At 63.8% G+C, this 56,457-nt stretch carries 51 protein-coding genes and 3 pseudogenes (2 of these 54 cut by a window edge); 38 read left to right on the top strand and 16 right to left on the bottom strand.

Going from position 1 to position 56,457, the window contains the following annotated elements:
- Nucleotides 1–888 carry the 5' portion of a DMT family transporter gene (locus tag EJ072_RS24140; RefSeq protein ID WP_245466969.1) on the bottom strand. The gene continues 12 nt to the left of window position 1, outside the view, so the window shows 888 of its 900 coding nt (coding positions 1–888); its start codon is at nucleotides 886–888; its stop codon lies off the left edge, out of view.
- Between the two features lie 96 nt (nucleotides 889–984).
- Between EJ072_RS24140 and EJ072_RS24135 the strand changes: the two are divergent.
- The 5 genes and pseudogenes from EJ072_RS24135 to EJ072_RS24115 all read left to right on the top strand — a co-directional run.
- Nucleotides 985–1,764: pseudogene (locus tag EJ072_RS24135) on the top strand (LysR substrate-binding domain-containing protein); the annotation flags it as partial.
- Between the two features lie 164 nt (nucleotides 1,765–1,928).
- The gene (locus tag EJ072_RS24130; protein WP_126081618.1) at nucleotides 1,929–2,318 is read left to right on the top strand and encodes a cytochrome c family protein; all 390 of its coding nucleotides are present in this window, start codon (nucleotides 1,929–1,931) and stop codon (nucleotides 2,316–2,318) included.
- A 286-nt stretch (nucleotides 2,319–2,604) separates the two neighbouring features.
- A complete protein-coding gene (locus tag EJ072_RS24125; RefSeq protein WP_042640276.1) occupies nucleotides 2,605–3,693 on the top strand; it encodes a hypothetical protein in 1,089 nt (362 codons plus the stop codon).
- A gap of 136 nt (nucleotides 3,694–3,829) precedes the next feature.
- Nucleotides 3,830–4,978 carry a hypothetical protein gene (locus tag EJ072_RS24120; RefSeq protein ID WP_126081617.1) on the top strand — a complete coding sequence of 383 codons (1,149 nt, stop codon included), beginning with the start codon at nucleotides 3,830–3,832 and terminating at the stop codon, nucleotides 4,976–4,978.
- Between the two features lie 24 nt (nucleotides 4,979–5,002).
- Nucleotides 5,003–6,907: an ATP-binding protein gene (locus EJ072_RS24115; RefSeq protein ID WP_126081616.1), complete on the top strand. Its 1,905-nt coding sequence runs from the start codon at nucleotides 5,003–5,005 to the stop codon at nucleotides 6,905–6,907.
- A gap of 43 nt (nucleotides 6,908–6,950) precedes the next feature.
- On the opposite strand, the gene EJ072_RS24110 is transcribed toward EJ072_RS24115, so the two are convergent.
- Nucleotides 6,951–8,114, bottom strand: a complete 1,164-nt coding sequence (locus EJ072_RS24110) for an IS4 family transposase (protein WP_126078352.1) — start codon at nucleotides 8,112–8,114, stop codon at nucleotides 6,951–6,953.
- Between the two features lie 160 nt (nucleotides 8,115–8,274).
- Between EJ072_RS24110 and EJ072_RS24105 the strand changes: the two are divergent.
- The 4 genes and pseudogenes from EJ072_RS24105 (at nucleotide 8,275) to EJ072_RS24090 (ending at nucleotide 13,278) form a co-directional block, all read left to right on the top strand.
- Nucleotides 8,275–8,674, top strand: a pseudogene (locus EJ072_RS24105) (DUF559 domain-containing protein).
- A gap of 67 nt (nucleotides 8,675–8,741) precedes the next feature.
- Nucleotides 8,742–10,049 carry a DUF6638 family protein gene (locus EJ072_RS24100; protein ID WP_126081615.1) on the top strand — a complete coding sequence of 436 codons (1,308 nt, stop codon included), beginning with the start codon at nucleotides 8,742–8,744 and terminating at the stop codon, nucleotides 10,047–10,049.
- 105 nt (nucleotides 10,050–10,154) lie between these two features.
- A complete protein-coding gene (locus EJ072_RS24095; protein ID WP_126081614.1) occupies nucleotides 10,155–11,279 on the top strand; it encodes a DUF2333 family protein in 1,125 nt (374 codons plus the stop codon).
- Between the two features lie 319 nt (nucleotides 11,280–11,598).
- Nucleotides 11,599–13,278 carry a formate--tetrahydrofolate ligase gene (locus EJ072_RS24090; protein WP_126081613.1) on the top strand — a complete coding sequence of 560 codons (1,680 nt, stop codon included), beginning with the start codon at nucleotides 11,599–11,601 and terminating at the stop codon, nucleotides 13,276–13,278.
- Between the two features lie 64 nt (nucleotides 13,279–13,342).
- On the opposite strand, the gene EJ072_RS24085 is transcribed toward EJ072_RS24090, so the two are convergent.
- On the bottom strand, nucleotides 13,343–13,984 hold the full coding sequence (locus EJ072_RS24085; protein WP_126081612.1) for a cysteine hydrolase family protein: 642 nt from the start codon (nucleotides 13,982–13,984) through the stop codon (nucleotides 13,343–13,345).
- Nucleotides 13,985–14,109: 125 nt separating this feature from the next.
- Here EJ072_RS24085 and EJ072_RS24080 point away from each other — a divergent pair, with 125 nt between their 5' ends.
- On the top strand, nucleotides 14,110–15,087 hold the full coding sequence (locus EJ072_RS24080) for a helix-turn-helix domain-containing protein (protein WP_126081611.1): 978 nt from the start codon (nucleotides 14,110–14,112) through the stop codon (nucleotides 15,085–15,087).
- Here EJ072_RS24080 and EJ072_RS24075 read toward each other — a convergent pair.
- The gene (locus EJ072_RS24075; RefSeq protein WP_126081610.1) at nucleotides 15,074–15,631 is read right to left on the bottom strand and encodes a sugar O-acetyltransferase; all 558 of its coding nucleotides are present in this window, start codon (nucleotides 15,629–15,631) and stop codon (nucleotides 15,074–15,076) included. The genes EJ072_RS24080 and EJ072_RS24075 overlap by 14 nt on opposite strands.
- Before the next feature lie 124 nt (nucleotides 15,632–15,755).
- Here EJ072_RS24075 and EJ072_RS24070 point away from each other — a divergent pair, with 124 nt between their 5' ends.
- The 5 genes from EJ072_RS24070 (at nucleotide 15,756) to EJ072_RS24050 (ending at nucleotide 22,281) form a co-directional block, all read left to right on the top strand.
- Nucleotides 15,756–16,217: a DUF4126 domain-containing protein gene (locus EJ072_RS24070; RefSeq protein WP_126081609.1), complete on the top strand. Its 462-nt coding sequence runs from the start codon at nucleotides 15,756–15,758 to the stop codon at nucleotides 16,215–16,217.
- Nucleotides 16,214–17,590, top strand: a complete 1,377-nt coding sequence (locus tag EJ072_RS24065) for an FAD-containing oxidoreductase (protein ID WP_126081608.1) — start codon at nucleotides 16,214–16,216, stop codon at nucleotides 17,588–17,590. The genes EJ072_RS24070 and EJ072_RS24065 overlap by 4 nt, the downstream gene beginning before the upstream one ends.
- A 119-nt stretch (nucleotides 17,591–17,709) precedes the next feature.
- Nucleotides 17,710–18,882: an MFS transporter gene (locus EJ072_RS24060; protein ID WP_126081607.1), complete on the top strand. Its 1,173-nt coding sequence runs from the start codon at nucleotides 17,710–17,712 to the stop codon at nucleotides 18,880–18,882.
- Nucleotides 18,883–19,138: 256 nt separating this feature from the next.
- A complete protein-coding gene (locus EJ072_RS24055) occupies nucleotides 19,139–21,328 on the top strand; it encodes an anthranilate synthase (RefSeq protein WP_126081606.1) in 2,190 nt (729 codons plus the stop codon).
- A 5-nt stretch (nucleotides 21,329–21,333) separates the two neighbouring features.
- Complete coding sequence (locus EJ072_RS24050) at nucleotides 21,334–22,281, top strand: cation diffusion facilitator family transporter (protein ID WP_126081605.1); 948 nt, start codon at nucleotides 21,334–21,336, stop codon at nucleotides 22,279–22,281.
- Between the two features lie 179 nt (nucleotides 22,282–22,460).
- Here EJ072_RS24050 and EJ072_RS24045 read toward each other — a convergent pair whose 3' ends face one another.
- On the bottom strand, nucleotides 22,461–23,561 hold the full coding sequence (locus tag EJ072_RS24045) for a hypothetical protein (protein WP_126081604.1): 1,101 nt from the start codon (nucleotides 23,559–23,561) through the stop codon (nucleotides 22,461–22,463).
- A gap of 99 nt (nucleotides 23,562–23,660) precedes the next feature.
- On the opposite strand from EJ072_RS24045, the gene EJ072_RS24040 reads away from it, so the two are divergent.
- From EJ072_RS24040 to EJ072_RS24020, 5 genes are all read left to right on the top strand, one after another.
- Entirely contained in the window at nucleotides 23,661–24,095 is a 435-nt protein-coding gene (locus EJ072_RS24040; RefSeq protein ID WP_126081603.1) for a DsrE family protein, read from the top strand.
- Between the two features lie 81 nt (nucleotides 24,096–24,176).
- Entirely contained in the window at nucleotides 24,177–24,950 is a 774-nt protein-coding gene (locus tag EJ072_RS24035; protein WP_126081602.1) for an SDR family oxidoreductase, read from the top strand.
- Between the two features lie 50 nt (nucleotides 24,951–25,000).
- Entirely contained in the window at nucleotides 25,001–25,312 is a 312-nt protein-coding gene (locus tag EJ072_RS24030; RefSeq protein ID WP_095817233.1) for a putative quinol monooxygenase, read from the top strand.
- Between the two features lie 68 nt (nucleotides 25,313–25,380).
- Complete coding sequence (locus tag EJ072_RS24025; protein WP_126081601.1) at nucleotides 25,381–26,484, top strand: AbrB family transcriptional regulator; 1,104 nt, start codon at nucleotides 25,381–25,383, stop codon at nucleotides 26,482–26,484.
- 49 nt (nucleotides 26,485–26,533) lie between these two features.
- Entirely contained in the window at nucleotides 26,534–27,286 is a 753-nt protein-coding gene (locus EJ072_RS24020) for an SDR family NAD(P)-dependent oxidoreductase (RefSeq protein ID WP_126083735.1), read from the top strand.
- Nucleotides 27,287–27,302: 16 nt separating this feature from the next.
- Here the strand turns inward: EJ072_RS24020 and EJ072_RS24015 are convergent, their stop codons facing one another.
- Nucleotides 27,303–28,190, bottom strand: coding sequence for a LysR family transcriptional regulator (locus tag EJ072_RS24015; RefSeq protein ID WP_126081600.1), 888 nt, complete (start codon nucleotides 28,188–28,190; stop codon nucleotides 27,303–27,305).
- A gap of 144 nt (nucleotides 28,191–28,334) precedes the next feature.
- On the opposite strand from EJ072_RS24015, the gene EJ072_RS24010 reads away from it, so the two are divergent.
- The 3 genes from EJ072_RS24010 to EJ072_RS24000 all read left to right on the top strand — a co-directional run bounded on the left by EJ072_RS24010 (nucleotide 28,335) and on the right by EJ072_RS24000 (nucleotide 33,306).
- On the top strand, nucleotides 28,335–29,870 hold the full coding sequence (locus EJ072_RS24010) for an MFS transporter (RefSeq protein WP_126081599.1): 1,536 nt from the start codon (nucleotides 28,335–28,337) through the stop codon (nucleotides 29,868–29,870).
- A 107-nt stretch (nucleotides 29,871–29,977) separates the two neighbouring features.
- Nucleotides 29,978–32,089, top strand: a complete 2,112-nt coding sequence (locus EJ072_RS24005; RefSeq protein WP_210211609.1) for a TonB-dependent siderophore receptor — start codon at nucleotides 29,978–29,980, stop codon at nucleotides 32,087–32,089.
- Nucleotides 32,089–33,306, top strand: coding sequence for an MFS transporter (locus EJ072_RS24000; RefSeq protein WP_126081598.1), 1,218 nt, complete (start codon nucleotides 32,089–32,091; stop codon nucleotides 33,304–33,306). Before EJ072_RS24005 ends, EJ072_RS24000 begins: the two co-directional genes overlap by 1 nt.
- A 12-nt stretch (nucleotides 33,307–33,318) precedes the next feature.
- Here EJ072_RS24000 and EJ072_RS23995 read toward each other — a convergent pair whose 3' ends face one another.
- The 4 genes from EJ072_RS23995 to EJ072_RS23980 form a co-directional block, all read right to left on the bottom strand.
- Nucleotides 33,319–34,422 (bottom strand): siderophore-interacting protein, encoded by a 1,104-nt coding sequence (locus EJ072_RS23995; protein WP_245466968.1) that lies wholly within the window; start codon nucleotides 34,420–34,422, stop codon nucleotides 33,319–33,321.
- Nucleotides 34,423–34,525: 103 nt separating this feature from the next.
- Entirely contained in the window at nucleotides 34,526–34,840 is a 315-nt protein-coding gene (locus tag EJ072_RS23990; protein ID WP_126081597.1) for a nuclear transport factor 2 family protein, read from the bottom strand.
- Nucleotides 34,840–35,616 (bottom strand): alpha/beta hydrolase-fold protein, encoded by a 777-nt coding sequence (locus EJ072_RS23985; RefSeq protein ID WP_126081596.1) that lies wholly within the window; start codon nucleotides 35,614–35,616, stop codon nucleotides 34,840–34,842. Before EJ072_RS23985 ends, EJ072_RS23990 begins: the two co-directional genes overlap by 1 nt.
- Before the next feature lie 4 nt (nucleotides 35,617–35,620).
- Nucleotides 35,621–36,787: an ATP-grasp domain-containing protein gene (locus EJ072_RS23980; protein ID WP_126081595.1), complete on the bottom strand. Its 1,167-nt coding sequence runs from the start codon at nucleotides 36,785–36,787 to the stop codon at nucleotides 35,621–35,623.
- A 429-nt stretch (nucleotides 36,788–37,216) separates the two neighbouring features.
- Between EJ072_RS23980 and leuA the strand changes: the two genes are divergently transcribed.
- The 4 genes from leuA to EJ072_RS23955 all read left to right on the top strand — a co-directional run bounded on the left by leuA (nucleotide 37,217) and on the right by EJ072_RS23955 (nucleotide 42,687).
- Complete coding sequence (gene leuA / locus EJ072_RS23970; protein WP_126081593.1) at nucleotides 37,217–38,956, top strand: 2-isopropylmalate synthase; 1,740 nt, start codon at nucleotides 37,217–37,219, stop codon at nucleotides 38,954–38,956.
- A gap of 195 nt (nucleotides 38,957–39,151) precedes the next feature.
- Nucleotides 39,152–40,933, top strand: coding sequence for a hypothetical protein (locus tag EJ072_RS23965; protein ID WP_126081592.1), 1,782 nt, complete (start codon nucleotides 39,152–39,154; stop codon nucleotides 40,931–40,933).
- 259 nt (nucleotides 40,934–41,192) lie between these two features.
- The gene (locus tag EJ072_RS23960) at nucleotides 41,193–41,996 is read left to right on the top strand and encodes an alpha/beta fold hydrolase (protein WP_126081591.1); all 804 of its coding nucleotides are present in this window, start codon (nucleotides 41,193–41,195) and stop codon (nucleotides 41,994–41,996) included.
- A gap of 73 nt (nucleotides 41,997–42,069) precedes the next feature.
- Nucleotides 42,070–42,687 (top strand): hypothetical protein, encoded by a 618-nt coding sequence (locus EJ072_RS23955; RefSeq protein WP_126081590.1) that lies wholly within the window; start codon nucleotides 42,070–42,072, stop codon nucleotides 42,685–42,687.
- Here EJ072_RS23955 and EJ072_RS23950 read toward each other — a convergent pair.
- The gene (locus EJ072_RS23950) at nucleotides 42,677–43,609 is read right to left on the bottom strand and encodes a metallophosphoesterase (RefSeq protein WP_126081589.1); all 933 of its coding nucleotides are present in this window, start codon (nucleotides 43,607–43,609) and stop codon (nucleotides 42,677–42,679) included. The two genes, EJ072_RS23955 and EJ072_RS23950, sit on opposite strands and share 11 nt — an antisense overlap.
- A gap of 68 nt (nucleotides 43,610–43,677) precedes the next feature.
- Here EJ072_RS23950 and EJ072_RS23945 point away from each other — a divergent pair, with 68 nt between their 5' ends.
- Nucleotides 43,678–44,181, top strand: coding sequence for an NUDIX domain-containing protein (locus tag EJ072_RS23945; protein WP_126081588.1), 504 nt, complete (start codon nucleotides 43,678–43,680; stop codon nucleotides 44,179–44,181).
- On the opposite strand, the gene EJ072_RS23940 is transcribed toward EJ072_RS23945, so the two are convergent.
- Nucleotides 44,182–45,168 carry a glutathione S-transferase family protein gene (locus EJ072_RS23940; protein WP_126081587.1) on the bottom strand — a complete coding sequence of 329 codons (987 nt, stop codon included), beginning with the start codon at nucleotides 45,166–45,168 and terminating at the stop codon, nucleotides 44,182–44,184.
- A gap of 271 nt (nucleotides 45,169–45,439) precedes the next feature.
- Here EJ072_RS23940 and EJ072_RS23935 point away from each other — a divergent pair, with 271 nt between their 5' ends.
- From EJ072_RS23935 to EJ072_RS23910, 6 genes and pseudogenes are all read left to right on the top strand, one after another.
- Nucleotides 45,440–46,045 carry an N-acetyltransferase gene (locus tag EJ072_RS23935; protein WP_126081586.1) on the top strand — a complete coding sequence of 202 codons (606 nt, stop codon included), beginning with the start codon at nucleotides 45,440–45,442 and terminating at the stop codon, nucleotides 46,043–46,045.
- A gap of 27 nt (nucleotides 46,046–46,072) precedes the next feature.
- Entirely contained in the window at nucleotides 46,073–46,834 is a 762-nt protein-coding gene (locus EJ072_RS23930) for a 3-hydroxyacyl-CoA dehydrogenase (RefSeq protein WP_126081585.1), read from the top strand.
- Nucleotides 46,835–46,838: 4 nt separating this feature from the next.
- Nucleotides 46,839–48,026, top strand: coding sequence for a CaiB/BaiF CoA-transferase family protein (locus EJ072_RS23925; protein ID WP_126081584.1), 1,188 nt, complete (start codon nucleotides 46,839–46,841; stop codon nucleotides 48,024–48,026).
- A gap of 36 nt (nucleotides 48,027–48,062) precedes the next feature.
- Complete coding sequence (locus tag EJ072_RS23920) at nucleotides 48,063–48,833, top strand: HugZ family protein (RefSeq protein ID WP_126081583.1); 771 nt, start codon at nucleotides 48,063–48,065, stop codon at nucleotides 48,831–48,833.
- Between the two features lie 158 nt (nucleotides 48,834–48,991).
- Entirely contained in the window at nucleotides 48,992–49,330 is a 339-nt protein-coding gene (locus EJ072_RS23915; protein ID WP_126081582.1) for a metalloregulator ArsR/SmtB family transcription factor, read from the top strand.
- A 52-nt stretch (nucleotides 49,331–49,382) separates the two neighbouring features.
- Nucleotides 49,383–50,181: pseudogene (locus EJ072_RS23910) on the top strand (RNA methyltransferase).
- Between the two features lie 41 nt (nucleotides 50,182–50,222).
- Here the strand turns inward: EJ072_RS23910 and EJ072_RS23905 are convergent.
- Entirely contained in the window at nucleotides 50,223–51,365 is a 1,143-nt protein-coding gene (locus EJ072_RS23905) for a hypothetical protein (protein WP_126081581.1), read from the bottom strand.
- Between the two features lie 134 nt (nucleotides 51,366–51,499).
- Entirely contained in the window at nucleotides 51,500–52,081 is a 582-nt protein-coding gene (locus tag EJ072_RS23900) for an EipA family protein (protein ID WP_126081580.1), read from the bottom strand.
- A gap of 338 nt (nucleotides 52,082–52,419) precedes the next feature.
- Here EJ072_RS23900 and EJ072_RS23895 point away from each other — a divergent pair, with 338 nt between their 5' ends.
- Together EJ072_RS23895 and EJ072_RS23890 are read left to right on the top strand one after the other, a co-directional pair.
- Entirely contained in the window at nucleotides 52,420–53,049 is a 630-nt protein-coding gene (locus tag EJ072_RS23895) for a histidine phosphotransferase family protein (protein ID WP_042640350.1), read from the top strand.
- 221 nt (nucleotides 53,050–53,270) lie between these two features.
- A complete protein-coding gene (locus EJ072_RS23890; RefSeq protein WP_126081579.1) occupies nucleotides 53,271–53,639 on the top strand; it encodes a response regulator in 369 nt (122 codons plus the stop codon).
- Between the two features lie 68 nt (nucleotides 53,640–53,707).
- Here the strand turns inward: EJ072_RS23890 and ctrA are convergent, their stop codons facing one another.
- Nucleotides 53,708–54,403 (bottom strand): cell cycle two-component system response regulator CtrA, encoded by a 696-nt coding sequence (gene ctrA / locus EJ072_RS23885; protein ID WP_006203583.1) that lies wholly within the window; start codon nucleotides 54,401–54,403, stop codon nucleotides 53,708–53,710.
- Between the two features lie 450 nt (nucleotides 54,404–54,853).
- Here ctrA and EJ072_RS23880 point away from each other — a divergent pair, with 450 nt between their 5' ends.
- Nucleotides 54,854–55,231 carry a flagellar export protein FliJ gene (locus tag EJ072_RS23880; protein WP_126064596.1) on the top strand — a complete coding sequence of 126 codons (378 nt, stop codon included), beginning with the start codon at nucleotides 54,854–54,856 and terminating at the stop codon, nucleotides 55,229–55,231.
- Between the two features lie 102 nt (nucleotides 55,232–55,333).
- Here the strand turns inward: EJ072_RS23880 and EJ072_RS23875 are convergent, their stop codons facing one another.
- Entirely contained in the window at nucleotides 55,334–55,732 is a 399-nt protein-coding gene (locus tag EJ072_RS23875) for a helix-turn-helix domain-containing protein (protein WP_126081578.1), read from the bottom strand.
- Nucleotides 55,733–55,823: 91 nt separating this feature from the next.
- Here EJ072_RS23875 and EJ072_RS23870 point away from each other — a divergent pair, with 91 nt between their 5' ends.
- Nucleotides 55,824–56,457, top strand: partial view of an NADP-dependent oxidoreductase gene (locus tag EJ072_RS23870; protein ID WP_126081577.1) — the 5' portion only. Its footprint extends 293 nt past the window's final position; only the first 634 of its 927 coding nucleotides appear in the window; its start codon is at nucleotides 55,824–55,826; its stop codon lies beyond the right edge, outside the window.

Raw genomic sequence — 56,457 nt, 5'->3', positions numbered from 1 at the left:
GACACGCCGCATCGGAAACCGCCAGCCAAGCCGCACGCCGAGCGTTGCCAGGGCAATCAGCGCCATGCCGGCAGCCTGCGCCGGTCCGAGCGGGTGGCCGTACATGGCCCAGTCGATGATGATGGCCACGACCGGATAGATGAAAGTGAGGATGCCGATGACCGGCGTCGTCAGGCGCGGAAAGGCGGAGTTCATCAGCACATAGGCGATGCCGGTATGCAGGACTCCGATCCCGGCCAGCCAGCCCCACGACGCAGGCGGGATGGGATGGCCGATGTCAGCGAACGGGGCGAGCAACACGACCCCGACCAGCGTCTGGCAAAGCACGGTGATCTCCGCGCGCTGTTGTCCGAGGCCCTTGGCAAGGATCGTCGCCACCGCATAAAGCAGGGCAGCGCCCAGCGTCAGCGCGATGCCCAACGCCCATTTGGCGTCGGCATGGCCGTGTGTGACGACCAGACCGCTGGCCAGCACCACGCCGAGGAACGCGCCAAGCATCCATAGGATCTGGTCGGGCGAGACGCGTTCCTTGAGGAAGACAACGCCGATCAGCACCACGAAGAATGGCTGTACATGGTAGACGATTGTCGTCGTCGCGATCGATGTCATGCTGAAGCCGGCGAAGAAGGCCGTCCAGCTCAGCACCATGCAAACGCCGCCGAGCGCGGCGAGCGCAAGCCGGGATGGGGACAGCGTCCGGTCCGGCAGGTAGCCGCGCAACAGGCACCACGCGGCTAGGAACAGCGCGCCGAACACGCATCGCCAGAAGACGACGGTGACGGGATGTTGTCCCGACTCCGTGACGAAGGCGCCAACCGTGCCGGCAATCACCATCGCCAGAGCGAGGCTCGCGGCGGGGAAGCGGGCGATCGATATGTCCCTCATCATCGGCTCTCCAACGGATCGAAGCTCATGTGGCCAGCCGAAACGATTTCAATCAAGCGAATAGATTTGTAAGTACCTATTCGATATGCTGATAGCGCCATGGCCGCTCCACTCGACCTCAACCTGCTGAAGACCTTCGTTGCCGTCGTCGAAAGCGGCAGCCTGTCCAATGCGGCGCCGCGAGTCGGCCGCAGCCAGTCGGCGGTCAGCATGCAGATGCAAAGGCTGGAGGACATGGTGGGCAACCAGCTTCTGGTGCGGGGCCCTAGAACGGTCACCCCCAATGCTGCCGGCGAGGATTTCCTCATCTATGCGCGCCGGCTGCTGAAACTGTCCGACGAGGCATGGGCGAGCGTCACCCGGCCGAAGGAAACAGGCAGCGTGCGCCTCGGCGTGCCGGACGACTACGCCGCCTTCCTGCTGCCGCCCGTGCTGTCACGCTTTGCCGAGGATCACCCGCTGGTCACCGTCGAACTCGTCTGCGAGCAGTCGACCGCGCTGGTGAAGACCTTAGCGGAGGGAAGGCTCGACCTGGCGATCGTCACCCGCCTCCCGGATCAGCCGCTCGAGGTGATCAGGCTGGAGCGCTTTGTCTGGGTCGCCTCCCCCAATCACGTCGCCTGGCAGACCGATCCGCTGCCTGTCGCCTTGTTCGAACCTGGCTGCGCGGCAAGGATGAATGTGCTGCAGGCACTGGGCGGTGCCGACCGATCCTATCGCTGCACCTATTCCAGCGCCTCCCTGCTCGGACTGGTCGCGGTCGTCCAAGCCGGGCTGGCGGTCGCCGGCCTTGCCCAACGAAGCGTGCCGCCGTCGCTGCGCATCATCGGCGCCAATGAGGGGCTGCCGGCGTTGCCGGACCTCGAGATCGGCATACTGCGCAACCCGCTGTCGACGACGCCGGCAGTCGATCGTCTGCATGATTTCTGCGCCGCGACCTGGCGCAGCAGGCCTGAGCCGCGGAGACTGCCCGCAGCCCGGGTGTGGCCTTTATCAAGGCTTCGCCCTATAAGGCCGACAGCCAGAACTCTCCGGGGTCAGCCATGCTTCGAGCCATTTCGCCCGCCACGCTTTTCCTGCTTGCCAGCGGCCTTGCCGCGCATGCCGGTGGCGATGCAGCGCTGGGCAAGAAGGTCTTCAACCGCTGCATGGCCTGCCATGAGGCGGCAAGCGACCGCGACAAGGTCGGCCCGCATCTGCTGGGCGTCGTCGGCCGCAAGGCCGGCTCGGCGGAGAGCTTTGCCGGCCATTATTCGCAAGCCATGAAGGATGCCGGCGCCGCCGGCCTGGTCTGGGACGAAGCCAACCTCGCCGAATATCTCAAGGCGCCCAGGCAGAAGGTTCCCGGCAACAGAATGGCCTTTGCCGGCCTGACCAGCGACGACGACATCGCCAACGTGATCGCCTATCTCAAGGCCGACCCAAAACCCTGATCGGAATTGGAAAGAAACTGGTCTTACCGCCGGCGCACGAGATTTGCCGGCGCTGTGTCATCGCCTTGGCCGTCCGTAAAAACAATAGCTTAAGGCATAAAAGCTGAAGCTGTTAGACGGCGTCGCTCATTACTGGCCGCCATGCACATGCTTGCCTTGTCTTTCAAGGACCTGACCAGTTCTTTTGTTTTGACGTCTCGCCTTGTCTTCCTTCTTTCAATCCCTTGAAGCCCCACATATATTCGCCGCCACGACATGGAAACGGATGCCGAAGCGGGAGGCCCCAATGGCGACATTGCAGAATTTCGATGCCGAAATTGCCAAGACCAAGCAGGTCGTGCAGGACATGCGCACCAAGATCGAGCAGTCCGGGACGGTGCTCGACACGCTTGCCCAGGCCGACAAGAAGATCGGCGACGCCAATTTCGACATCGAGAACGCCCGCATCGAGGACGTGCTCAAGCAGCAGAAGGTCATGGAAGGCAATATCGCCGACCTGATCATCGGGCTCGAGGACGCCACCAACGTTTTCGGCGCCGAGTTCGAGAGCATGAAGAGCTACACCGGCTGGGAAAACTTCGTCGGTGTCTTCTCCGAGCAGCGCAAGCAGCGCATGCGCACCGACCGCGTCCGCAACATGTCGCTGGCCGGCAATCTGCAGGAGCTTTTGGCGAAGTCGGATACCATCGTCGGCATCCTGAAGGCGCAGAAACAGATCCTCGACCAGCGCTACAAGACTTCCGAGACCAGCCTGTCCCAGGTGATCGAGCGCCGCAAAACGACCATGTCCAACCTCGAGGCCGTGCAGAAGCGCATCGAGGAATTGAACCCCCTGCTGCTCGACATCGAGAACAAGATCGCCGCCTCGACGACCCAGAAGGAGCGGACCGAGCTCGAGGGCGAGCGCTCCAAAATGGCGACCGAGTACAACGAAAAGCAGGCCAAGGAGCAGGAGCTGCTCGCCGAAAGCCAGACGCTGGAGCGCTATACCTCGATGTTCCAGACCTTCGTCGATTCGCTCAACAACCAGATCGCCGCGCAGTCGACGCTGATCAACAAGCTGACCATCGACACCGAACAGCGCATCGTGCTGTACAAGGCGCTGGAGGATTCGCTGAAGACCGCCGCCCAGCAGGACGTCGCCCACAAGATCAACACGCTGGGCAGCCAGGTCGACAACACGGCCGAGGAGACGATGGCCGGCATCGGCGCCGCCTCGCAGAAGCATATCGGCGACCTGCTCGAGATGCATGAGAAGAACATGGTGGCTTCAGCCGACATCCAGCGCCGCAAGAAGCTCGCCGACGACGCCTTCGCCCGCCGCTTCGACGATGTGATGAAAAAGCACAATTCCGCCAACTACGTGCAGTCCTAAGCAGGTTCCGCAAAAGTGTCCCACGGTTTTGCGGTCAGAACCTGCGAAAAACAAAGGCATCCAAGCAGATATTCGTGGGGCACCCTACGAATATCTGCTTGGGCGGCGCCGCTGATATCGTCTCCACGGCAGTCCCATGACACCTGAGAACGACGCGGCGGCCCGCTATTTTTCCGCCATCACGGCGGCGCTGGGCGGACTGGAAGTGTTCATGCGCGACGACCGCTCGCCGCTTTACCGGCACGGCATCGTCGCCAGGATCGTCGCGGAATATATCGCGCGGCTGGACAAGTCCTTTGCCTGCTGGCGCAACCGGCTGGGCTTCATGGACACCTTCCGCATATCGCGCGCCGACAGCGGCTACCCCGTGTTCCAGAACCTGCTCGAATTGGAAAACGACCGCCAGCAGGCCGACGCCCGCCTGGCCAACATCCCGCAAGCCGGCGAGCTGCGCGAGGAGATGGCCGACTTCATCCTGCGCCACAAGGAGTTTCCCGAGGCGCTGCAGAAGTCGATGGCCGAGCGGCTCTATCTGGAGGACGTCAAGAGCGAGGCGACCTTCGGCCCCTTCACGCTTGCGCAGACGGCCAAGGTCTCGGTCAACCCGAAGACCATGCGGCCCTATTATCTCGTCCACTGGGCGACATTCGACGGCAGCGCCAACCTGCCGCTGATCTACATGGTGACGGTCGAAGACTCCTCCGAAAGCATGGTGCGCCAGCTTGTCGACGACAGCACCGGCAAGCTCAACGAGCGCGTCGACATTCCGCTTCCCGTCGATGGCCTGCTCAATCCCGAGCTTGCGCACCGCTTCGACGATTTCACCGAGAAGAATTCGGCCTACACGCTCTCGCCGGCAACGATCGCCGTCAATCTCGACAAGGATTTCGAGCCGCTGCATCCCAAGCAGCTGCGGCGCGTGGTGCTCGGACCCTTCTACTCGGCCGGCATTACCGACAACAATTCGACCGTGGCCGAGGTGCTCTCCAAAGTGCGCAAGCCCGAGAATGCCTGGCTGCTCACCTGGACAATCCAGGAGGTCTTTTCCAAGAGCGAGAAGCCCGGCCGCAGGGGTCTTTTCTCCAGCGAGAAGACGACGCAGGAATTCTTCATCAACACCGACGATCTCGAAGCCGCGCGCCAGGGCGTCTCGAGCTACGAGAACCACGCGCTGATCCCGCACGAGGCCTACCAGGCGCTCTATGCCGCGGGTGAAGCGCAGAAGATCTTTTCCGGCTACAAGGTCCACATCCTGTCCAACGGACAGGTCATCAGCGATGTATGATCGTCAAACCGCGGAGCATCCTTCATGGACACCGGCCTGACCACGATCTCGGAAGCCGCAATCGAGAAGCACCGCACTGTCGCGCAGAGTTTCATCACCCGCATCGTGGTGCTGGAGGACCCGTCGCGCGAATCCGGCACCGCGCTCGCCGGCACCAACCGCCGCTTCGTCTCGACCGTGTCGGTCGGCTCGGTGCGCCGCACGCGCGAGGTCGAGCTCACCAAGACGGTCGCAGCGATCCATCCCGACGACCAGTTGATGAGCATCCCGCAGCACACGCTGCTCTACCGCGCCCGCCGTGGCCTCGCTATCGCGCTCGCCATTTCGGATGTCTTCGCCGAAGGCTCGGACCTGGAAAGCCTGCAGGCCAAGAATGCCCGTGCGCCGCTGGAGGGCGACGAGGCGTCGACCTTCAAGAAGCTTCTCTCGGCTTCGGCTTACGTCTCCGCTTTCAGCTTTGCCTCCTATCTGTTCCAGCTGATCGACAGCGACGGCGAGGCGCCGAACGATACCGCCGAGCCCGACTTCCTGTTCGACACGCCGCAGGACGCGGTGAAATCGATCGTGGCCGGCCTCGACAAGGCGATCGCCGGCTCGAAGGACGATGCGGACCTGATGACGCGTGCTCGCGCCTTCGCCCGGGTCGCCATCGACGGGCTCTTGGCGCGCAAAGGCCGCTTCGACGGCATAGGCCCGTTCGAGAACGCGCATATCCGCATCGACGTCGACGATTTCACCCTCGACGGCTTCGACGTCGCGCCCGGCAAGCGCTCCAAGCCGCTGGTGATGACCTTCAAGAAGCCGGAAGAGGTTGTCGGCAACCACATCGCCAAATTCCAGTCGGTCAGGCTGGCCAAGATGCTGATGGCCTATGATTTCGAGCGCGAGCTGAACCCGTTCGTCGAGCTTGGCGGCTTCCTGTTCACCTTCATCGGCGACGGCGCGCCGGGCACCGGCAAGACGACGCTGATCCAGATGATCGCCGGGCTCGTCAACGGCTATTGCCAGGTGGCCGGCTATCCCTTCGCCTATGAGAATTTCGGCGTCGACCAGATCTCGTCCTATCAGGGTAAGTCCGGCCAGAACTGCCGGCAATTCATCAACAACGTGCTCAATCCGCGCGTCATCGGCTTCGGCACCATCGACGATATCGACCAGGTGGCGGCGCGCCGCTCCGACGACCGTGCCTCCGCCGGTCAGCAGGAGATCACCGGTGTTTTGATGGACGCCTTCGCCGGCGCCTCGACGGTCGTGCGCGGCAACTGCTCTTTCGGCATGTTCTCCAACTATCCCGAAAATGTCGACGACGCGCTGCGCCAGCGCGCCGGCGCGCGCTGGCTGGTCGACGGCCCGCAGACCCGCGACGACTATATCGACATCTTCGTGCTGCTTGCCGGCAAGAACCATAAGATCCCGCTTGGGGACCACGAGCTCTATGCCGCGCAGGAGATCCAGCGCGCCGTGGCCGAAGCCTATGAAGTGCATGAGAAGCCGCAGGAAGACGGGCTGATGAAGGTCTATGAGCGCTACATGAAGGAGAATGGCGCGCCCAAGACCATGGCCGATATCGGCACCTACCTGCACATGATCAAGGACGCCGAACCGCGCTTCACCGGCCGCGCCGTCAAGAACGTCACCGACGCGATCAAGATGCGCGCCATGGATATCGAGCTGCCGGACGACTGGTTCGAGAAGCCCGAAGCCTTCATGCACAAGAGCTACGACGACAAGAAGGCGATGATCGAGGAACTGCGCGGACCGTTCTCGATGGACATGGTCATGCAGGAGATCAACCGCTACGCCGATTCCGAATTCCGCTATTCCGACAAGTCGGATGATGCCGCGGTGGAGAAGCTCCTGCGCGACGCAAGGCTGCGCGAGCGCGCGGCGCGCGAGATGGAGGAGTTGAAGAAGAAGGGGGCGTGGTGATCTTTTCCTTCTCCCCGTGGAACGCAGGGCTGTCCGGGGAAAGTTAGACATAGTCGAGGCTCATCTGATCGGGAGAGCAGCGGGGGTACCTTCGACTTGGATTGACGGGCGGCGGTTTGTCGATGGCGGCGATGTGGCGCCGCTCGAACAGGCATCGTGTCACCAGGTCGGTGAAGCGCAGGATCGGCAGTGCAACGCGATATGCGCGCGCTGCAATGCGCAACAGCGCATAGGCGATCATGGCGGCGAAGAGCTGCAGGCGGATGGCGTTGTCATTGTTGCCGAGGAACTTACGGATCTTGAGGTGCTGCTTGATCCAGCGGAACAGGAGCTCAATCTGCCAGCGCCCCTTGTAGAGGGCTGCTATGTCGGCGGCCGAGCGCTCGAGATCGTTGGTCAGCAGCGTGATGGTGTCGCCTTCGTCTCGCTTCACGATGATGCGACGCAAGCGGATCGGCAGTTTGGAATCGCCTTTGCTGGCAAAGCTCACCTCGGCATCCTCAAGCACGGTGAAGCCATCGCCGTGCATGGCTGCGAGGGGACGATCGCACACCAGCTTGAGCCCCATGTTGGTTTTGGGCCGGGTGACGAAGAAGGCTTGCGCCGCCGCGATCGCCGTCCACCAGCCGTAGTGGCAGTAACCCTTGTCGAACACGTAGGTCGCACCGTCTTCGATAGAGATGGTGCGGCCGATCTGGGCGTCGTTGACGTTGGCATCGGTGATGTCGAGGACGCGCGGACAGTCGCTGTCTGGATCATAGACGATATGCAGCTTCATGCCGCGGATGCGGCCGTTCGACTTGGCCCAGTCGCAAAGCTTGCCGAGCGGGATGGGCGTGGAATCGATCAGCCGCAGCATGGCACTGCCTTCGCGACGCATCTGCCGGTCGAGTTGGCCTGCAAGCAGGGCGAACGTCTCGGCGAAGACGGCTACAGGGCGGCGCCGGTTGGCGTCCGACAAGGTCGAGCGCCGCAACAGGTCGCTGCCGAGGTGGTAATGGTGCTGGCAGTTGGCGTTCCAGCCGGCTTGCAGGCTGCGAAGGCTCGTCGCGCCGCTGAGCTGAGCATAGATCAACACCACGAGATGGTCCCAGCTCTTGAACGACTTGTCATACGCATCCCCGTCATGGCTATCCACAATCGTCTGGAAGCGGCGACGATTGATCGGTTCAACCAGCTTGCCAAGAATGCTAGGCGTAAAGCGCATGCCCCGTTCCCTTTCTGAGTCTCGACAACCAGAAGGTAGACGGAAAATCCCCGTCTTACGGGGCATGCACATGCGGCATTTCGATTCACCCGAACCTTTCCCCGGACAGCCCTGCGTTCACGGGGAGAAGGTGCCCGAAGGGCGGATGAGGGGCAGCGCCATGCGTGGCAGAAATGAGCCAAAGGTTAAGAGAGCCCGCGAGCTGCGGCAGGTCGAAAACGATGCGGAGGAACGGCTGTGGCATGAACTGCGGGGGCGGCGATTGAACGGCCACAAGTTTGTTCGCCAACTGCCGATCGGCCCTTACTTCGCGGACTTCGCTTGCCGCGGAGCCAATCTGGTTGTCGAGGTTGACGGCAGCCAACATGCCCGGTCGATACAGGGACGAGACGATGAACGGAAACGGTTGGTCCGTATTGAGGGTTTGGCACGCAGATGTTTTGACCAACTGCGCGAGCGTGCTGGATACGATTGTTGCGGCGCTGGATGGTCGGTTGGATCGAAAGATGATTGGGGTCGATGCGAAATTTCTGCCGGCCGCAAGATCGGAGCAAGGATGATGAGCATTGGCGCCGCCCCTCATCCGCCCTTCGGGCACCTTCTCCCCGTGAACGGGGAGAAGGAAAGATGAAGCCCACCGCCAAGAAACCCGACCTCCTGCGCGATAACGAGCTGATCTACGGCAGGCTGCTCGCCGTCGACGAGCCGCATCTCATCCAGCGCTACAACAAGGCGCTTGTCGCCTTCGGCCTCGAGCCGACCAGGTTGAAGAGCTTCCAGATCGACCGCACCGGCTTCTCGCCCGAGATCGCCGAGGAGTGCGGCGACTTCGACTATCTCGATCCCAACGAGGTCAACCGCCGCTTCATTATCCTGACGCCGTCGCAGATCGATCTGCCCGTGGTGCACACCGCCTTCTCCAACACCTCGCAGCTGATGTTCGAGTTCATGTCGAAGAACAGGCGCGCCATCGACGCGCTGACCATCAAGGACGTGATCTACGGCGAGATCGAGGACTCGGTCCCCAAGGTCAACGACATCGAGGACCTGCTTTCGATCAACCAGGTCGAGTTCAAGGTGCTGTCGGCCGAGGATGTGCTGGGAAAGGCGGCCGAGCTCGGCAAGCTGGTCGACCGGCTGAAGCAGGAGCCAGACGCCTGGCGCGACAATGCCATGCTGCAGCGCATGGTCGATCTGGCCAAAATCTGCGGCGACATCCGCGAGAACGCGCTGGTCCCCGACCAGGTGATCTTCCGCCACAATGCCTACTGGACCAGCCATTTCGGCGGCCTCTATGTCTTCGTCGATCCCGACATGACAACGGTGATCTGCGATCCGGCCGCTCCCGGCTTCCGCCGCTCACGCCCCTGGCAGGTCAGCTACCTGTCGATCAACGATGCCGACAAGGTTTTCCGCTTCCTTGCCGCCACCGGCCGCCTCGACCTGCCGCGCGCCTCGTGGATCGAGGCCTCCGGCTATCTCGAGCACCGCGCCGAGATGGTCGTGCGCGCGCTGATCCGCGATGCCGAGCCCAACCGCAACCTAACCGATGTTGACAAGGTCTGGCTGCAGACCTGGATCCACGGCCATGCCGACCTGATCGCCCAGGACGGGAACTTTCCCTTCCTCAACGCCGCCAAGCGCGAGATCGCCCAACTCGGCCATCTCAAGATCGAGGACGTGCCGCCGCGCCAGCGCTTCCTGGTCGTGCGCGCCAAGCCCGAACATCCCGATGCCTGGCTGACCAACCAGCTGATCTCGGATTTCGTGCCGCAGGACTTCGTCTCGCGCTACGTCTTCAACAAGCCCGGCTTCTACAAGGACTATGAGAGCTACAGCGACGCCTGGCGAAGCCATGTTGTGGACGTTCTGAAAACCACATATTTGAAGGACAAGGCGGCGTTCCGCGCGCGCCTTTACGGCCTGACTGACTAGAAGAGTCTGGGCGGTTTTCCGCCCGGAATTGCGCCAAAACAAAGGGTTAAGGCAGATCGCCGTTTCCCTTGAAACGGTGAAATGCTCTAAGGGGGTGCCACAGCCATGCTCGACCCAATCGTGAACTTCTTCACCCAGATCTTCCAGTGGATCGGCCGCGGCATCGGCTTCGTCATCGGCGTCATTCTGTGGCCGTTCATGTGGGTCGGCCGCTGGTACGGACAGCGCGGCTGGATCCTGAAGGCGGTGGTCGGTCTCGCCCTCCTGGTGCTGATCGGCCTCTACGCCAATTTCTTCTACGCCACGCAGTGGTGGAACAATTTCAACCCGAACTATCCCGACACCTACACATTCGAGAAGCGCAACGTGTCGGCCGGCGAGCAGGTCTCCGCCGGCGCTGGCACCGACACGGCCAAGACCTGCGGCAACTCGGCGATCGCCCAGGTCGCCGCCGACCTGACGGACTTCAACGTCAACCAGAATGCCTGGATCTCGTCGATGATCCTCTACAAGCTCGGCCTGTTCGGCATCGACTGGGACAACACGCCCTGGATGGACAACAAGGCGTCCTTCCAGCGCGGCATCAACCAGGCGGTGCGCCGCACCGCGACCGAGCTTGCCGACAATCTCGGCCGCGTGCGCACGACTTCGCAGATCGATGCCGACCTGCAGGACGCACGCGGCAATCTGCAGTTCGACGAGTACACCTGGTATTTCGGCCTGAACCCCTTCGGCCCCAAGACGCCGACGCCGAGCTACTATCGCGACGCGGTGCGCAAGCTGCGTTCCTTCAACGCCCGGCTCGCCACCTGCCAGGCGACGTTCGACGCGCGCGCCGACAATCTCAAGCAATATATCGACCGCATCGCTTCGGATATCGGCTCGACTTCGGCGATCCTCAAGGAGCGCGCCGAAAACCACAACAACGGATGGTTCGATACCCGCGCCGACGACCGCTTCTGGTTCGCCTATGGCCAGCTCTATGCCTATTACGGCCTCATGAAGGGCGCCCAGGCCGACTTCGAGGACGTGCTCAAGGAAAAGCACCTGCAGAGCCTGTGGGACACGATGGATTCGCAGTTCGTCTCGGCGCTACGCATCCAGCCCTTCATCATCGCCAATGGCCGCGAGGATGGCTGGCTGTTGCCGACGCATCTGACGACGATGGGCTTCTACATCCTGCGCGTGCGCTCCAACATGGTCGAGATCAGCAACGTTCTGACCCAATAGCACCGTCTCGGGCCGACAGGGCGATGGCGGATTTGCGCCGTGGCCCCTGTCGCTTTTCGCGCATTAGGCGGCTGTTTTGAGACGGCGAAACCGCCCCCGCTCTGGCTTCTATACGGCGCAACGACCGGGCCCGAGACGGCTGCCTTGGAAGAGGCCCGGCGACAGGAACACTCTTTCTTAACAGGAAACATAGTTGCATGGAAGTTGACGCCGCGCCAGCGACAAGGTTAGAACATGACCTTGCGTCCGGGCGGCGTTTCGACCATGCACGAATGATCGAACCCCTCCCCTCCACCGCCTACTCCAGAGGAAAGCCGTCATGGCCGAAGTGAAGTCCGACATCGAGATCGCGCGCGCCGCCAAGAAGAAACCGATCCAGGAGATCGGCGCCAGAATCGGCATCCCGACCGAGCATCTGCTGCCCTATGGCCACGACAAGGCCAAAGTCTCGGCCGAGTTCATCAGGTCGGTGAAGGGCAACAAGGATGGCAAGCTGATCCTGGTCACCGCCATCAACCCGACGCCCGCCGGCGAAGGCAAGACGACCACCACGGTCGGCCTCGGCGACGGCCTCAACCGCATCGGCAAGAAGGCGATCATCTGCATCCGCGAGGCCTCGCTCGGTCCGAATTTCGGCGTCAAGGGCGGTGCCGCCGGCGGCGGCCTTGCGCAGGTGGTGCCGATGGAGGACATGAACCTCCACTTCACCGGCGATTTCCACGCCATCACCACCGCGCATAATCTGCTGTCGGCGCTGATCGACAACCACATCTACTGGGGCAACGAGCTCGGCATCGACACCCGCCGCGTCGCCTGGCGCCGCGTCATGGACATGAACGACCGGGCGCTGCGCGAGATCATCTGTTCGCTGGGCGGCGTCGCCAACGGCTATCCGCGTGAAGCCGGCTTCGACATCACCGTCGCCTCGGAAGTGATGGCGATCCTGTGCCTTGCCACCGACCTCAAGGACCTCGAGAAGCGTCTCGGCGACATCATCGTCGCCTATCGCCGCGACAAGTCGCCGGTCTATGCCCGCGACCTCAAGGCCGACGGCGCCATGGCGGTTTTGCTCAAGGATGCCATGCAGCCCAACCTGGTGCAGACGCTGGAGAACAACCCGGCCTTCGTGCATGGCGGCCCGTTCGCCAATATCGCGCACGGCTGCAACTCGGTCGTCGCCACCACGACCGCGCTGAAGCTCGCCGACTATGTCGTTACCGAAGCCGGCTTCGGCGCCGACCTCGGCGCGGAGAAGTTCTTCGACATCAAGTGCCGCAAGGCCGGCTTGAAGCCGTCGGCGGCTGTCATTGTCGCCACCGTGCGCGCCATGAAGATGAATGGCGGCATCAAGAAGGAAGACCTCGGCAAGGAGAACATCGAGGCGGTCAAGAAGGGTTGCCTCAATCTCGGCCGTCACATCGAGAACGTGAAGCAGTTCGGCGTGCCGGCGGTGGTGGCGATCAACCACTTCACCACCGACACCGAAGCCGAGATCCAGGCGATGAAGGACTTCGTCAAGGCGCAGGGCGCCGAGGCGATCCTGTGCAAGCACTGGGCGCAAGGCTCGGCCGGCATCGAGGACCTCGCCCGCAAGGTGGTCGAAATAGCCGAGTCCGGCGCCTCCCAGTTCTCGCCGCTCTATCCCGACGAGATGCCGCTGTTCGAAAAGGTCAACACCATCGTCAAGCGCATCTATCGCGGCGACGAGGCGATCGCCGACAAGTCGATCCGCGACCAGCTGCATGCCTGGGAACAGGCCGGCTACGGCAATTTGCCGGTCTGCATGGCCAAGACCCAGTACTCCTTCTCGACCGACCCGAACCTGCGCGGCGCGCCCACCGGCCACACCGTGCCGGTGCGCGAGGTCAGGCTCTCGGCCGGCGCCGGCTTCGTCGTCATCATCTGCGGCGAGGTCATGACCATGCCCGGCCTGCCCAAGGCGCCGTCCTCGGAAAAGATCTTCCTCAACGAGCAGGGTCAGATCGAAGGCCTGTTCTAAACATTCTTTGAGCTGAAAACGATCAAGGGCGCCGTGCTGCCCGCGGCGCCCTTTGCTTGCCGGACTAGGCAGCGTTCCGCTTCAGGGCCCGCTGGTTCGATGCATAAATCGTGTCGCGTCCGGGCAGCTTCCCGGTCTTCAGACAGTCGATCCATTCGGCGGTCTTCAGCACCGCGGCGAAGCGCGACTGCAGAATGATCGTCACCACCCGGTGGATGTCCTCTGCCGACGCATAGCCGGCGCTGTTGGCATAGGGCACCGAGCCGCTGGAATCCGAAAGGAACTCGACGGCAAAGCCCATATGCACCGCGTGGATGATGGTCGACAGATCGCAATTGTGGGTCATGTAGCCGACGACCGCGATCGTATCGATGGCATTGGCGCGCAGCCAGGCTTCGAGATCCGTGCCGGTGAAGACCGACGGAAGCGTCTTCTCGACATAATGGTCGCGGCTGCGCCTGGCGATCTCTGGATGCAACTCGCCCCCGTGACTCCCTTTGGCGAAGATCGGCGAGGTCTCGGGCGCCATCTGCTTGACAACGACGACCTTGATGCCGGCCGCCGCGGCCGCGTCCATGGCGCGCGCCACATTGGCGACCGTCTCGGCGAAGGGCGGATGCTGGATGGCGAGGTTGCCGCCATCATAGTCGTTCTGGACATCGACGACGACAAGCGCGCGGCGCGGCTGGGTGGCTGGTGCTGACATGGTGGTTTTCCTTTCGACCGGGTTGGGGCGCAAAGCTAGGCGGATGTCCCGGTGGCCGAAAGTGGCCGATTGACATCATTCGAAAGAATTGGGACATTCGCCAATCCACGCAAACGATGTCAGCCATGAAGAATCCGATCATCGCCGCTGTCGCCTTCGACGGCATCAGCCCGTTCCACCTCTCCGTGCCTTGTCTGGTGTTCGGCGCCGATCGAACCAGGCTTGGACTGCCACGCTTCGACTTCCGCGTCTGCGCGATGGAGGAGGGACCCATTCACACCGATGCGGGGCTGAGCATCGTTGTGCCGCACGATCTTTCGGCGCTCAACGAGGCCGATATCGTCATCATTCCAAGCTGGAAGGACCTCGATGCCCCTCTGGCTGCGCCGTTCAAGGAGGCGCTGCAAGGCGCGCATAAGCGCGGCGCGCTGATCGTGGGTCTGTGCCTCGGCACCTTCGCCATTGCCGGCGCCGGATTGCTGGCCGGGCGTAAGGCAACGACTCACTGGGCCTATGCCGATCAACTCCAGGCGCTTCATCCAGACATCGCGATCGACGCCGACGTGCTCTATGTCGACGATGGCGACGTCATCACTTCCGCCGGCGTCGCCGCCGGGCTCGACTGCTGCCTGCACATCGTGCGCGCCCGCTATGGCGCGGAGGCGGCGCTGCGGCTCGCTCGTCACGTAGTGCTCTCACCGCACCGGCAGGGCGGCCAGGCACAGTTCATCGAGCGCCCGCTTGCGCCAACGCCAAACGCCGACCGGTTCGCCAAGGCCCTCGATGACGTGCGGGCATCGCTCGGCGAAGCGCACAGTCTCGACAGCGTCGCCGAAGCAGCGGGTCTCACCCGCCGCACCTTCACGCGCCGTTTCCAGAAAACCACCGGCACCAGTTTCGGCGACTGGCTTGCCGACCAGCGCGTCGCGCTGGCGCAGCGGCTTTTGGAGCAGACGGACAAGTCGATGGACCTGGTGGCCTTCGAAGCCGGCTTCGGCAGCGCCACCTCGCTGCGCCAGCATTTCGCCGCGCGGCTGAAAACCTCGCCGATGCAATATCGGCGGGAGTTTTCCAAGACCGCGGGGACGCTCAGCGCGGCGTGACAACCCGCGCCGGGTTGCCGACCACGGTCGTGTTGGCCGCCACGTCGCGAGTCACCACCGCGCCGGCGCCGACGATGGCGCCCTCGCCTATGCTGACGCCGGCGAGGATCACCGCGCTGCCGCCGACCCAGGCGTTGTCGCCGATCGTCACCGGTTTTGCGATCTCCAGCCCGGCCAGCCGTCCAGTGGCCTCGCGATGATGCTCGGCGCAGTAGATCTGCACATTTGGGCCGAGCAGCGTGCCCTTGCCGATGCGCACCGGCGCGGTGTCGAGGATGATGCAGCCGGAATTGAGGAAGACGCCGTCGCAGAGAAACACATTGAAGCCATAGGCGCAATGGAACGGCGCCTCGATGCGAGCCCCTTCGCCCGCGCCACCAAGCAGCGCCCGCAAAGCAGGCCCTATATTGCCACGATGCCGGGGCGGCAGGCTATTGTGCTCGAACACCGCATCGCGCGCGGCGAAGCGCTGCGCCTCGAGCTCATCGTCTATGCAGGTGTACCATTCGCCCGCCGCCATCTTCATGCGCTCGCTTGCCGACATGGCGACATCTCCCGATTTCGTTTGCACAACCGATTGTCGGACAAAAGCCCGTGGCCAAACGCCCAGCCTATGCTAGCCTGCCTTCATGGAACCGTGCGAGGTTCCGATTTTGAGGGGGTCGATCATGCTTTACCTGCTTGCACTGCTGATAGGTGTCGTTGCCGGCCTGCGCGCCATGACAGCGCCGGCCGCCGTCGCCTGGGGTTCTTATCTCGGCTGGCTGCCGGTCGCCGGCACCTGGGCGAGTTTCATGGGCCACTGGATTGCCGTCGGCATCTTCACCATCCTGGCGATCGTCGAATTGGTCACCGACCAGTTGCCGTCGACGCCGAGCCGGAAGGTGCCGCAGCAATTCGGCGCCCGTATCGTCCTGGGCGCCTTCACCGGCGCAGTGCTCGGCGCGACCGGCGGCGCCACCATCGGCGGTCTTATCGCCGGCGCCATCGGCGCGGTGATCGGCACGCTGGGCGGAGCCGAGGTGCGTGGCCGGTTGGCCGCCGCCTTCGGCAAGGATCCGCCCGCAGCCTTCATCGAGGACGCCATTGCGATCGTCGGCGGGCTGCTGATCGTGGCTGCCGTCGCATGAGCGCCAAAGCCTTCGACGCCATCGTCATCGGCGCCGGCCAGGCCGGCACGCCGCTCGCCGGCCGGCTCAACGCGGCCGGCATGAGCGTGGCGCTGATCGAGCGCAAGCTCATCGGCGGCACCTGCGTCAACACTGGCTGCATCCCGACCAAGACGATGGTGGCGAGCGCCTATGCCGCGCACCTCGCCCGCCGCGCCGCCGATTATGGCGTGACGGTTTCCGGTCCCGTCGCCGTCGACTACAAGGCCATCAAGGCGCGCAAGGACAAGGTTTCGGGCGCGTCCCGCACGGGGCTCGAGACCTGGATCGCGGGCATGGAGAAGTGCACGCTCTATCGCGGCCACGCGCGCTTTGAATCCGCCGACACCGTGCGTGTCGGCGACGAGCTGCTGACCGCGCCAAAGATCTTCCTCAACACCGGCGGCCGCGCCTCCGTGCCCGACCTGCCCGGCGTCCACGACATCCCCTATCTCACCAATTCCTCGATGATGGATCTCGATGTCCTGCCCAGCCATCTGATCGTCGTCGGCGGCAGCTATATCTCGCTCGAATTCGCGCAGATGTTCCGCCGCTTCGGCTCCGAGGTCACGGTGATCGAGAAGGCGCCGAGGCTGACCGGCCGCGAGGACGAGGACACGTCCGCCGCCATCCAGGCCATTCTCGAAAATGAAGGCATCACCGTCCATGTTGGCGCCGGCGACATCGCGTTCGCCAGGAAAGGCAACGAGGTCGCCGTGACTTTCTCCGCCGGCCAGCCGCCGGCGGTCGGCTCGCATGTGCTGCTGGCGCTCGGCCGCGTCCCCAACACCGACGATCTTGGCCTCGAAAAAGCCGGCGTCGAGGTCGACCAGCGCGGCTTCATCGTCGTCGACGACCTGTTGCGCACCAGCGTGCCCGGCATCTGGGCGATGGGCGACTGCAACGGCAAGGGCGCCTTCACCCACACCTCCTACAACGACTTCGAGATCGTCGCGGCCAACCTGCTCGACAACGATCCGCGCAAGGTCACCGACCGCATCGAGGCCTATGCGCTTTACATTGATCCGCCGCTTGGGCGCTGCGGCATGACGGAAGCCGCGGTGAAGAAATCCGGCCGCCGCGCGCTGGTCGGCCAGCGGCCGATGACGCGTGTCGGCCGCGCGGTCGAGAAGGGCGAGACGCAAGGCTTCATGAAGATCCTCGCCGATGCCGACACCGGCGAGATCCTCGGCTGCACCGTGCTCGGGCCAGGCGGCGACGAGGCGATCCATTGCGTGCTCGACCTCATGTACGCCAAGGCCCCGATCTCGACGCTGGCGCGCGCCATGCACATCCACCCCAACGTCTCGGAACTGCTGCCGACGATCGCCCAGGAGCTTAAACCGCTCACCTAGGTTGTTCGTCGCGACCTCGCTCTCCTCTTTCTGCATTGCTGCGTTGCAACAATGACGCTTGTGCGCCGGCCAGGTTCAAAGTCAGTCTCGATCTTGAACCGATTCAGACCGGACACCCCATGCCGCTGCCGATCCTGGCGCTTGCCATTGCCTCCTTCTGCATCGGCACCACCGAATTCGTCATCATGGGCCTGTTGCCGGAGGTCGCGGCCGACCTTGGCGTCTCGATCCCTTCGGCTGGCCTTCTGGTCACCGGCTATGCGCTCGGCGTCGTCTTCGGTGCGCCGATCGTGGCCATGGCAACGGCGCGCCTGCCGCGCAAGCCCGTGCTTGTCGGCCTCGCTGCCCTCTTCGTCATCGGCAATCTCTTCTGCGCCATCGCCCCGAACTACTGGCTGTTGATGGCCGCGAGGGTCTTCACCGCCTTCGGCCACGGCGCCTTTTTCGGCATCGGCTCCGTCGTTGCGGCGAGCCTCGTGCCGCGCAACAAGCGGGCGAGCGCCATCGCGCTGATGTTTGCCGGCCTGACGCTGTCGAATATCCTGGGCGTTCCCGCCGGCACGGCGCTGGGTGAAGCCTTCGGCTGGCGCGCCACTTTCCTCGCCGTTGTCGGCATCGGCCTCGTCTCGGTCGCGGCCATCGCCTGGCTGGTGCCGTCCAACGTCGCCGAACCCAGCGGCGGCGGGCTGGTCGGCGAATTGCGCGTGCTCGGAAAGCTGCAGGTCTGGCTGGCGATGCTGATCGCCTCGCTCGCCTCCGCCAGCCTGTTCGCCGTCTTCACCTACATCAAGCCGTATCTGACCGACGTCTCCGGCCTGTCGACGGCGACCGTGACCTGGGTGCTGCTGCTCTTCGGCGCCGGCATGACCATCGGCAACGTCATCGGCGGCAGGCTGGCCGACTGGAAGCTGATGCCGACCGTGATCGGCACGCTGCTCGCCATGGCCCTGCTGTTCGTCGTCTTCGCCAAGCTCGGCGCGATTGCCGGGGTCGCCGTCGCCATTGTCTTCCTGTGGGGCATGCTGATCTTCATCGTCGTGCCGCCGCTGCAAATCCGTGTCGTCGAGGCGGCCGCCGAAGGACCGAACCTTGCGGCCACGCTGAACCAGGGCGCCTTCAATGTCGGCAATGCCGGCGGCGCCTGGATCGGCGGCCTCGCCATCTCCTGGGGTGTCTCCTACGCCAACCTGCCGCTGGTGGGCGCCGCACTCGCGCTTCTGGCCGTCGCGGTGGCCGTGCTGTCGCAATCGCTCGACCGCCGCGCGATCCTGGAGCCGCAGCCCGCAGAATAAAGCTCCCTGCGCGGCAGCCGATTCACCTCGTCCGACGATTTCCTTGATTCCGCTTGCCGATCCAAGCATTCGCCGCTATGGGAGTCGGCATGAACATGCGTTCGAACAAGACCGTTTGGTGGTGGGCTCGCTGACAGCGGCCGGTTCGTGCGTGTGCGCGTGAAAATGAGGGTGGCCGCAGCGGAATGTCCGGGCGGCCATTTGTTTTTTAGAGCCATTCCCGGGTCCGTTGCCCAAAACGCTGATGGAGACGGCAATGACGACTAAAGTTCTGGACAACGGGGCGGAGCGCTTCGTCACCGCGGGCGGCGTGACCATCACCCGCGAACGGCACGACAGGCCCTATGAAGGCGCGATCGACGCCTATGTAGACGGCCTGAATTCACGCCGCGGCGCGGTGTTTTCCTCGAACTACGAGTATCCGGGCCGCTACACGCGCTGGGACACCGCCATTATCGATCCGCCGCTGGTGATCTCCGCGCGCGGCCGCGCCATGCGCATCGAAGCGCTGAACAAGCGCGGCGAAGTGCTCCTGCCTGTGATCGGAAAGGCGCTTGGCGCGCCGAGCGAAGTGACGATCGCGGAGACCTCGAAGACGCTTATCCGCGTCGATGTGGCAAAACCCGGCCGCGTCTTCACCGAGGAGGAGCGCAGCCGCGTTCCGTCCGTCTTCACCGTGCTGCGCGCCATCACCGCTTTGTTCAAGACCGCCGAGGACGCCAATCTCGGCCTTTATGGCGCCTTCGGCTACGACCTCGCCTTCCAGTTCGATCCGGTGGACTACAAGCTCGAGCGCAAGGAAAGCCAGCGCGACCTGGTGCTGTTCCTGCCCGACGAGATTCTCGTGGTCGACCATTATTCGACCAAGGCCTGGACCGACCGCTACGACTATTCCGGCGAGGGCTTTTCGACCGAAGGCCTGGCGCGCGATGCCCATGTCGAGCCGTTCAAGACCGCCGACCGCATCCCGCCGCGCGGCGACCACGAACCGGGCGAATACGCCAACCTGGTGCGGCGCGCCATGGAAAGCTTCAAGCGCGGCGACCTGTTCGAGGTTGTGCCTGGACAGATGTTCTACGAGCGCTGCGAGACCCAGCCCTCCGACATCTCGCGCAAGCTGAAATCGATCAACCCCTCGCCCTATTCCTTCTTCATCAATCTCGGCGAGAACGAATATCTAATCGGCGCTTCGCCGGAGATGTTCGTGCGCGTCAACGGCCGCCGCGTCGAGACCTGCCCGATCTCGGGCACCATCAAGCGCGGCGACGACGCCATTTCCGATAGCGAGCAGATCCTGAAGCTGCTCAACTCCAAGAAGGACGAGTCCGAGCTCACCATGTGCTCGGATGTCGACCGCAACGACAAGTCGCGCGTCTGCGAGCCAGGCTCGGTGCGCGTCATCGGCCGCCGCCAGATCGAGATGTATTCGCGCCTGATCCACACCGTCGACCACATCGAAGGCCGGCTGCGCGAAGGCATGGACGCCTTCGACGCCTTCCTGTCGCACGCCTGGGCGGTCACCGTCACCGGCGCGCCGAAGCTCTGGGCCATGCGCTTCATCGAGCAGAACGAGAAGAGCCCGCGCGCCTGGTATGGTGGCGCCATCGGCATGGTCAATTTCAACGGCGACATGAACACTGGGCTGACGCTGCGCACCATCCGCATCAAGGACGGCATCGCCGAGGTGCGCGCCGGCGCCACACTGCTCTTCGACAGCGTGCCCGAGGAAGAAGAAGCCGAAACCGAACTGAAGGCATCCGCCATGCTCTCCGCCATCCGCGACGCCAAGACCGGCAACGCCACCGGAACCGAGCGCACCACCGCGCGCGTCGGCGACGGCGTCAACATCCTGCTCGTCGACCACGAGGACTCCTTCGTCCACACGCTGGCCAACTACTTCCGCCAGACCGGCGCCAATGTCTCCACCGTGCGCACGCCGGTGCCGGAGGAAGTCTTCGAGCGGCTGAAGCCCGATCTCGTCGTGCTGTCGCCTGGCCCCGGCACGCCGACAGATTTCGACTGCGCCGCCACCATTAAGAAAGCGCGCGCCCGCGACCTGCCGATCTTCGGCGTCTGCCTCGGCTTGCAGGCGCTGGCCGAAGCTTATGGCGGCGAATTGAGGCAGTTGCACATCCCCATGCATGGCAAGCCCTCGCGCATCCGCGTCTCGAAACCCGGCATCATCTTTTCTGGCCTGCCAAAGGAAGTGACCGTCGGCCGCTACCACTCGATCTTCGCCGATCCGGTGCGCCTGCCTGATGGCTTCGTGGTCACAGCCGAGACAGAGGACGGCATCATCATGGCCTTCGAGCACCCCAAAGAGCCGATCGCCGCGGTGCAGTTCCATCCGGAATCGATCATGACGCTCGGTCACAATGCTGGCATGCGCATCATTGAGAACATCGTCGCGCATCTGCCGCGCAAGGCCAAGGAAAAGGCCGCGTAGGGACGATGACCCAGGCGCGGGACACGACGACGGCCGCGGCGAAAGCCGCGACCAGGCAGAAGGTCGCCAGGCTCGCCTTCTGGTCGATCGTCGTCGCCTTCGCCGTGCTCGCCCTCAAGGTGGCCGCCTGGTACATCACGGGCTCCGTCGCGCTTTATTCGGACGCGGCGGAATCGATCGTCAACGTCATCGCGTCGGCAGCCGCCTTCTGGGCAATCCAGGTCAGCTACAAGCCCGCCGACCAGGACCATCCCTTTGGCCACCACAAGGCCGAATATTTCTCGGCCGTGCTCGAGGGGGTGCTGATCGTCGTCGCGGCGCTGCTGATCCTCAACGAGGTCTGGCAGTCCTGGCAGCATCCGGCCCCGCTCGAGCAGCCCTGGAAGGGTCTCGCCGTCAACAGCTTGGCGACCATCGTCAACGCGATCTGGGCCTGGACTCTGATCCAGACCGGCCGCAACGCGAAATCGCCGGCGTTAGTCGCCGACGGCCAGCACATCATGACCGACGTTGTGACGTCCGTTGGCGTGCTCGGCGGCCTTGTCGGCGCGGTGCTCACCGGTTGGCAGATCCTCGATCCGGCATTGGCCGTGATCGTCGCGCTCAACATCCTGTGGCAGGGCTGGCATGTGATCGGCTCGTCGATGAACGGCCTGATGGACCGCGCCGTCGATAGCCATGAGAACATGCAGATCCGCGACATCATCTCGGCCAATTCGAAAGGCGCGCTCGAGGTGCATGACCTGAAGACGCGCATTGCCGGACGCGCCACCTTCATCGAGTTCCACCTTGTCGTCGACGCCGACATGACCGTCGGCGCCAGCCATGTCATCTGCGATCGCATCGAGGACGCGTTGAAGGCCGAGATCCCCTCGGTGCGCGTCACCATCCATGTCGAGCCGGACGACGAGGCCAAACTGCCGAAAGGCACGACCGCGGTGCCTTTCGCTTAGCAGAGCGCGAAGGTCTGTCGAGATTCAGGTCAGGCCGAGTCGGAGTCGAAGACGGGCGCGAAGCGACCAGACAAGATGGCTTCCGAGAGCCGGAGCGGAGCGTACTTGAAAGTACGTGAGCACCGGAAGGGCAGGAAGCCGTCGTTCGCAGGCCGGCCTCACCTGAATATCGGCAGACCTTACGGAGCACACGCCGACTGCGGCATCGGCTGCAGCCGATAAACCTTGTCGTCGGACTTGGTCTTGCCGTCCGCCGCCTTCGAACAGAGATCGACAACCGCCACCGCATTGTTGGGGTTCGCGACCATCATCGTGCCGTTGGGCCCGCGCTTGAGGAAGATCTCCTTCTGCGAGATGTCGCAGGAAAAATCGCTCATCTTGGAGCTTGCCGAGCAGCGCCACTGGTCGGCCTCGCCCTGGCAGGAATAGGTCTGCGTGACCTTTTTCCCCTTCTGCCTGGTCGTCACTGAAACGGCAATGTCCGCCCCGTCGGGCCAGGTCGCGGCATCGCCGCCGGCCGCGAAGGAAGCGAGCTCGACCGGCCCGCGGAAGACGCGGATCGATTGCGTCAGCTGGTTGGGATGTGTTTTGAGATGCGCATCGTCATAGTCGCGCCCGAAGCAGAACGGCTGATCCGGCTTCAGGCGCACGCGCAGCGGATCACCCAGCGCCGGGTCGATGGGGTCGATGCGTGTGAACTCCGCCTTGCAGGTCTCGGCCGGCATCGGATCCAGCTTGAAATTGTCGTCCTCGCTGCCCAGCGCCTGCCTGTTGTACTCGGCTTTGCCGAGGTCCTCCTCCGCGCCAGCGTCGAGATACACATCAGGCTGTACGTTGGAGAGCATCAGCCGGCCCTTGTCGTCGACTTTCAGCGAGGCGAGCGTGCGGTCGCAATCCATGCCGCAGCGGATGCCACTCGCCTTGTCGCTCGGATCTTCCTTGTTGCACCAGCCGGCCGCCCAGTCGGGCTTCTTGGCGCCGCGCACGGTGGTGGTGAGGAAGCCGTTATAGGAAGTATCCTGGTTGGCGGGGGGTTCTTCGTTCGGCCGGCTGACCGGATCGTCGCCATAGAAAAAGAAGATGCGCGCCACTTTCTGGTGCGGATGCGCCTTGAGATGGGCGGCATCGTAGATACGGCCGAAGCAGACATCGGCACCGGTCGGGCTGAGCTCGGGAAGTTTGGGCGGCTGTTCGGCGCGCGCCGCGCCGGCAAAAGCGGCAAAGGCGGCGCAAAGCGCAACGCCCGCCATGGTCCTCCCCACAACGGCCTTCGATGCCATGCGATCCTCCTCCCACCGACAGGACTGCTTTATGGTAGTCTAGGAGACCCGCCTGGACCATGCAAAATCGCGCGAGCAGGCCGGCAAACGGAGGACACGATGCTGCGCCGTGACATTTTTCGTGCCGGCCTCGCCGGCGCCGCGGGCCTTTTCGGCCTGAGCCGGGCCAACGCGGCAACGGCTGAGGAGAAGCTGAAGGTCGCTTATCACCTCAGCGACGCCGACAAGGTCAACTTCGTCCTCGGCAACATCAAGAACCACTATGAGGGCACCGGCGGCAATGTCGATATTGTCCTTGTGGTGCATGGTCCGGCACTGGCGGCCTTCAAAGCCCAGGGCGCTTCCGGCGCTGTTTCCAGCCGCTTTGCCGGCCTCGTCCAGCAGCGGCTCGTCCCGCAGGCCTGCGGCAACACCCTGCGCGGCATGGACATCACGCTTGCCGACCTGCTGTCGGGCTTCCAGGTCGCGGAGAAAGGCGGCGTTGTTAAACTCGCCGAACTGCAGCATCAGGGCTATGTCTATCTCAGGCCCTGACGCGGCCACGCTTGAACGCCAACGCTTGAACGGAAGGCCGGTAATAGCCTACGAAATGTGCCAACCTGGAGGCCGACCGACATGACGACACTTGCCATCCCCGATCTTGCCGGCAAGGCGGTGCTGGTCACCGGCGCCTCGACCGGCATCGGTGCCGCCCTTGCCCGTGCTTACGCGGCGCAGAAATGCCGCGTCGCGCTGCATTACAATGCGAGCCGCGCACCCGCCGAAGCCGTGGCCGAAGCCATCCGCGATGACGGCGGCGAGGTGTTTCTGGTCCAGGGCGATTTTTCGATACCCGCCGACGTCGAGCGTGTGGTCGAGGAAAGCGCCCAGCATTTCGGCCGGCTCGACGGCCTGGTCAACAATGCCGGCGGCATGCTCGGCCGCATCGCCTATGCCGATCAGGACGAAGCGCATTACGACGCCGTGATGGACCTCAACGCCCGTTCTGTCCTGACCGCCTCGCGCAAGGCGATACCGTGGCTGAAGCGCCAGGGCGGCTTCATCATCAACACCACCTCGATCGCCGCGCGCAACGGCGCCGGCGGCGGCGCCGGCCTTTATGGTTCGTCGAAAGCCTTCGTTTCCAACGTGACGCGCGGCATGGCGAAGGAACTCATCGGCTTCGGCATCCGCGTCAACGCCGTGGCGCCAGGCACGATCCTGACGCCGTTCCACGAACGCTATTCGAGCGCTGAGCAGATCAAGGCGATGGTCGCGACCATTCCGCAGGGACGCGCCGGAACGGCCGAAGATTGCGTCGGCGCCTACCTGTTCCTGTCGTCCGATCTGTTGAGCGGCTACATCATCGGCCAGGTGATCGAGGTGAATGGCGGACAGTTGATGCCGTGAGCCGGCGATTGCATACTGATGCAGCGTGCAACCTGGAGGGAGATCAAGGCATGTACGGATTGATCGGTAAGATGCGGGCGGCGCGCGGCCAGCGCGATGCGGTCATGGACGTGCTGCGCGAAAGCACTGCCGCGCTCCCCGGCTGCCTGAGCTACATCATCGCCACCGATCCGGCCGACGCCGATGCCATCTGGGTCACCGAGGTGTGGACCGACCAGGCGAGCCACAAGGCCTCGCTGCAATTGCCGGAAGTCCAGGCCGCGATCGCCAGGGCGCGTCCCTTCATCGCCGGCTTCGAATTCCAGATCGAGACCCATCCGGTCGGCGGCTTTGGACTCCCTGCGCCGGAAAAGGCCGGCTGACCGCCTCGACACGGATTGTCCGCGAAAAGCGGGTTCGCATTTGTCTCCGTCAGGTCTAAGAGCCGGATATGGACTCCTCGCCAGAGCAACCATCCCAGGACCACGCACCCATCGACCGCATGGCGCGCCTGCGCCCGCCACGGCAATGGCTGGTGCTTTTGGTGTTCTCGCTGCCCTTCGCCGGCGCGTTGGAACTCGCCGCCCTGCCGGCGGCGCTGCTGATCGGCCCTATGCTTGCCGCCATCCTCGCCGGCACCAACGGCGCCACGGTGCGCGTGCCCCGTCCGCTTTTCGCCTCGGCCCAGGCGATCGTCGGCTGCCTGGTGGCGAATTCGATCGCCGCCGACATCTTTCCTGCCTTCTACAAGGAATGGCCGCTCTTCCTCGGCGTGGTGGTCGCGACCGTCGCCGCCTCCAGCCTGCTCGGCTGGCTGATCAGCCGCTGGCGCATCCTGCCCGGCACCACGGCGGTCTGGGGCTCCTCGCCCGGCGCCGCCACGGCCATGGTGCTGATGGCTGGCGCCTTTGGCGCCGACCAGCGTCTCGTCGCCTTCATGCAATATCTGCGCGTCATCTTCGTCTCGATGACGGCCGCGCTCGTTGCCAGGATGTGGGTCGACACATCCGGCGTCGAGGTGCCGCCCATCGTCTGGTTTCCGCCGATCGATGCCTTGGCCTTCGCCGCCACCATCGGCATCGCGATCGTGGGCGGCTTGGCCGGAAAGCTGGTCAGGCTGCCCTCGCCGTTCTTTCTCGGCACCTTCATTTTCGGCGCGGTGATCCATCTCGGCCTCGGCGTGCCGATGCAGTTGCCGCCTTGGCTGCTGGCGATCAGCTATGCCATGGTCGGCTGGTCGATCGGGCTGAATTTCACCCGGCCGATCCTGCGCCACGCGGCTCGCGCCCTGCCGCAGATCATCGGCTCGATCGTCGCGCTGATCGCCTTTTGTGGCGGCATGGCCTTCGTCATCAGCCGCCTGCTCGGCATCGATCCGCTGACCGCCTATCTGGCGACCAGCCCCGGCGGCATGGACAGCGTCGCCATCATCGCCGCCGCGGCGCGCAACGTCGATATCTCCTTCGTCATGGCCTTGCAGTCGGCACGCTTCCTGGTCGTGCTGCTCATTGGGCCAAGCGTAGCCAGGCTGGTGGCGCGAAACGTCAGGTCCTGATCCGCGCTATTGCAAGGTGGGAGCGAGGAAAATGCCCATGAACCGTCGTGTGAATGCTGTCGATCTTTCCGGCCGCGTCGCCGTGGTGACCGGCGGCGCGCAAGGCATCGGCCTTGCGGTCGCGCGACGCTTGCTGTCGTCGGGCGCCGGCGTGGCCATCTGGGACATCGACCAGGTCGCAATGGCCACGGCCGTAGCCGAACTCGCCTCCCTTGGCCGGGTCAAGGCCATCCTTTGCGACCAGTCGCAGATCGAAGCCGTCGATCGCGCGGCCGCCGAGACCGAGCGGATGCTTGGCCCCGTCGATCTTCTCGTCAACAATGCCGGCATTGCCGGGCCGGCGGCCACCGTGGTCGACTACGATCCCGCCGCCTGGCGCCAAATCGTCGATATCGACCTCAACGGTGTCTTCTATTGCTGCAAGCGCCTGGTGCCCGGCATGGTCGCGCGCAACTACGGCCGCATCGTCAACATCTCCTCGGTGGCCGGCAAGGAGGGCAATCCCAACGCCGCCGCCTATTCGGCCGCCAAGGCCGGCGTGCTGGCGCTGACCAAATCGCTCGGCAAGGAGCTCGCCGGATACGACATAGCCGTCAACGCGCTGACGCCCTCGCCCGCCCGCACGCGCATTCTGGAGCAGCTCACCGAGGCCCAGGTCGCCTACATGCTCGGCAAGGTGCCGCGCGGCCGTTTCGTCGAGGTCGAGGAGGCGGCCGCCATGATCGCCTTCATGCTGTCGGACGAGAACACCTTCACCACCGGCGCCACCTTCGACCTCTCGGGCGGTCGCACCACCTACTGACCACCCCTGGGGGGAGCTATCTCCCGACAGCAAGCCGCTCGGGCAGGAAATCGACGAAGACGCGGACCTTCGGCGAAAGGTGGCGATTGGATGGCCACAGCATGCGGAACTGGCCGCGGCCGTCGACATGTTCGTCGAGCACGGTCCGCAGCCTTCCGTCATGCAGCGCCTCCCGCACCAGGAAATCGGGCATGCAGGCGATGCCGAGACCGGCAAGCGTCGCGCCCTTCAATGCCTCCATGTTGTTGCAGGTCAGCATCGAGCGTATCTGCGGCGCGGCGCTTCCGGTGATGAACGGCCATTGCAGCAGCCTGCCGCTGTTGAGGAAACGGAAATGGATGCCGAAATGCGCTGCCAGATCCGCCGGCGTGCCAGGCGTACCATGCCGATCGAGATAGGACGAGGCCGCGCACAGGATCATGCGAAAGGGCGCGACCGGCCTCGACACCAACCGTGAATCGGGCAGCTCGCCGCTGCGGATCGCGACGTCGATGCCCTCTTCGATGACGTCGACGATGCGATCGTTGAAATCGATATCGAGCTCGATTTCCGGGTATCGCGCCATGAATTCCGACAGCACCGGCAACAGCAGGTGATAGGTGACGATCGGGGTGGAGATACGCAGCCGCCCGTGCGGCGTCTCGCGTGTCCGTGACAGCATCGCCTCGGCGTCGTCGATGTCGTCGAGGATGCGGCGCACCCGCTCATTGAACAGCTTGCCCTCCTCGGTCAGGCCGATGCGCCGGGTGCTGCGCTGCAGGAGCCGCACGCCGAGCTCCTGCTCGAGCCGGGCGACGCTCTTGCCGACGGCGGAAGCGGAGATGCCGAGCGCTCGCCCCGCGCTTACGAAACTGCCGAATTCGGCGGTGCGGGCAAAGGCAAGAAGGCCGTTGAGACGATCCATCGCTTGAATCCATTCGAGCGTTTCATTCCGGTATGAATGGAGATTTAATACTATTTTGCCGGAAATGTTCCTGCCCTATCTTTGGCTGCGATCGGCGACGCGAGTCAGCGCGAGCCGGCAATTCCTCCTCGGATAGGAAAATCCATGACTTTGATGACCAGAACCGGCCCCGCCGGCAGATGGCTTGTGCTGCTGTCGGTCTGCCTTGCCGCCATGACGATGCCGTTGAGCTTTACCGGCCCCGCCGTGGCGCTTTCTCGCATTGCCGCCGATCTCGGCGGCAGTCCGCTCGCGCTCAATTGGGTGACCAATGCCTTCATGCTGACCTTCGGCGCCGGCCTGATGGCGGCCGGGGCATTGGCCGACAACCATGGCCGCAAGCGGATTTTTCTCGCCGGCCTCGCTGTCTACCTCCTTGCCGCGCTGGGCTGCATGCTGGCGCCGGATATCGTCTGGTTCGATATGTTCCGCGCCTTGCAAGGCATAGGCGGTGCCGCCGCCTTCGCCGGCGGTGCCTCAGCACTTGCCCAGGAATTCGACGGGCAATCGCGGCTGCGCGCCTTCAGTTTTCTCGGCACCAGCTTCGGCATCGGGCTAGCCTTCGGCCCTGTCGCCTCCGGCCTGCTCATCGATACATTCGGCTGGCGCGCGATCTTCCTTCTGGTGGCGGCGCTTGGCGTTGCCGCGGCCGCGCTGGGCCTGCGCACCGTCACCGAATCACGCGATCCTGACGCAACCGGGCTCGACTGGGCCGGCGCCGGCACCTTCACCATCGCGCTTGCCGCGCTGACTTATGGCGTGCTGCAGGCGCCTCAAAGCGGCTTGGCCGATCCCTTCGTTCTCGCACTCCTTGGCGTGGCTGCCGTCGGCTTTGCCGCCTTCGTCATTGTCGAGCGGCGCGTGCGCCGGCCGATGCTGGACCTGACGCTGTTCCGCTTCCCGCGTTTCGTCGGCGTCCAGTTCCTGGCCGCGGCACCCGCCTATGCCTTCGTCGTCCTGCTCGTGCTCCTGCCGATCCGCTTCATCGGCATCGAGGGGATGAGCGAGATCAAGGCGGGGCAGTTGATGATCTGCCTCTCCGGCCCGCTGCTGATCCTGCCGTTGCTCGCCGGCCAGGCGGCGCGCTGGATCGCGCCCGCCACGATCTGCGGCGTTGGCCTCCTCGTCGCCGCGGCCGGCCTTGTCTGGCTCAGCCGCGTGCCCGCGGCGGACGGCGCGCTGGTGGCCCCACTGGTCCTGATCGGCATCGGCATCGCCCTGCCCTGGGGGCTCATGGACGGACTGGCGGTCAGCGTCGTGCCGAAGGAGCGCGCCGGCATGGCGGTCGGCATCTTCAACACCACCCGCGTCGCCAGCGAGGGCGTGGCCCTGGCGATCGTGATGGCAGTCTTGTCGGGTTTCACGGCCACGCAGCTCGGCGCTCAAGGACTGGCCTCGCCTGCCGAAGCGGTCGCAGCGGCGCAGTTGCTGGCAACCGGCAATATCAGCGAACCGGTGCAACGTCTGCACTTGGCCGACGCCAGCGCCCTGGTCCAAGCTTACGAGACGGCCTTCGACCGGCTGCTCATCGTGCTGGCGACGATCACCATGCTTACCGCCATCGTCGTCTTCCTCGGCCTGCGTCGCGGATCGGCGCCGGAGCAAGACATCGCTCCTCTCCCGGCCTGCCAGGAAGGCTGACGTGGCGTGACGCCATCAAGTTCGAGGAGGCGTCAAAAAATACTTGACTCACAAACTCATATTTGAGAGCGCGGAGGCGTGATCAAATATGAGTATTGGAGACAGAAATGCCGAAGCGGTCGAGGACGTGGCGCCGGGGATTATCATTGCTGGCGGGCAGCGCCATCCTCGGCCATGTCTGGCCGGCACTTGCCCAGGACGGCGGCGACGCCACCGTTCTCGACAGGATCGAGGTGACCGCCGAGAGCAACGAGATCCTGAAGCAGGACGGCTATGTCGCCAAGAAGGACCGCATCGGCACCAAGACCGACACGCCGATCGCCAGAATCCCGCAGGCGGTCTCGGTCGTGACGCAAAAGCAGATCGAGGACCAGAAGCCGCGTACGCTGAACGACGCGCTGGGCTATACGGCCAGCGCCAATCCGAACAGCTTCGGTTTCGACACGCGCTATGACGCCTTCTTCCTGCGCGGTTTCCAGGCCTTCTACAACGGCATGTTCCGCGACGGGCTGCGCCAGTACAACGGCCCTTCCGCCTGGTTCAAGACAGAACCTTACGGCATCGAGGGCGTCACCATCCTGAAGGGACCGGCCTCCTCGCTTTACGGCGTCAGCGGTCCGGGCGGCATCGTCAACGTCGTCACCAAACGGCCCAAGGACGAGCCATTCCATGAAATCGAGCTGCTGGCCGGCGAACACAACCGCTTCCAGGCCGCGCTCGATGCTTCCGGGCCGGTCAATGACGACGGCAGCATCCTCTACCGCTTCACCAGCCTCGGCCGCCTGAGCGAGACCGGGCTGCCCGATTATCCCGACGACAAGCTCTATCTGGCGCCGGCCGTCACCTTCAAGCCGGACGAGGACACCAGGCTCACCATCCTCGGCGAATATTCGAAGTCCGTCACCGGCGGCACCGCGGCTTTCTACAACTCCGCCTATGGCGCGCTGTCGAATATCTATGAAGGCGATCCGGCCTGGAACGATTTCACCCAGGACCAGGGGCGCATCGGCTATGAGTTCGAGCACCGCTTCAACGACTGGCTGACTGTGCGCCAGAACCTGCGCTACAACGCCGTCGATTCAGACATCGAATATAGCGGCCACTATTCGGTCGGCGCCGACCAGCCGCTTGAGCGCTACTGGGGCCATTACACGGAAGCGATGAAGAACTTCGTCGTCGACAACATGGCCCAGCTTGAATTCGACACCGGTCCGGTCAAGCACACCGCGATTGCCGGCATCGACTACGCCTGGTCGGACTATGACGCCGGCAGCGGGCTCTCCTACGTCTCGGTCGAGGACATCAAGGCCGCCCCCGTCCCGCATTCCGGCGGGCAGGAGATGAACCAGCTCGGCGTCTACCTGCACGACCAAATGGAGTGGAACGATTTCACCCTGTTCACCAGCGGCCGCTACGACTGGATCGACACCACCTCCACCGCGGCGGATTTCAGCCAGTCGAAGCAGAAGGACAGCGCCTTCTCCGGCCGCGTCGGCCTGTCCTACCGGACCGAATGGGGCATCGTTCCCTACGTCAACTATTCGACCTCATTCTCGCCCAACATCGGCTTCGTCTATGACGACATTACGAGTTCCGTCGGCCGCGTCGCCCGCCCCACCATCGCCACGCAGAAGGAGATCGGCGTCAAATACGAGATCCCCGACCGCAACGCGACCGTCAGCGCCGCGCTGTTCGACATCGACCAGAAGGACGGCGTCGTCTTCGACGCCTCGACCGGCATCAACAAGCAGCGCCAGCTCGACCTAAACTCGCGCGGCGTCGAGCTGGAGGCCAATGCCTCGCTTGACAATGGCTTCAGCATCATCGCCTCCTACACCTATCTGCGCGTGAAGATCGAACGCGGCGCCGAAGGTACCGACGGCAAGGAACTGTCGGCGACGCCGAATCACATCCTGTCGCTCTGGGGCCATTATCAATTCGAGAACGGCACGCTGGATGGGCTCGGACTCGGCGCCGGTGTGCGCTTCGCCGGCGCCAGCTACGGCGACGACACCAACACTTTCAAGAACGACGCGCGCGCCTTCGTCGATGCCTCGCTGTCCTACGATTTCGGCTACCGCAATCCGAAGCTCGAAGGCGTGAAGCTGCAGATCAACGCCAAGAACCTGTTCGACAACCAGCAGACGATCTGCTCGGCCGGCTATTGCTACCGCGACGAGGGCCGCTCGCTGTTCGGCAGCCTGCGCTATCGTTTCTGATGTCAGTCTCCGCCTCGAACCCGGCCGCCTCGTCGCCGGCCGCCATCGTTGCGGCGATCGGCGGCCTCTATGTGGCCCAGAGCGTGATCGGTGGCATCACCTGGACGGGTCTCCCGGCCGTGATGCGCGACCAGGGCCTGCCGCTCGACCGTATCGGCCTGCTTACCCTGATCGCCCTGCCGTGGGCGCTGAAATTCATGTGGTCGCCGGCAGTGGAGCGCTACCGGCTTCCGCTGTCGGGACGAGACCGAACCGGCGCGATTGTCCTCATCGGTGGCCTGGTCTCCATCGCCGGACTGCTGGCTGTCGCACAACTCGGCCCGGCCGCTTTCTGGCCCGTGGTCGCCTGCCTGACGGTGGTTGCCTTTGCAGCTGCGACCGTCGACATCGCCTGCGACGGTTTTGCGGTGCAGAACCTTGCCGGCAAGAATCTCGGCTGGGGTAATGCGGCCCAGGTCGGCGGCGCCTATCTCGGCTCGGCGATCGGCGGCGGCCTGTTCCTCTTCCTTGTCGACGTCCAGGGCTGGCGTCCGGCGGTGTCGGCCATGGCCTCGCTGCTGGTGCTGCTCGGCCTGCCCTTCCTGCTCGGCGTCGCTGGCCGGTCGCACGAGGAAGTTCGCGACCACGTGCCCTCGCTCGGCATGGCGTTGCGGCGTCCGCAGATACAACGCGGCCTGGTGGCGTCGGCGATCTACGTTCTGGCGCAGAAGGCGGCGCTAGCGATGCTCGGCCCGTTTCTCGTCGATGCCGGGCTCAGCCTTTCCACCATCGGCCTGGTCAACGGCGCCGGCAGCATGATCCTCGGCGTCGCGGCCGCCCTTGCCGGCGGCGCGCTCGTCCGGTGGTTGGGCACGCGCAGCGTGCTTGTGCTCGCGCTCGTCTTGCAGGCTGGATCGCTGTTCGTCCTCGCCGCCTTCGCGCTTTCGGGCGTTTTCCCGGCAGGCCCGCTGGCAGCTGTCGCAATGCTGAGTTCCTCCGGCATCATGGCGCTCGGCTTCGTCGCGCTTTATGCGCAGTTCATGCGCTGGTCGGACCCGAGGCAAGCGGGCGTCGATTTCACGCTTTTCCAGTGCATGGACGCATTGGTCAGCATGGCGGGCGGCATCCTGGCCGGCTATGCGGCGCAGCATCTCGGCTATGGTGCGCTGTTTGCCGGAGCGGGCGTGGTCGCGCTGCTGGCAGCGCCGGCGATCGCCATGGTCAGCGACCGCGACTGAGACGAGACGGCGCTATTCCTCGCCGGCTCCGTCCTCGCCTTGCGCGCCGCGGCGCCAATAGGCGGTGACCAGATGCCGGTCGCGCGGCAAGCCCCATTCCTTGCGTGCTATCCGGCGGATCTCGCGGAAGTCGGCGAACTCGCATCCCGCCCAGACATAGAGATCGTCAGGGCATGGCAGCCGGGCGCATTCGCGCAATGCCTCCGGAAGCAGGCCGGCGCGGCCTGCTTCGCGGCCATGCCGGTAGAGCCAACGGACGGCGATGTTCTCGCCTGCCGCCAACGTCACTCGGTCTCGCGGACCATCGACCTCGATGAAGGCCTCGGCGCGGGCGGACGGCGCCAGCTCTTCCAGCATCCGGCCGATCGCCGGAAGCGCGGTATCGTCGCCCAGAAGAAGCAGGTTGGACGCCTCGGGCAAACCGCCACCGCCGGGACCGATCATGCCGATGATGTCGCCGACCCGCGCATTCTGCGCGAAAGTCGCTGCCGGCGTCTCGGTGCCCGGATGCAGCACGAAGTCGATGTCGAGCCAGCCCTCGGCCACATCCAGCGCGCGGATCGTATAGACCCGGATGGTCAGCGCATCCTCGCCCGACGGCCAGACGATAAGGCCGTCGGCGCCCATGGTCGGCCAGACCGCCTGCCGCCCGGCCGGCGGCAGCAGAAGGCGGACATGAAATCCGCCATGAGCGAAGCGGCCGAGGTCGCGGCCGGAGAAGCGCAGGCGCTGCATATGCGGCGACAATTTCGTCGAGGACAGCACCGTTATTTCGCGGAAGAACACCGGCGTTCCAGCGTCCGTGCCGTCGCCATGCCAGCGCAATCCTTCGGTCGTGCTGAGATGCGCGGCGATATGGCCGGCAAAGATCATCTTCATATAGGAGAGGCAGGTCTCGTCCTCCGCCGCGATACGGACCAGCACGCCGTGATCGTCGAACGATGCGTTCAACGAGCCGTAATGCATACGGAATTCCCATCGGCCGGCATCGCCGGTGTCGATCTCATGGTCGCTATGCTCGGCGCGCAGCCTGTCCATCACCGCGCGAATGTCATCGTTTTGGATACGAGTTTGGGCGCTCAAGAGCTTCATCGCCGGGCCTTTCGATGTCGTCATGGGCACCGGCATGCCACAGCGTCGGCGGCTTTGCCACTAAAACATGATCATTAAAGTCAAATTTTGTGTCGACTTGCGGAAAGACCCAGCCTGCTGTCCGGTTTCAGCTGATGACCAGGCTTGCGATCCGGTCGCCGTCCAGCGTGAAGGCCATGTCGCCCTCGCCGTTGAAGCCATTGCCCGTCACGGCGACACGAGCATGGTAGGCGCCGTCACGCTGCGCGATGCGGACGATGCGAAGATTGGACTGCACGCCGATATTGTCTGATCGGTTCCACCGCGCGACCCCGTCGCGGCCATGGAAATCGCGACCCCAGTCGCTCAGGAAAGCGTCGTCAGTGAATGTACCGAGAAAGGCCTCGCTATCGCCGGCGTTGGTGGCTTCGACAAAGCGGCGGATCGGGTCGGGGGTGGTCATCAATCCAGCCTGTGCATCAGATCGTCATCCAGCCAGCGGCCGAAGAAATAGACCAGTTGCTTGTGCCACCATGGCCAGTCGTGACTGACGTCGCCGCCCCAATAGTCGACCCAGGCGGGAATGGATTTGTCGCGCAGCACCTGCTCCAGCTCGCGCGTCTCGACCAGCATGCGCTCTTCCCAGGCGCCCTGCCCGCAGCAGAAAATCAGCCTCAGCGCCCTGAGCCGCCCGAGCAGCTTCTGGTCGACGATGCCCGGCAGATAGTCGAGCGGCGAATTGAAATAGATGTTGCCTTCCAGCTGCCGGCCGAAAAAGTCGCGGGCCGAATAGACGCCGGACAGCGAGATCACGCCGCTTGCCAGTTCCGGGAACCGGAACACGAAATTCGACGAATGATAGCCGCCCATCGAGCAGCCGCAGAACAATGGCTTCAAGGGGCGGCCGCCATTGGATTTGGCGGCGACCGCCTGCAGCTCCGGCAGCGCCTCTTCCCGCACATAGCGGAAATAGGCCTCGTGCCGCGCGATGCGATGCGCCGCATCGGCATGCTTGTTGAAGAAGGATTCCGAATCGATGCCGTCCAGCGTGAAGAGCTGGATGCGGCCGGTGTCGATGAACTCGGCAAGCGCGCCAACCCCGCCCGAATCCTCAAACTGGTAGAACCGTCCTTGCGAGGTCGGGAACACCACCACCGGGCGCCCGGCATGACCGTAGCGCTTGTATTCCATGTCGCGGCCGAGACTACGGGCATGGCCCTTGTGATAGGAGACGTCCATTGGCTCAGGCCTTTTCCGCGTGGATATAGTCGACCGCCTGGCGCAGTGCCTTCTGATCCTTCGAACGCATCTGGTAGGCGTAATTGCCCATGGCGCGGCTGAAAACCTCTTCGATGGCCTGATGATGGACGATCTTGTCGCCATGGGCGGCTAGCACGTCCGCATGGCTGTGCAAATAGTCGATATGGCGTTTGCGGCTGGCATAGGCGGTGAAATACTTCCCCTTGTAGGGGCCTCCGGCGGCATCCTTGACCACCATCTCGGCCCAGGCAGCATAGACGTCGATGTCGAATGTGTAGTTGATGGCGTCTGTCATCCAGGCGCCGGGCGGGCGCATGTTGACCTCGAGCGCGATGACGCGCTTGTCCTTGGTCTCGAACAGCTCGATGTGGAAGAAGCGCTCGCGCACGTCGAACGCTTTGAGGATCTTGCGCCCCGCCTCCTCCACCGCAGGCGTGATTTCGGGGAAGCAGGTGTAGCTCATGTGGCGGTCCTTGTTGACCGCGTCCATGATGCTCTGGTCGTAGCGGTGGCTGGCCGCCAGCACAACCTCGCCGTCGCGGTTGACCAGCCCATCGAAGGTCACCACCAGCCCCTCGATGAACTGTTCCATGACGAAGGTGACGTCCTCCGGCTTATCCCTGAAGAACTGGTCGAGCTCCCTGGCATTGGAGATCTTGAACGTATTGGAGGCGCCCGAGCCGGAATCCGGCTTGACCACCACCGGATAGCCGACGCGGCGGATGAAGGTCATGGCGCCGGCACGGTCGGAGCATTTGCGCTGCGGGATGGTCTCGACGCCGCTCTTGCGGAAGAAGGCGCGCATGCGGCTCTTCCGCTTCAGATTCTTCACGAAGTCGAGCTTGGTGCCGTAGATGTTGAAGTCGGTGCGGATATTGGCCTCGAGCTCCAGCCAATGCTCGTTGAGCGACTCGAAGCGGTCGATGCGGCCCCATTTGTGGATGAAGTGCCCCATCGCGCGGAACACGGCATCGTAATCTTCCATGTCCGCGATGCGGTAATATTCCGAAAGCGCGGCCTTCAGCTTGCCGTTCAGGGTCTCGTAAGGCGCGTCACCAATGCCGAGCACGGTGGCGCCGGCCTTTTTCAGCCGGTCGCAGAACTCGGCGCCGTTGGCCGGGAAATGCGGCGAGAAGAACACGAAATTCATGGGCGACCCCTCCCGGAGCTTCGCTTGGCAGCCAAGCCTTCGGAACCAAGTCTGGCCCATTTACAAGGCGCGGGGAAGACATCACCGCCCGCGACGAGACCAGGCTCGGCGCATTCGCCCCTGCGCACGCTTGCCTCCGGCGGGCCGCTCCTGTAAGAGAGCCGCCATGACCACGCGCGTCCGCTCCGTCGCTTCTTCTCGCCCCGGCTTTGCCGGCGGGACCGCGCGCGCGCTCGCTTCCACCCTGCTTCTTCTCGGCCTTATCGGCGATCGCCGGGTTCGCTGAAGGAGCGCCCGGCGGTCGATACCCGCCGCCTCAGGCGCATGCTCCTTGGCAAAGTCATAATCAAGCGAATGCAATTCTGGTAGAGGCGACGCTCGCCATCAATCCGCCCAAGGCGAACATGCGAGCCGCCCGGAGAAGAGACGATGAACGCACGAGAAGAAATCCGCGCCGACGAGGCTGAAGCCGGGAAGCGCGCGGCCGGCCACATGCCGGATGCAGCCCGCAAGTACCAGTCTTACCCCACTGTCGGCCTGACCGATCGCACCTGGCCGAACAAGGTGATCGACAAGGCGCCGATCTGGTGCTCGGTCGACCTGCGCGACGGCAACCAGGCGCTGATCGACCCGATGGGTCATGAGCGCAAGGCGCGCATGTTCGCGCTGCTCCTCGACATGGGCTTCAAGGAAATCGAGATCGGCTTCCCCTCGGCCTCGCAGACCGATTTCGACTTCGCGCGCTGGTGCATCGAGGAAGGCGGCGTGCCGCGCGATGTATCGCTCCAGGTGCTGGTGCAGTGCCGGCCAGAACTGATCACACGGACCTTCGAGGCGCTCAAGGGCGCGCACCGCCCGATCGTGCATTTCTACAATTCGACCAGCGAATTGCAGCGCCGCGTCGTCTTCGAAAAGGACGTCGCCGGCATCAAGCGCATCGCCACCGACGCCGCCAAGATGATCACCGACATGGCGGCCAAGGCCGGCGGCGGCTACCGCTTCGAATATTCGCCGGAAAGCTTCACCGGCACCGAGCTCGACGTCGCGCTGGAGATCTGCAACGCCGTCACGGAGATCGTGAAGCCGACGGCCGACAACAAGCTGATCATCAACCTGCCCTCGACGGTCGAGATGTCGACGCCCAACGTCTATGCCGACCGCATCGAATGGATGTGCCGCAATCTCGACAACCGCGAGAACCTGATCATCTCGCTGCATCCGCACAACGACCGCGGCACAGGCGTCGCCACCACCGAGCTTGGCCTGATGGCCGGGGCCGACCGCGTCGAAGGCACGCTGTTCGGCAATGGCGAGCGCACCGGCAATGTCGATATCGTGACGCTGGCGCTCAACATGTTCACCCAGGGCGTCGATCCGGAGCTCGACTGCTCCGATATCAACCGGATGAAGGATGTCTACGAATATTCGAACCAGCTGAAGATCCCGGAGCGCCATCCTTATGTCGGCGAGCTGGTCTACACGGCTTTCTCGGGCTCGCATCAGGACGCTATCAACAAGGGCATGAAGGCGCTGAAGAAGGCCAACACTCCGATCTGGGAAGTGCCTTACCTGCCGATCGATCCGGCCGATGTCGGCCGCACCTATGAGGCGATCATCCGCATCAACTCGCAATCGGGCAAGGGCGGCATCGCCTATGTGCTGCAGGCGGATTACGGCCTCAATCTGCCGCGCAATCTGCAGATCGAGTTCAGCCAGGCGATTCAGGCGATCACTGACGCGGAAGGCAAGGAAGTGCCGGCCAAGCGCATCCACGAACGCTTCCTCGAAACCTATATCGACCAGCCCGGCGCGCGGCTGAAGTTCCTCGACCACCGCACCTTCCCCGATACCGAGGTGAAGGGCCGACGCATCGTGGAGGCGGATATAATCGACAATGGCAGGGAAGTGACGATCACCGGCTCGGGCACCGGCCCGATCGACGGCTTTGTCGATGCGCTCTCGCGCCATGTCGGCGTCGACATGTCGGTGCTCGACTATTCCGAGCATTCCTTGCAGCGCGGCTCCAACGCCTCGGCCATCTCCTATGTCGAGATGGAATATCCGGGCGGCAAGCTGTTCGGCGCCGGCATCAACACCAACATCGTCGCCGCCTCGCTGGAGGCCGTCGTTTCGGCCGCCAATCGCATCATCGGTGGTAAGGCCGGCTGACCAGTCAGGCTCCCGAACACGACGCGCCTTGCGGACGCGCCGTGTTGAAAGCAGACGCAACTTCCTTGTCGTTCGTTAACCGGCGGGGGAATTTCCGGTGGCTTACGCGATCACATAACAGAAGCATCCTTGTGCGCCGGCGCGAGCGCTATATTATCGCGCCCTAACCTGTGCCGAGTTCGGAAGGATCGACACTTGGAGCATGCCCCGCCTGCCGCCCCCGCAGTGCGCGAGACATTGGAGCGACTGCTTGCCAGCGAGACGTTCGGACGATCCGAGCGTGCCCGCAGGCTTTTACGCTACCTGGTAGAGCGCGAGCAGGCTGGCGAGGCGGACAGGCTGAAGGGCGTTTCCATCGCCATGGACGTCTTCGGCAAGGACGGCGATTTCGACGCCTCCACCGACGCCGTGGTCAGGGTTCAGGCCGGTCGCCTACGCGAGCTCCTGGATCAGTACTTTGCCAATGAAGGCATCGCCGAACCGGTGCGTATCGCGATCCCGCGCGGCGGCTATATCCCCTCCTATGAGCTGAACGCAATCCGCCTGCCCGGTGACGCAAGGTCCGCCACCGGCAACATCGCGCGCCAACCCCAGGCATCGGCCGAAGCCGCTCCGGCGGCCGACTATCTCGACAGCCCGACATCGGACGAACCCGTGCCGTTTATGGCGCCGGCCGCGCCTGCACAATCACTGACGCGGCAACTGCGATTCTTCTGGGCTGCCATGGTTCTGGTCATTGCCATGCTCGGCGTGCTCATCTTTCGCCAAGGCGATGCCTTGCTCGGCGGCGGCGACACGGCGGTCGAAACGGCGGGCATCGCCGGAACCACGGCCCAGTCAGTATTCGACTCCTTGCCGCTCATCTACATTGCCATGAACGCCGATGGAGCAGAGGCAGCTCGCGTCGCATCGTCGTTGCGCGCCGGTCTTGCCGGTTTCGACACCATCGACTTCATCGGGCGCGCTCCGGATTCAACGCGCGATCAATCGGCCGACCCGATCAGTTTCGTCTTCGATATTGTTCCCGGCCCCGCCGCCGGCGACGTCACGGTCGAGCTGCAAAGCGTCGCGACCGGTCGGGTTCTGCTGTCGCGCAACCTGACATCGGCCGAAACCGCGCCCGGCGCGGTTGAAAGCAACATCGCCAGCCTTCTGACATCGACCATTCCCGCTTCCGGCGCGATCTACAGCTACATCGACCAGAGCGACATCAGGACCAGCCAGATCGGGTGCCTGGTGCTCGACGACCGCTACTTTCTCGACATGAACGCCCAGTCGCACGAGGTTGCGTATCGCTGCCTGGAGAAGCTTGCCGCCGACGGCACCAAATCGTCGCTCGTCTATGCGGAACTGGCCGCGCTTCATGGAGAGGCCGTCACCGCCCACTATCCCTATCCGCCAGATGCGACGCTCGAAAAGGCCATGTCGCTTGCGCACCGCGCCGTTCAGATGGGGCCTATGAACCCGCACGCGCATCGTGCCCTCGGCTACCTCAACTCGCGCCTCGGCAACGCGGACGAAGCGATCCGCTTGACGCGCAAGGCCTACGAACTCAACCCATATGATCTCGGCATGGCCGCCGCCTATGGCTATGGGCTGATCTTCGCCGGCAAGTATGATGAGGGAACGCCGATCCTGGGCCACGCGGTCGAGGCCTTCAGCGGCCATCCGACCTGGTGGGATTATGGCCTGTTCGTCGGCGCCTTCATGCAGGGCGATATGAAGAAGGCCGCCATCGCCAGCGAGTCGCTGCGCACGACGGCATCCAAGTCGCATTATCTGGCCGCGCGCCTGATCGGCGCCAGGCTTTCGGGCCGCGACAAGCTGGCGGGCGAGCTTGCCAACGAGCTCATCGCCGAATTCCCGAAATTCGCCGCCGACCCGCGCGCGACGTTCGTCGACCGCAAATATCCCGCGGATCTCACCGATCGGCTAGTGCAATCCTTGCGTGCCGCCGGGATCGGCAATCCGACCTAGTTAATGTGAAGCGGTTTTCCGTCTGAAATTGCGGAATCGCATCAAGACTAGGACATAGGCACACCTTACGCCCGTGTTTGGGCCACCTGATCGCAGCAGCGGAAGTATCACGCTGTGATCCGACACCTATTAGGACGGGCTTCCACGTCGAGCGCCTGACGGAGCGCTTCGGTCGCGAAAATTTTACTAGCCACAGGTCTGGATCAGGAGCAATTCAGCCACAATTTCTGATTGCTGCCTGCTCACCGCTCCTTTTTTCATGCTTCCACTCCCTTATGCCGTCGAGGCCGGCGCTGATCCGAAGACGATCGTCTTTCTGCATGGCTTTGGAGCCTGCCGTGAGATCTGGCGTGACGTCATGGCACCGCTGGCGGCCGAAGCGAGAATATTGGCCTACGATCTGCCGGGCCATGGTCATTCGCTGCAATGCGAGGGCATGGGCGGGGCCAAGCCGGCCGCGCGGGCCATCCTCGCCGATCTTGCCGCCCGTCAGCTGGCCAAGGTCCATCTCGTCGGTCATTCCATGGGCGGCGCGATCGCGACATTGATGGCGCTAGCCGATCCTGGCCGGGTGGCTTCGCTCACGCTGTTGGCGCCCGGCGGCTTCGGCCCGGAGATCAACGCAGCCCTGCTGCGCCGCTATGCGGCGGCTTCCGGCAGGAAGCAGATCCGCGCCAGCCTTGCGGCCATGTCGGCCCCGCGCAGCGTGCCGCCTGACCACGTGGTGGATGCGCTTTGCCTCATGCGCGAACAGCCCGGCCAGTTGCAGACCTTGATCGATATGGCGGCCGCGATAACCAAGGATGAGCGGCAAGGTGTCATCCCTCGAGCGCAGCTCGATGCGCTCGACATGCCGGTGATGGTTGTTTGGGGAGCGGAGGATCCGCTCCTGCCTGTCGGGCAGGCCGAGGCCTTGCCGTCGCATTTCCATCTGCACCATGTCCTTGACGCGGGTCACATGCTGGTCGAGGAGGCTCCGGACCTGATTGCCGAGATCGTGCGTCGCAACACGCGACGGCGGGCCAGGCGACAACGACCGGTGTACGGGGCGGCAGCAAGCTGACCGGCGCTATCATTCAGTGCATTTTGCCGGCGATTGTGTTAACTCGCTGTTAACCAACAGCGAGACAGCCGCCATGAAGGATGCAGGCGACATAATCACCCCGATCGAGCCATCGCGAAAGCTTTCGGATGCCATACGCGACGTCAAGAACGCCTTCGCCGACCGCGATGACGTGGTTGTCGACATGCGCGAGGCGCACCGCATGCGGCTCGATCTGCTGGCAGCCGAGCTTGCCTCCGTCTTTGCCGATGTCCCGGCTGACATGGACAGCTTCGACTTCGCCGTCTCGTCGGGCCTGCAGCCGCGGCTATGGATCGATGCGGTGAGCCACGTCGCCATGGGACGCGACCGCCGAACCTACCGCTTCCTCAAGGACACGCGCGTCGGCCGCGTGGTGCTGGCTGAATCGACCGAGATGAAAGCCGTCGCCGATGCTGTCACGCGCTACGTGGCCGAACGTGTCGTCGAGCGGCAGCACATGATGGAGGGCGGCATGGAAAGCGCCGTTCCCGGCCTGCATCGTCACGTGGTCCAGGAAGCGGAGCCGCCCATCCGATCCGAAACCGGCCGCAACGGCTGGACGACCTTCTTCGCCGGCCTCGGCCTGATCGCCGCCGGCGCCCTTGTCGGCCTGGCGGTTTCGCTGGTCTTGTTCTGGGACCGCATCATGCAGATGAAGATCAGCTTCTGACGAGTTGGCGCCCGTCTGCCGGCACGTCAAGGTCCATGCTTTGGAGGTCCGACGGCGGCATGGCCGGTCCGGTCAGCCCGCGCCGGGTCAGGCGCAGGCGCCAGTTGCCCCTTTCACCACTAATTTCGAACATGTTGTACTGCGCCGCCGGATGTTTGCCACCCGGCGCCTGGCCGGCGGCGGCGACCCCTACCACCGGCACCTTGGCCCCGCGTGCACCGATGGCGAACAAGGACGGCAGGTGCGAGTGACCGTGCAGGACGAGTTCCGCGCCATGCCGGCGGACGACCTTGTGGAACCGGGCAATGCCGAACAGCCGCTTGTGCTGCGGTACTGCGCCGCGCACCGGCGGGTGGTGGATCATGATGATCCGGAAGAGTCCCTGTTTGACCGTATCATCGAGGACCTTGCCGAGCCGTTCGGCCTGCCCTTCCATGAAGAAGCCGTTGGCCATGAAGGGTGCGGTGGCGCGCGCCGTGGTGACGCCGATCAGCGCGACATTGCCGCGCACGCGCAGATACGGAAAGGAATTGCGGTCGACCGGACTGTTGACGCCGTCGCCCGTCATCCAGGGAGCCCAGGCCCGGCAGACCTTGTCGAAAGCGCCCGGCACATAGGCATCGTGATTGCCGGGGACCACGGAAACGTCGTGCGGCGATCCGAGCGTCTCCAGCCAGTGCTTGGCCATCTCGATCTCGCCGTCGAGCGCCAGGTTGACGAGGTCTCCGGTGACGGCGAGATGGTCCGGCGCGTTCGCCTTGATGTCGGCGACGATCGTGTCGATGACGGCATCATGCATATGCCGGCGTCGGTTGCGCTGCCAGTTGACATAGCCCAGCACGCGCTTGGACGCGAGGTCGCGATAGGTTACATCGGGCAGCGGTCCCAGATGAGCATCGGAAATATGCGCGAGCCTGAACATGACCCCTTCTTAAGCGACGCCGGCGAGGCTTTCCACTCACCCTTTGCTGTTCGCCCAGGGATCGTTCGATGACCGGCACAGGCGATCCGGAAGAGGCGTTCCGCCAGACCGGCTGGCCGGGCCTGCGGGCCAGGTTCTTCCATTTTTACTTTCTGTTGCGCCGCCCGATGACGCTCGGCGTGCGCGGCCTGGTCTACGAACGTGCCTCCAACGCCGTCTTCCTGATCCGCCACACCTATGTTCCCGGCTGGCAGTTGCCCGGCGGCGGCGTCGAGTCCGGCGAGACGCTCGAGGAAGCGTTGACGCGCGAGCTGGCCGAGGAAGGCAACATCGCGCTTACCGCGCCGCCGGTGCTGAGGTCGATGCATTTCAACCGCCGCTCCAGCAAGCGCGACCATGTCGGCCTTTATCTGATCGAAGCTTTCAGCCAGACCGCGCCGAAACTGCCCGACCATGAAATCGCCGAGGCAGGCTTCTTCCCGCTCGACAGCTTGCCAGAGGGCACGACCCCGGCGACGCTCCGAAGGATGGCCGAGATATTTGGCGGGGAGCGCATCTCACCCTACTGGTAATCACGCCGCTTTCCTGAACCTGCCCCGGTCATGGGCGGCCGCATAATCGAGCTCCGGTCCCACCGGGACAACTCCCGTCGGATTGATCGACCTGTGGCTGCCGTAATAATGCGCCTTGATGTGGTGAAGGTTGACCGTGCCCGACACGCCGGGCACCTGATAGAGATCGCGCAGATAATTCGACAGGTTCGGGTAGTCGGCGATGCGGCGCAGATTGCATTTGAAGTGGCCGACATAGACCGGATCGAAACGAACCAGCGTCGTGAACAGCCGCCAATCGGCCTCGGTGATGTGTTCGCCGGCCAGATAGCGCTGTCGCGACAGCCTCTCCTCGATTGTGTCGAGCGCCTGGAACAATTCGCCGAAAGCTTCCTCATAGGCTTCCTGCGTGGTGGCGAAACCGGCGCGATAAACGCCGTTGTTGATTGCCGGGTAGACCTGCGCATTGATCCTGTCGATCTCCGCGCGCAGCGCCGCAGGATAGAAGTCGAGACCCGCATCGCCCCATTCGTCGAAGGCCGAATTGAGCATGCGAATGATCTCGGAGGACTCGTTGTTGACGATGGTCTCTTGCCTCTTGTCCCACAGCACCGGCACCGTCACGCGGCCTGAATAGGTCGGATCGGCCTTGGCGTAGATCTGGTGCAGGAAATCGAGGCCGTAGAGCGTGTCCCCGGTGGCGCCGTCCTCGGCTTTAAAGGTCCAGCCGTTTTCGCCCATGAAGTGGTGCACCACGGAGACGGAGATGATGCCGTCGAGCTTCTTCAGGGCACGGAAGATCAAAGTGCGGTGCGCCCAAGGGCAGGCGAGCGAGACATAGAGGTGATAACGGCCGGGTTCCGCCTTGAAGCCCCGCCTTCGGCCCTGCGCCGGACTGCCGTCACGCGTGATCCAGTCGCGCCATTGCGACTCTCTGCGTATGAACCGTCCGCCGCTGTCAGTCTCGAACGGGCGGTCCTGCCATTTGCCTTCGATCAGCATTCCCATGCGGCAATCTCCCTGGGGTTCGCAACAATCTAGGCCGATAGCCGGGTTGGCGAAGCCCTTCGGCGCTGAACAGTTCGTCAAATGACACAAAGAAAGACAAAAAGCGCCGATTGCAGCGGCACAAAATTGGTGCTAGCGGAGGCGCCCATGTTCGACTTTGCCGCGATCCGGTTCGACCGACGACGAAAGGGCGCCCGCGCTTAACAAGCGCTGACTGGCGAACGCTGCCGCTTTGCAGCAAACCTTCCTCGCATACCGGAACGCAAAGACCATGAGCCTTGCCGACGTGAAATACCTGCCGGAAACCCCGGCCCATGATGCTGAAATCGAAGCCATCAACGACGAGGCCTTCGGCCCGGGCCGCTTCGTGCTTGCCGCCTACAAGATCCGCGAGTCGGGCGGGCATGACCGCTCGATGTCCTATGTCGCCGTCAAGGACGATACGGTCATCGCCTCGGTGCGCATGACGCGCGTGGCCGCGGGCGCGGGACGCGCCATGATGCTCGGCCCGCTTGCGGTGCGCCCCGCCTTCAAGAATCTCGGCATCGGCCGCAAGCTGGTCACGATCGCGCTGGAAGCGGCCAGGAAGGCCGGTGCGCCTGCCGTCATCCTGGTCGGCGACGAGCCGTATTATGGACCGCTGGGCTTCAAGCGCTTCCCGCGCGGGCAGATCACCATGCCACGCCCGGTCGACCTCGACCGGCTGCTGCATCACGAGATCAAGCCGGGCGCCGTCGCCCGCTTCGCCGGCGAAGTCGGCCACGCCAGCATGGCAAGGGTCGCGGAGTTAGCGCCGGCATTGGCGCGCCCGGCAGCAAGCGCGTCGCTCTCGATCGACCCGGCTATTGCGGTTGCGCCGCCTTTGCGGGCTTCGTAGCATAATCCGGAATCCTGGGAGGCTTGCATGAACCCGAACGGCCAGATTGCGATCGTCACCGGCGGCGGATCGGGTCTTGGCGAGGCAACGGCGCGCACGCTTGCCGACAAGGGTGCTCGCGTCGCCATCCTCGATGTCGGCATCGAGCGCGCGGCGAAGGTCGCGGCCGACATCGGCGGCATCGCGGTCCAATGCGACGTCTCTAGCGGCGACAGCGCCACGGCCGCGATCGCCGAAGTGGCTGCAAAGCTCGGTGAACCGCGCATCCTGGTCAATTGCGCAGGCATCGCCATCGGCGTGAAGACGATCGGCAAGGACGGACCGCATCCGCTCGACCAGTACCGCAAGGTTATCGAGATCAACCTGATCGGCACGTTCAACATGATCCGCCTCGTTGCCGATCGGGCGGCGAAGCTCGATCCGCTTGTTGGGGGCGAGCGCGGCGTCATCGTCAACACCGCCTCCGTTGCCGCCTATGACGGCCAGATCGGGCAAGCCGCCTATGCCGCTTCCAAGGGCGGCGTCGTCGGCATGACGCTGCCGGTGGCGCGCGATCTGGCGCGCTCCGGCATTCGCGTCTGCACCATCGCGCCCGGCATCTTCAAGACGCCGATGATGGCCGGCATGCCGCAGGACGTGCAGGATTCGCTCGGCGCCGCCGTGCCCTTCCCGCCGCGGCTCGGCGAGCCGGCGGAATATGCCTCCCTTGCCCTCCACATCATCGAGAACCAGATGCTGAACGGCGAGACCATCCGCCTCGACGGCGCCATCCGCATGGCGCCGAAATAGCGGGATGACCGGATCGCCGACAGGTGCCGGTGTTTCCACCGAAAGGACAGGCCCGCTCGCCGGCCTGAAAGTCATCGAGATGGCCGGGCTTGGTCCGGTGCCGCTTGCCGCCCTGATGCTGGCCGAGATGGGTACCGATGTGTTGCGGATCGAACGCGCCGATGCCGGCCAGCCGCTTCTGAACCCGCCTGAAGAATACAACCTCGACCGGCACGGCCGTTCCATCCTCAAGCTCGACCTCAAGCGTCCGGCGGGCACGGAGCTGTTGCTGCGGCTCGCGGCACGGGCCGACTTGCTTGTCGAAGGCTTCCGCCCCGGTGTGATGGAGCGCCTCGGCCTCGGGCCCGATATTCTGCTCCAACACAATCCGGCGCTGATCTATGGCCGACTGACCGGGTTCGGCCAGGACGGACCGCTGTCCGGGCGAGCCGGGCACGACATCACCTATCTCGCTTATGCGGGCCTGCTGCACGCGATCGGCAGGAAGGACACGCCGCCGGTGCCGCCGCTCAATCTCGTCGCGGATCAAGGCGGCGGCGCGATGATGCTGATTGCCGGCATGCTCGCCGCCCTTTTCCAGCGTTCGCTGACCGGAAAGGGCCAGGTGGTCGATGCCTCGATGATCGAGGGGGCCTCAATGCTCGCCGCACCCATCCACGCTTACATGGCCGCTGGTCTGTGGAGCGACAGGCGCGGCGAGAACCTGCTCGATTCCGGCGCGCCGTTTTACGACACCTATGAGACGGCGGACGCGAGGCACATTGCCGTTGGCTGCCTCGAACCGCGCTTCTTCGGCGAATTCGCCAGGCTGCTGCCGCTCGCCGGGCATTTTGTCGGCAGCCAATATGACAGATCGTCGTGGCCCGCGATGCGCGCCGCCATTGCCGAGCGGGTCAGGGAGAAAACGCGCGACGAGTGGGCCGAGCTTTTCGCCACGTCCGATGCCTGTGTCGCGCCCGTGCTGTCGCTGGTCGAAGCCAGGAACCACCCGCACAATCGCGCCAGGCAAAGCTTTGTGACGTCTGGCGGGTTCGAACGCCCGGCGCCGGCGCCGCGTTTCTCGCAAGCCCCGGCAGCGGCTGCGGCAGCACCGGCCGCCGCTGATCGCGAGACCGCAAGCATATTGGCCCGTTTTGGCTTCAGCCAGGAGGAAATCGCGGCCCTTGCAAAGGCGGGTGTACTCGGCCGATAACCGGAGAGCAGAAATCAACTTATCTCGGGTGAGCTTGTGACCGAATCGAAAAAAGATGTCATTCGCCAGACCGACGCCGAAGCGATCAGGTTGGCGAAAACCTTGATCCGCGCAGCGCGTTTCGGCGCGCTCGCGGTTATCGAGCCCGGCACCGGCGCGCCGCTGGCGAGCAGGGTCGGCGTCGCCACCGACATCGACGGCGCGCCGCTGATCCTGATCTCGATGCTGTCCGCGCACACCAGTGCGCTTGTCGCCGATCCGCGCTGCTCGCTGCTGCTTGGCGAACCCGGCAAGGGCGATCCGCTGGCGTATCCGCGCATCAGCCTGGCATGCCGGGCCGTGCGGCTGGAGCGGGGATCGGCCGACCAGGTCCGAGCCGAACGCCGCTACCTCAATCGCAATCCGAAGGCCAAGCTTTATGCCGAACTCGGCGATTTCTCGTTCTTCCGGCTCGAGCCTGGGCGCGCCAGCCTGAATGGCGGCTTCGGCAAGGCCTATCTTCTCGAGCGCGATGATTTCATCATCGGCGGCGCCCTTGTCGAGGAACTGGCCGGCAGCGAGCAGGCAGCACTCGATCACATGAATGCCGACCATCGCGACGCGATTGCCCTTTATGCCCGTCACTTCGGCCGCGCCGCGGGCGACGGCTGGACCGTCACCGGCTTCGATGCCGACGGCATGGATCTCGCCGCACCGGACGCGACCTGCAGGATCTTCTTTCCCCAGCCTTTGCAAGCCGCGCGCGAATTGCGTTCGGTGCTCGTCCAGATGGCGAAAACGGGACGCGCGGCAGAGCAAGAGCGATAGTTGATCGCGCGCCGGCGAAAGCAACGCTTGATAGTTAAACGAAATGATCTACCTTTGTTATGGCGCTGATTCAGCAGCGCCTGTCGACATCTGAACATTGTGGAATCAGGCGCCATTGCCCCCTGGCGCCAGGATGAGCCAGGACCCTTGGGGGATCTATGATCTCAAACAGACTAATGGCCAATGCGGAATCGGCCGCCGCCTTTCTCACTCTCATGGGTAACGAAAAGCGTTTGCTGATCGTGGCCCATCTGATCGACGAAGAAATGTCGGTCGGCGCCATCGCCGAAAAGGTGCAACTCAGCCAGTCCGCGCTGTCGCAGCATCTCGCCAAGCTGAGGGCGCTCGATCTTGTCGAGACCCGGCGCGACCGCCAGATGATCTACTATTCCTGCAAATCCGAAGCGGTGCGCGAATTGCTGCGCATGCTGGAAGGCATTTTCGGCGACGGCGATCTCTCTCAGATGGCCTATCGGTTGCGTCGCGCCGGGGCTTGACCCGCGGCGCCAGTGGCTCATTACCTCGCTGACCATTCTCGGCGAGGCCTGTATGAACATCATCCCTATCGACGATCCCCAGGACCCGCGCGTCGCCGCCTATCTTCCACATCCGCGAGCGTGACCTCGTCGGCCGCCACGGCCGCTTCGTCGCCGAAGGCAAGGTGGTGCTGGACCTCTTGCTGTCGACAGGGCGCTTCGCTGCCGAGTCGGCTCTTATCCTCGAAAATCGGCTGGCGGGCCTGCAGGAAATCCTGCGCAAGGCGCCTTCGGATTTCCCGATCTATGTCGCGGCCGGCGAGGTCATGGACCGGATCGCCGGCTTCCACATGCATCGCGGCGTCCTGGCGATCGGCATGCGCGGCGATCCGGCGCCCGCCGAGCTTCTGGTGCAAGACTTGCCTCGGCAAGCCTTGGCCGTCGTCCTGGTCGGCATCTCCAATCACGACAATATGGGGGCGATCTTCCGCAATGCCGCGGCCTTCGGCGCGGACGCGGTACTGCTCGACCGGACCTGCTGCGATCCGCTTTACCGCAAGGCGATCCGCGTTTCGGTCGGCGCGGCGCTGAAGGTTCCCTTCGCGTCCTTCGACGATACCGCAGCCTTCACCGCGACGCTCGATCGGCTTGGCTTCAGCCAGTTCGCGCTCTCGCCGCGTGGCGCAACCAACATCCGCGATGCGGAGCGGCCAGCACGCCTGGCGCTCTATCTCGGCACTGAAGGCGAAGGCCTGCCACAAGAGCTGCTTGCCAGACTGCACACGGTACGGATCGCCATGGCGAAAGGCTTCGACAGCCTGAACGTCGCGGCAGCTTCGGCCGTCGCTTTGCATCACTTTTCAAACCGGTAGTGGCCCGCGGAACAGTCCGGGGGCGCCTCGCGATCGTCTCCTCAGTTGGACGAGCCGGCCTTCTGCAACGCCCTCACGCGGTCGGCAAGGCTGATGCCGCGCCCATTCTGCTGCCCCTCACTCGCCAGCGCCTTGGCGATAGTGGAATCCGGCCCTTCGAGCTTCATCGTCAGATTGACCACCTCGGCCGCCAGTTCGTTCATCTGTTCGCGAAGGCCGGCGCCGGAGCGTGCATCGCCCGCCGATTCCGGCATTACTGTCCCCGAGTCGGCAAGATCGGTTTTCAGCCGCTTGTTCTCACGCGCCAGGGCCGTCAGCCTTGCCTCCAGCCGTTCCCGGTCGGCCTCGAGCTTGGCGATCGCCTTGTCGACATCGTCGCTTTTCGCATCCGGGCCGGCAGTCAGCCGCGCGACGCCGTTTGCCACGGCGGTCTCCTTCGAACGTTCGCGCATTCGAGCAAGGTCCTTCTCGCGCCGGTCGAGCTTCTCCTCACGGTCGGCGAGCGTGGCGAGCAGCCGCTCCACCTTCTTCTCGAGCTCGGCCGTTTTCTTCTTCTCGACCTTCAACGCTTCGCGCGCAGCCTTGCTTTCCGAGGCGATTTCCTGGCTGTGGCGGTCCGCCTCCTTGCGCTGGCCCTTGAGCAACGCGATGTCGCTGGCGAGCTTTTCCAGCTCGGACTCGCGCGCAACCAGCTCGATCTGGCGGTTCGACGACGAGAAACTGGCGTCATCATACATCTGCTCGAGCTTCTGCAGCTCCAGCGCACGCTTCTCCAACGCCCGCTCGGCCTGCGCGTGCTTTTCCGAGAGGCGGTGCAAATCCTCCTCGCGTTGCCTGAGCTCCGCATTTTTGGCCTGCAAATCGGAGAGCGCCTGGTTCTTGTCCTTCTTTTCGACCGCGAGCCCCTTCAGGGCCTCGTGCCCGCGAGCGATCTCCACCAGCTGCTCGGCCACCTTCTCCTGCAAGTTCTTGACGGTTATCTCCAGCCGGCGCGTCGTCATTGCATATTCCGCCCGGACCCGGTCCTTGTCCGCCTGGATCTCGGCTTGTGTCAGCGGCAGCGACGCCTCCAGGCGTCTGCGCGTCAGCACGACGGCCCGCCGCCAGACCGCCGGCGCGATCAGCGACACCAGGAAAACGGCGCACAGGAAACCGAGTGCGAAGAACAGAACCGACTGGACCAAGGCGAGCTATCCACTTTACGGAGCGGCAATCGCTGGATTGTGCCATCTTGGCATGGCGGAAATTCAACGCTGCGGCAAGAGCTTGCCGCGGCGTGATCAGCACGGTCCGAGCGATTGTAACGGGCAGAACCCGATCAGAACGGGTTCCAGGTCGGCCTTTCGGTGAGCTTCAGATAGCCGAGATTGACCCCGAGGCGGGCGCCGACGCCGGTGCGGATCGGCACCAGCAGCACGCGATTGCTCTGCAGCACGTTGAAGCCCACGCCGGCAATGACATAGGCGGAGCCCGCAACGCCGCCGAAGCGGTTGTAGAGGCTGCTGATGTCGTCGAGGTTGTAGACCAGCATCATCACCCGGGAGCCCTCGCCGCCGAAATCCCAGCCGAGCGACGGCCCTTGCCAGAATACCTTATGGTCGCCGGCGTTCTTGGTGTAGAGCGTCCCCTCGCCATAGGTCAGGCCGCCGATGAGGGCCCCGGACCCCTCCTCGCCCAGCAGGTAGCCGTTCGGCAGGCCGTAGGACGCGAATATCTTCTCGACGACTGTGGCCAGGCCACCGGATGTCTCGCCGAAGAATTTATGACCGGAATCGATGATTTCCTGAGCTGTGTACTGTTGAGCCCGCGATGCCGCGGTCGAAAGGATCAAAGCCCCTAGGAGTGTGATGGTCACGGTAAGGACACGGACGAATGTCCGGTCGTAGTATCGGGAAAACATGCTTCCAATCTCCGTCAGGGAGCACTTTCGCCGACGCCTCGCACCCTTGCGGCTCTTGGCGGCCGTTCAGGGTGGCTATCACGGGCAAACTATGCCGTAATCCTTTTTCAACCATTAAGCTCCCACACGAAGATGGCGGTTCGAAGGCTGGGCTTTAGCCCCGACCACCGGTTTTCCCCCCGTGAACGCACCATTTTCAGGCTCGGCAATTTGGATTTGTTGCTGCGCGCTCAGGCGCTGTGTATTCAGAAAGCCTTGGGGAGGCACGTGATTCGTGTGGGCGGGCGCGAAAACGGTCGCTCAGCCGTGAACAAGTGACTTAAGCAGGGATTTCACCGATGGCCGAGCTCTTCACTCTTTCCGCGCCCGATCTCGCAGCGCTGCTTTGCAGCCGCGTCTGCCACGACATCATTTCGCCGGTCGGCGCAATCAACAACGGCCTGGAACTGCTCGACGAAGGCGGCGCCGACGAAGACGCCATGAAGCTCATTCGCCAGAGCGCCAAAAACGCCTCGGCGCGGCTGCAGTTTGCCCGCATAGCCTTCGGCGCCGCGGGTTCCGCCGGGATGATGATCGACACCGGTGATGCCGAAGCCGTGGCCATCGCCTTCTTGAAGAACGAAAAACCGGAACTTGTATGGAACGGCTCGCGCGCGCTGCTGCCCAAGAACAAGGTCAAGCTGCTGCTCAACCTCATTCTTGTCGCCCATGCGGCGATCCCGCGCGGCGGCAAGCTGGTGATCACGCTGGAAAACCTCGAAACCGAACCGCGCTTTTCGCTGTCGGCCAGTGGACCGATGCTGCGCGTGCCGCCGAAATTCCTCGAACTGCATTCCGGGCATAAGCCGGAGGAGCCGATCGACGCCCATTCGGTCCAGCCTTACTACACGCTGCTCCTGGCGCGCGAGGCCAACATGACGATCTCGATCCACGCGACTCCCGAAGAGATCGTGCTGACGGCCGCCTAAGAAAATAGAAGTATCTCTTATTGCTAATATTTGCGGCGGCTGTGCAGATCGAGCAATGCCGGCCGTGATCCATGTAACAGCGTCGTGACCAAAAACCGCGCGATGCCCTGTTTGGAAAAACTTTACCTAACGGCTTTTCAGCTTCTTTACCAGATTGGCCTATGATCATCGCCGGTTACCCGGAGGCTGCCGGTTCGGCAGATGGCAAAGAGGATCCGGACATGAAGCGTTGCCTTTTCGTCGATGATTCGAGCGTCATCAGGAAGGTCGCTAAACGTATTCTTGGCGGCTCGGACATCATTGTCGTCGAGGCGTCGACCGGGGTCGAGGCTACCGAAATCTGCGCCGACGGCATGCCGGACGTCATCGTCATCGACGGCGGGCTGGCCGACGTCCAGGCGGTGGACCTTATTCGCCGCATCCGCGCTATGGAAGCTCCCATCAAGCCCCAGATCCTGGTCTCGCTGGTCGAGGTCGATGTGGCCGCGATCATGCGCGCCAAGCGCGCCGGCGCACAGGGCTATCTGCTGAAGCCCTTCAACCGCGCGCAGTTGCTCGAAAGCTTCCGTTTCCTCAAGATCGCCGCCTAATTCGCAGGGAGCGGTCCAACAAAAAACCCGGCCTGAGCCGGGTTTTTGCTTGAAACCGTTTGGATCGCTTACGCGCTGACGCGGATATCTTCCGGTTCGCGCAGCACATAGCCGCGGCCCCACACCGTCTCGATGTAGTTCTGGCCACCGGATGCCGCGTCGAGCTTCTTGCGCAGCTTGCAGATGAAGACGTCGATGATCTTCAGCTCCGGCTCGTCCATGCCGCCATAGAGATGGTTGAGGAACATTTCCTTGGTGAGCGTGGTGCCCTTGCGCAGCGAGAGCAGCTCCAGCATCTGATATTCCTTGCCGGTCAGGTGCACGCGCTGACCGCCGACCTCGACGGTCTTGGCGTCGAGATTGACCACCAGGTCGCCCGTGGTGATGACCGACTGGGCGTGGCCCTTGGAGCGGCGCACGATGGCGTGGATGCGCGCCACCAGTTCGTCCTTGTGGAACGGCTTGGTCATATAATCGTCGGCGCCGAAGCCGAGGCCGCGCACTTTGTCCTCGATACCGGCCATGCCGGACAGGATCAGGATCGGCGTCTTGACCTTGGAGAGGCGCAGCGTGCGCAGGACTTCATAACCCGACATGTCGGGGAGATTGAGATCCAGAAGGATGATGTCGTAATCGTAGAGCTTGCCGAGGTCGACACCTTCTTCGCCGAGATCGGTCGTATAGACGTTGAAGCTCTCCGATTTCAGCATCAATTCGATGCTCTGTGCGGTTGCACTGTCATCTTCAATCAGCAGAACACGCATTTCATTCCCCTTTTCTGCTGCCGGGCCGTGTCACGACCCGTCCGGGACCCGGAGCAGTGATTGCCTGAACAGAAGGTGCCACCGACTGGTTAACAAATCCTAATTTCGTGTCATACACGATACCAGATTTTTTAACCCCTTTCTACACCCACTTGAATCTAATAACGAATCACATACGCAAACCGCTAATGCACCACATCAAAAAGTCAGCCTAAGTGACTCCAGAGACTCGCTGGCCTGGGCTTCCGCCGAGAGCCGGAAATTTTTACCCGGCCTTAAGTCCTCGCCCGTATGATTAACAATGCCCGTAAACGAATGGTTACCGCCGGCGAAAATCTTTAGGGCTTTGTTTCCTATAGCCCAGGGAAAGCCGGGGGAAACGGGCGGCGCTTGGGTCGTTCCGGGCGGACTGGACGGTATTGCAGGTGTGCGTTTGCGGAGTATCGAATCATGAAGTCACGTGAAAACCTCGTTCGGCTGAAGCAATTTCAGGTGAATGAGAAGCGGCGGCAGCTCTTGCAGCTGGACATGATGATCGCCGAGTTCGAACGCATGGCCGTTGAGCTGGAAGCGCAGATCATCGCCGAAGAGAAAAAAGCCGGCATCACCGACATCAACCATTTCGCCTATCCGACCTTCGCCAAAGCGGCCCGCCTTCGCCGCGACAACCTTAGAAATTCGCAAAGCGACCTCGCCCAGCAGCGAAGCACTGCCGAATCATTACTCGGCGAAGCTGAAGCGGAGCTTTCCAAGGCGGAGATGCTGGAATCGCGCGACACCAAGATCCGCGACGCCGAAATAGGCGGCCGCAGCGCCATGATCGGCTGATTGCCGGCATATTGCAGTCATTGCGGCAGACATATCGAGCCGGAGGCATTCCGCCGGCAGCTTCAGCACCGCCAGCCGGTCGAATCAGCCTCGTCGCCTGCTTCAGGACACGGCCATCTCGTCATGATCAGCCGATGCCCGGGCTCGGGCTTCCTTGATTTCCGGCGCATGCTCTTCGGCCCATGAGCGTATCTGGCTGAGCAGCCCCGCCAGGTTCTGGCCAAGCTCCGTGAGTTCATACTCCACGCGCGGCGGAATGACGGGAAACATCTCGCGCCGCACAAGACCGTCGCGCTCCAGCACACGCAGCGTCTGGGTCAGCATCTTGGGCGTGATGCCTTCCATCTTGCGCGCCAGCTCGCCATTGCGCAACCGGCCGCGCCGCAGCGCGCAGACGGTAAGATAAACCCATTTGCTGGCCAGCATCTCGAGCACGGTGTGCGACGGGCAGGTGCGCCGGAACGCGTCGTAACCGAGCGGTGAAACATCTTCACTATCCATAGGGTGCCTATATATCAAAAAGGTGCATACTCGACAATCAGCTATTACTATCCAAAAGATAGCGGCACATCCACTTGAACAGGAGGCGTTCATGCGTGCCGTTGTCCAGACTTCCGTCGGCGGACCCGAGGTCCTTTTCGTCGCCGAGCAGCCTGACCCCGCGCCCAAGCCCGGCGAGGTGCTCGTGCGCGTCAAGGCGGCGGGCATCAACCCAGTCGACGGCGCCGTGCGCGGCGGTTCCCACCCACTGCTCGGCGAGCCGCCCTTCATTCTCGGCTGGGATATTTCAGGAATCGTCGCCGCGCTCGGCGCCGGCGTGACCGCCTTCAAGGTCGGCGACGCGGTATTCGGCATGCCGCGCTTTCCCAAGCAGGCTGGAGCCTATGCCGAGCTTGCCGCGGCGCCGGTGGACGAGATAGCCGCGAAGCCCGCGGCCATCGACCACGCGCATGCCGCGGCCTTGCCGCTCGCCGGCCTGACGGCCTGGCAGGGCCTCGTCCGCCACGGCCGCCTGCAGGCGGGCCAACGCGCGCTGATCCATGCCGGTGCCGGCGGCGTCGGCCACCTGGCGGTGCAGATCGCCAAGGCGCTTGGCGCCTACGTCATTGCCACGGCCAGTCCAGGCAAAACGGATTTCGTCCGCGCGCTCGGCGCCGACGAGGTGATCGACTACGCCAAGGACGATTTCACGGGGAAAGTCGGCAATGTCGATCTGGTTCTGGATC

This window comes from Mesorhizobium sp. M2A.F.Ca.ET.046.03.2.1 (genome assembly GCF_003952425.1).
Classification (GTDB): Bacteria; Pseudomonadota; Alphaproteobacteria; order Rhizobiales; family Rhizobiaceae; genus Mesorhizobium.
This window is presented reverse-complemented; position numbering and strand designations above follow the sequence as displayed.

Bases quoted from the DNA above. Each gene is read 5' to 3' on its own strand.
- EJ072_RS24050 (WP_126081605.1), top strand. From the start codon at position 21,334: ATGACCCAGGCGCGGGACACGACGACGGCCGCGGCGAAAGCCGCGACC.
- EJ072_RS24070 (WP_126081609.1), top strand. From the start codon at position 15,756: ATGCTTTACCTGCTTGCACTGCTGATAGGTGTCGTTGCCGGCCTGCGC.
- EJ072_RS24130 (WP_126081618.1), top strand. From the start codon at position 1,929: ATGCTTCGAGCCATTTCGCCCGCCACGCTTTTCCTGCTTGCCAGCGGC.
- EJ072_RS24055 (WP_126081606.1), top strand. From the start codon at position 19,139: ATGACGACTAAAGTTCTGGACAACGGGGCGGAGCGCTTCGTCACCGCG.
- EJ072_RS24010 (WP_126081599.1), top strand. From the start codon at position 28,335: ATGACTTTGATGACCAGAACCGGCCCCGCCGGCAGATGGCTTGTGCTG.
- EJ072_RS23955 (WP_126081590.1), top strand. From the start codon at position 42,070: ATGAAGGATGCAGGCGACATAATCACCCCGATCGAGCCATCGCGAAAG.
- EJ072_RS24125 (WP_042640276.1), top strand. From the start codon at position 2,605: ATGGCGACATTGCAGAATTTCGATGCCGAAATTGCCAAGACCAAGCAG.
- EJ072_RS24075 (WP_126081610.1), bottom strand. From the start codon at position 15,631: ATGTCGGCAAGCGAGCGCATGAAGATGGCGGCGGGCGAATGGTACACC.
- EJ072_RS24060 (WP_126081607.1), top strand. From the start codon at position 17,710: ATGCCGCTGCCGATCCTGGCGCTTGCCATTGCCTCCTTCTGCATCGGC.
- EJ072_RS24090 (WP_126081613.1), top strand. From the start codon at position 11,599: ATGGCCGAAGTGAAGTCCGACATCGAGATCGCGCGCGCCGCCAAGAAG.
- EJ072_RS24045 (WP_126081604.1), bottom strand. From the start codon at position 23,561: ATGGCATCGAAGGCCGTTGTGGGGAGGACCATGGCGGGCGTTGCGCTT.
- EJ072_RS23925 (WP_126081584.1), top strand. From the start codon at position 46,839: ATGACCGGATCGCCGACAGGTGCCGGTGTTTCCACCGAAAGGACAGGC.
- EJ072_RS23945 (WP_126081588.1), top strand. From the start codon at position 43,678: ATGACCGGCACAGGCGATCCGGAAGAGGCGTTCCGCCAGACCGGCTGG.
- EJ072_RS24015 (WP_126081600.1), bottom strand. From the start codon at position 28,190: ATGGATCGTCTCAACGGCCTTCTTGCCTTTGCCCGCACCGCCGAATTC.
- EJ072_RS23980 (WP_126081595.1), bottom strand. From the start codon at position 36,787: ATGAATTTCGTGTTCTTCTCGCCGCATTTCCCGGCCAACGGCGCCGAG.
- EJ072_RS23995 (WP_245466968.1), bottom strand. From the start codon at position 34,422: ATGACGACATCGAAAGGCCCGGCGATGAAGCTCTTGAGCGCCCAAACT.
- EJ072_RS24065 (WP_126081608.1), top strand. From the start codon at position 16,214: ATGAGCGCCAAAGCCTTCGACGCCATCGTCATCGGCGCCGGCCAGGCC.
- EJ072_RS23985 (WP_126081596.1), bottom strand. From the start codon at position 35,616: ATGGACGTCTCCTATCACAAGGGCCATGCCCGTAGTCTCGGCCGCGAC.
- EJ072_RS24115 (WP_126081616.1), top strand. From the start codon at position 5,003: ATGGACACCGGCCTGACCACGATCTCGGAAGCCGCAATCGAGAAGCAC.
- EJ072_RS24040 (WP_126081603.1), top strand. From the start codon at position 23,661: ATGCTGCGCCGTGACATTTTTCGTGCCGGCCTCGCCGGCGCCGCGGGC.
- EJ072_RS24110 (WP_126078352.1), bottom strand. From the start codon at position 8,114: ATGCGCTTTACGCCTAGCATTCTTGGCAAGCTGGTTGAACCGATCAAT.
- EJ072_RS23950 (WP_126081589.1), bottom strand. From the start codon at position 43,609: ATGTTCAGGCTCGCGCATATTTCCGATGCTCATCTGGGACCGCTGCCC.
- EJ072_RS23875 (WP_126081578.1), bottom strand. From the start codon at position 55,732: ATGGATAGTGAAGATGTTTCACCGCTCGGTTACGACGCGTTCCGGCGC.
- EJ072_RS24025 (WP_126081601.1), top strand. From the start codon at position 25,381: ATGGACTCCTCGCCAGAGCAACCATCCCAGGACCACGCACCCATCGAC.
- EJ072_RS24005 (WP_210211609.1), top strand. From the start codon at position 29,978: ATGCCGAAGCGGTCGAGGACGTGGCGCCGGGGATTATCATTGCTGGCG.
- EJ072_RS23935 (WP_126081586.1), top strand. From the start codon at position 45,440: ATGAGCCTTGCCGACGTGAAATACCTGCCGGAAACCCCGGCCCATGAT.
- EJ072_RS23960 (WP_126081591.1), top strand. From the start codon at position 41,193: ATGCTTCCACTCCCTTATGCCGTCGAGGCCGGCGCTGATCCGAAGACG.
- EJ072_RS23895 (WP_042640350.1), top strand. From the start codon at position 52,420: ATGGCCGAGCTCTTCACTCTTTCCGCGCCCGATCTCGCAGCGCTGCTT.
- EJ072_RS24100 (WP_126081615.1), top strand. From the start codon at position 8,742: ATGAAGCCCACCGCCAAGAAACCCGACCTCCTGCGCGATAACGAGCTG.
- EJ072_RS24085 (WP_126081612.1), bottom strand. From the start codon at position 13,984: ATGTCAGCACCAGCCACCCAGCCGCGCCGCGCGCTTGTCGTCGTCGAT.
- EJ072_RS23940 (WP_126081587.1), bottom strand. From the start codon at position 45,168: ATGGGAATGCTGATCGAAGGCAAATGGCAGGACCGCCCGTTCGAGACT.
- EJ072_RS24080 (WP_126081611.1), top strand. From the start codon at position 14,110: ATGAAGAATCCGATCATCGCCGCTGTCGCCTTCGACGGCATCAGCCCG.
- EJ072_RS24030 (WP_095817233.1), top strand. From the start codon at position 25,001: ATGTACGGATTGATCGGTAAGATGCGGGCGGCGCGCGGCCAGCGCGAT.
- EJ072_RS23900 (WP_126081580.1), bottom strand. From the start codon at position 52,081: ATGTTTTCCCGATACTACGACCGGACATTCGTCCGTGTCCTTACCGTG.
- EJ072_RS24035 (WP_126081602.1), top strand. From the start codon at position 24,177: ATGACGACACTTGCCATCCCCGATCTTGCCGGCAAGGCGGTGCTGGTC.
- EJ072_RS24120 (WP_126081617.1), top strand. From the start codon at position 3,830: ATGACACCTGAGAACGACGCGGCGGCCCGCTATTTTTCCGCCATCACG.
- EJ072_RS23930 (WP_126081585.1), top strand. From the start codon at position 46,073: ATGAACCCGAACGGCCAGATTGCGATCGTCACCGGCGGCGGATCGGGT.
- EJ072_RS24000 (WP_126081598.1), top strand. From the start codon at position 32,089: ATGTCAGTCTCCGCCTCGAACCCGGCCGCCTCGTCGCCGGCCGCCATC.
- leuA (WP_126081593.1), top strand. From the start codon at position 37,217: ATGAACGCACGAGAAGAAATCCGCGCCGACGAGGCTGAAGCCGGGAAG.
- ctrA (WP_006203583.1), bottom strand. From the start codon at position 54,403: ATGCGTGTTCTGCTGATTGAAGATGACAGTGCAACCGCACAGAGCATC.
- EJ072_RS24095 (WP_126081614.1), top strand. From the start codon at position 10,155: ATGCTCGACCCAATCGTGAACTTCTTCACCCAGATCTTCCAGTGGATC.
- EJ072_RS23990 (WP_126081597.1), bottom strand. From the start codon at position 34,840: ATGACCACCCCCGACCCGATCCGCCGCTTTGTCGAAGCCACCAACGCC.
- EJ072_RS23915 (WP_126081582.1), top strand. From the start codon at position 48,992: ATGATCTCAAACAGACTAATGGCCAATGCGGAATCGGCCGCCGCCTTT.
- EJ072_RS23890 (WP_126081579.1), top strand. From the start codon at position 53,271: ATGAAGCGTTGCCTTTTCGTCGATGATTCGAGCGTCATCAGGAAGGTC.
- EJ072_RS23880 (WP_126064596.1), top strand. From the start codon at position 54,854: ATGAAGTCACGTGAAAACCTCGTTCGGCTGAAGCAATTTCAGGTGAAT.